This window comes from Undibacterium sp. TC4M20W, assembly GCF_049340245.1.
Classification (GTDB): domain Bacteria; phylum Pseudomonadota; class Gammaproteobacteria; order Burkholderiales; family Burkholderiaceae_D; genus Undibacterium.
This window is the reverse complement of record NZ_JBMPPI010000020.1, coordinates 57,672-115,006: the sequence shown is the minus strand read 5'-3', so window position 1 is coordinate 115,006 and position 57,335 is coordinate 57,672. Positions and strand designations below refer to the sequence as shown.

The following is a 57,335-nucleotide window of genomic DNA, read 5'->3' as shown; positions in this document are numbered from 1 at the left end:
CCTGATCACCGTTTCTTTAACCACCGTCTTGCTCTGTTATGTGATGGGCCTGCAAAATGCGCTGATCACTAAAATCTCACAGGCAGAGATACGTACCACCCATGTCACCGGCCTGGTCACTGATATAGGTATAGAGCTCGGAAAAATGATGTATTGGAACAGGAACAAAGATCAGATTCACCATGAAAACGAAGTGGGCGCCAATCTGCAAAAACTGCGTTTGCATGGCTTGCTGGTATTCTCGTTTTTTTCCGGCTGTCTGACTGGCGCTTACGGATTCAAGCATTTCGGTTTTATTTCTATCCTGCCCATCGCCACTGCGCTGGTGGTTTTATCGCTGGCACCACGCTTCAGGAAAGCCTGATGCTTTTCACGTAATCGTTTGTACATCCCTTATTTCAATTTATTATTATTGGCTATCTTCTTCATAAACCTGTATGTCCATATCTGATCCAGCCAATTTATTCCAGCGTGTGCCAGAGTTGCGCACTTTTAGCGATGACCCGAAAATCAGCCGGGCCATAGAATCTGGAGATCCATTCAAGGTCTATCGTTCCCTGGTGCTGGCACGCCTGTTCCGTCGCCTTCCACAGCACAAGGATGTACTCAAGGAGCTGACCATTGAACGCCGCCTGTTTGCCAAACCTTTGAAAGGTACGCCTTCACTGGGGACAATCAATTCGGTCGGCTTCAGTTTTGTCGGTGAATCAGAACGGGATACCGACGGCAGCCATATTGCCCTGCATGCTTTTGTCATTTTGTTCGGCATCCCGCTGGTTCCCATGGGATCTTACGTAGTGCGCAGCACTGGCGACAGGCAATGGCAGATTTATGCGCGTGCGCCACTGGGCATCATGGGCTGGTTATATACACGTGGCCTGGCGCTGGCCATGGTCATCATGGTGCTGACTGGTGCGGCGGCCAGCTATCAGGAAGCGAGCACCCAGAATCTGACCATACTGAATGGTTTTGACATACCCGTCAAAGTGAGGATAGGAGAACAAACCCTGACCGTGGCAGCGCAAGGGCGCGCGACGATGACGCTACCAGTCGGCCATTTGACAGGGGAAGCAAGTAGCGATAAGACCGGCATCATCGATAGCTATGATCAGACACTGGCCAGTACTGACCGCTTTAACGTATGGAATATCGCCGGAGCTGCCCCACTGGTAGAAAACACCATCATCTATAGCAAAGTCAAACCAGCTACGCCCGGACAGGCTGGCAGCCAGACCGTGTATTGTGGCAAGCGCCTGCTGGAATTTGCCGGTGTCGAGTATCTGTTCACAGAACCGCCGCAAACCAAGAGCATGAGCAAGCACCAAAGCAGCGTCAGCGCCAAACAATTGACTGTCGTCAACCAGGCTGACACACCTGCTGTGATGTCCTGCCTGAATTATGCATTTGGCCACGGTCTGGAAAAAGACATGTTGCCAGCGCTGGAAGCCTATGCCGCCATCAAGGACTGGGATACGCGCACCACTGATATTGCCCTGTATGTCGCCAATGGCATCTCGCGCGCAGAAGCGCTGCGCCTGAGCCGCAAGGTTTTAAAAATACATCCGGACAATGTATTGCTGGAGCGCGGCATCCAGGATTTGCGTGATGATATCGGCGAGCATGACATCATGCTCAAGGAATATGCCCAACGCGCCAGTCAGGCTGCTGACTCTTCGTCAGAGCAATACCTGTATGCCTCGCTATTGAGCGGTAATGAAGGCTTGCAGGCAATGAAAAACCTGGCGAAAAAATTCCCGCAAGATGCCAATATCCTGCGCAGCCTTACCTGGCGTAAATTTGTTCATGGCGACAGTCGCGGTGCGGCCCAGGATTTGCAGCAACTGCATAAGCTGTCGCCAGAAAATGCCAGCTATTTATTGGATACAGAAATCAAGCTGTTGCTGACGCAACAACGCTCCGCTGATGCCCTGAAATTACTGGATGCAGCAATCAATAACAGCAAAGGTCTGGAAAGAGCCATGTTCACTGTCGAATTCAATGAAATAGCCAGACAACAGGGAATTGGTGATCCGGAAAAGTATTTGCGCAGCATGCCGGACGACGAGAATGACAATATCCTGGATATTTATCGCGCCAAAGCTGGCCTGCCACCGAACAAGACAGAGCATCGTGACCTGCCCATGGTCAAGCTCTCACTCAGCTTGCGTAGCTCACCCGAGCAGACACTGGATTTGGTAAAGCATATCAACACGACACAGGTACGCCAGCATCTGGGGGCTGATCAACTGGCGCTGTTATATGGCGAAGCCAGCCGCATCAATGACAAAACCACTCAGGACAAGTTGCGGCAGATGATGCATATGCGCAAAGCCGATTTGTCGATTTTTGAGCAATATGTGCGGGGCGAAAAAGTGAACCTGGATGAAGTAGATTTTGAAACAGATGTGCTGGCTGCGGCTTATTTTATCCGCTCACGCAATCCACAACTGTCGGCGCAGGAACGGCAGAATCTAAGGCAGTTAGCGGCCAAAACAGATGTGCTACAAGGTGTAGTCAGCACGGCAATCAGGCAATGGAAAAGCTGAGTTAATTTATGAAAACAGATCATCAACGCAAACCACAAAAAACCAACCTGACGCGCCGCGCCGGACTGGTTGTCGCACTCTGGGTTGGCTTTTGGGTACTCGCCCTTGGGCTGTTAATTGCATTGGCATGGGTGCCGATTACCCAGATCAATCACCGCTCTTCTTTACAGTTTTCTGGTGTCATTGCAGGTATTGCTGCATTGACGCTGGCGTATTCGCTGCGGCCACGCAGCAAAGAGAAAAAGAGCGGTGATACCGTTAAACCTTTATCACGCCAAACCGCTGAACCCTTGTATGCCATGGTGGAACGCATCGCCAAGGAACTCAAGGTAGAAGCACCAGTCAACATTCACCTGATAGGTGTGGCATCTGCTTTCATCAGCGGCAAAAAGAACTGGCGGGGGAAGGTCAAGGAGCTTGAGGTTGGTCTGGGCCTGCCTTTGCTGGGCACCCTCTCTGAGGCAGAGCTGGGCTCAGTCATTGCCCATGAATTTGGTCACTTTGTTGCAGGCGACCTGTCACTCGGTCCCTGGGTGTACCGCACCCGCACTTCTATCGCCTATACGGTGACCGACCTGGACGACTCCATGTTTTTCCTGGATGTCCTGTTCCGTTATTACGGCAAATGGTTTTTGAAATTATCAGCAGCCGTATCACGCGAGCAGGAATTCGCTGCCGATGCATTGGCTGCCAAAAAATTTGGCCCGGTAGCTACCCGGGCAGCGCTGGAAAAGGTGCATTTGATTTCACCGATGTGGTCCAGTTATCTTGACTATGAACTTGGCCCTGCCTTGAATCGTGGCGTGCGCATGCCTATTTTTGAAGGTTTCCGCCGTTTCTGCAAACCCGGCGTAAAGCGGGCCGATATTCAAACTGCGATCAACTACGCAGAATCACACACGACCACGGAATTTGATACTCATCCCAGTCTGGAAGAAAGGGTAGCAGCCGTCGTACCGGGTGCCAAACCCAGCTTCCCTCCCCTGTCTCAGTGCCTGCATTTACTGGGTGGAGAAGCAGAAACAGAGAATGCCTGGTATGCGATGTTTGAAAAAGAAAACCTGCAGCATTGTGACTGGGACAGATATGCTACCGAAGTCTTGCAGGAGCAGAATAAACAGCGATTTGCCGGTAGCTGGATGGACCCGCAAGCCCTGCCCCTGAATGAACTGGTCAAAATGGCGACTGATCCAAACAGCTTATGGGACAGGCTCAGGCCAGAAGGGGTCAGCTTCCTGTCGCCACTGGGCAAGCGTCTGTATGTACTCGAAATCATGGAGTCCTGGATTGCCGCGTGTCTGACGCATTATGGCTATAAAGCCAGCCTGCTGCCTGGCCAGGCACTGACCATGACACGCTCTGACACCAGGCTCATGCCATCAGAATTATTGCAAGCCGCGCTACAATCCAAACTGACTGTCGCTTATCTGAATGGCTTGCAAAAGGATGCTGCATAAACTGCCTAGGCAAGCGGAACGGCGTAATGTAGTGCCGTGTCAAACCTGATGGGCTTGCTGCAAGCGTTTTTCCAGGCGTCTTTGTACGACTTCAAAACACAGGCTCAGCGCCCAATAAACGCAAGCGGCTGCGATGTACAGTGGCAAGGGGCGAAAGCTGGTGGCGATGACTTCCTTGGTCGCCAGCATCAGCTCTGTCACGGTAATGACCGATACCAGAGAAGTATCCTTGATCAAACTGATGAGGGTATTGCTCATGGACGGCACTGCCACACGCATGGCTTGTGGTACGACGATGTAGCGCAGAGTCTGCCCATAATTCAAACCCAGGCTGGAACTGGCCGACCATTGACCGCGGCTGACACCGACTATCGCCCCGCGTATGCTTTCTGACAGATAGGCACCGGCGTTCAGGCTCAGTGCCAGTATTCCTGCCGATGTCGCTGAAAATTCTATACCTATGCCAGGCAAGCCGTAATAGATGACAAAAATTTGTACCAGCAAGGGTGTGCCGCGTATCAGACTGACATAGACAGCAGCTGGCGTGCTGATCAATTTGCTTGGCAATATGCGCGCAACCGCCAGCAAGAAACCCAGTATCAAACCACCCACCATGGCACCAATGGCAAACAACAGGGTATAGGCAACGCCCTTCAACATGACCGGTGCGGCCATTTGCAGCAATTCGAAAATTTCCATGGCGACTTTAAAAAGAAATATCCCCGTGATGACGGGGATAGTAGTGACATCAAATGGATTACATCCACTTAATCATACATGCGTAATCAGCCGGCAATCCATATCAGATAGTATTGCCGACTTAATTTCAGCTTGTTTGTCGCTTATTGTGCAGCAGGTGCCTTGCTGACATCCTTGCCAAACCATTTATTGGATGCCTTGGCAAAGCTACCATCCTTGATGATGTCAGCCAGGGCCGCATTCAGGGCAGCGGCAAACTTGGGGTTATTCTTTTGGAAGGGAATACCATTTTTTGCAATTTCACCGATAGGTGCACCAGCCTTGATAGGCAGATTGCTGGTTTTGACGAGGTAGGCAACCATCAAGCTGTCATTCAATGCGGCATCAACACGGCCAGCTGCCAGATCTTGCAGGTATTCAGGTGCGCCCGGGTAGCTCTTGACTTCAACACCAGCCACCGCCTTGGCACGTTCTTCATAATTGCTACCCTGGCCTACGCCAAGTTTTTTGCCTTTCAGGTCTTCCAGGCTTTTGAATTCGCGCTTTTCATCTTTTTTGACGATGAGCTGTGCGCTGGAAACAGTGTATGGATCAGAGAAATCAAAAGTCTCCTGACGCTTGGCAGTCACGCCCACCTGATTGACGATGACATCAAACTTGCCAGCCGATAAACCTGCAAGTATGCCGCTCCATTCAGAAGTCACGAATTCTGGTTTAACACCCAGTTTAGCTGCCAGTAATTTGGCAACATCAACGTCAAAGCCAGCCAGTTCATTGGTTTTGGTATCTTTAAAATTGAATGGAGGATAAGTACCTTCCAGCGCGATTTTTAAGGTGCCGCGCGTTTTAACAGTATCGAGCAAGTCCGCAGCTGTTGCGGTCAAAGAAGCACCAGCCAAAATAACGCCAGCCAGTAAAGTGGAAATTGTTTTTTTTGTAGAAGTTTTCATCATATCCCTGAGAAGTTTTTTACACCTTCATTATTGATAACAGAAGGCATACACACTGAAACATGCCAGAAAGAAAGATTTATCCGGCGACCTGTATATGATATGGAGTCTGACTACATTAGGACAACGAAGTATTTCTTATTTGCATATACCAAGCTAGTCTATATGCGAAAAACATGGAAGGATTGCAAAACCGGGAATTGACAGCGCGCCTCTTACACTTTTGCCACAAGGAAAAACAGAGGCGCGCCGGAAGGGTCAAAAGGATCAAAAAAGATCAGAAGGAAGGCAAGTCATTCAGGCTGTGACCTGGCGTATCGTCGCTGGCGGTGCTCAAACCACTGGCGCCATCTTCATAATGTATGCCAACCACTTTTGGCCCGAGTATGATGCCATTTTCACCGTGGAACTTTGGTAATACTTCATCGCCATTGGCAATGGTATCCAATACTGTCTGTACATCGGCCTCCTGCGGGTCATCTACCATGGCGGGGGGCATCACCTGGCCACCCTTGCTCTTGCCCCAGCGCACTTTGGCGACACGCTGGCCGCTGCCGTCAAAACGGACTGCTTCAATAAAAAATAATGCCATGATCACGCTCCTCATCAAAGTTGCAAAAAAACCGGGAAGGAAATTGATTGCCCGCCTGCAATTTCTGCTGTTACAGATACTGCTACAGGGCTATTGGGTGTGTGTACATTATCTTGCACCCACAATATGACAGCTGCATGTCAACTGCGCGTCATATTGCCGTGCAAAAAGCTGATCTTAAATGACCATGTTAGCAAATTAAAATCTGCATTCAAGTAAATTTTTAAAGCCCCAATAGCAAAGCGGCTAACAGAGGCTTTTTGCTCTGTCAGCCACTTTTTTTACTGGCAATGCTTACTGAATGTAGTGTAGATAGACTCAGCTCAATTTAGCAGCATGCTCACGTGTAGCGTGGAAAGTTACGCCAGGCCAACGTTCTTGTGTCAATTTCAAATTCACACCCGAGGTCGCCAGGTAAGCCATATTGCCTGCCGCATCATAAGCAATATTGCCGCCAGCGCTGGAACGTTCAAAATCAGCCAGCATTTTCTTGTCATCGCAACTGATCCAGCGGGCGCTGCTGATGCTGGTGCCTTCAAACACGGCATCAACACCGTATTCATTTTTAAGACGGCTGGCTACCACTTCAAACTGCAAGACCCCCACCGCACCCAGCACCAGATCACTGCTGACGACGGGCTTGAATACCTGCACGGCACCCTCTTCACCCAATTGCTGCAAGCCTTTTTGCAATTGCTTGATTTTCAAAGGGTTCAGGATACGTGCCGTACGGAAAAAGTCAGGTGCAAAATAAGGGATGCCAGTAAATTGCAGCAATTCACCTTCAGAGAAACTGTCACCGATCTGCATATTGCCATGGTTAGGCAAGCCTATGATATCGCCAGCGTAAGCCTCTTCCACCTGTTCACGCGAAGATGCCATGAAGGTCACGACAGAAGACACCTTGATCTCGCGATTCAGTCGCAGATGTTTGAGTTTCATGCCGCGCTCGAACCGGCCAGAACAGACTCGCAGGAAGGCGATACGGTCACGATGGGCCGGGTCCATGTTCGCCTGGATTTTGAAAATAAAGCCAGAGAACGGAACCTCTTTAGGTTCAACAGAACGTATCGTCGCATCGCGTTCACGCGGTGCCGGTGCCCAGTCCAGCAAGGCATTCAAAATTTCACGCACACCAAAGTTATTGATGGCAGAACCAAAGAATACCGGTGTCTGCACACCCGCCAAAAAGTCATCCAGACTGAATGGGTGGGATGCGCCATGCACCAGTTCGACTTCCATCTTCAGTTGCTCGATTTCCAGCGGGAACATCTCGACCAGGCGCGGGTTATCGATGCCCTTGATGACTTCAAATTCCTGGTCAGCACGTTCGCTACCTGGCGTGAACAGCAAAATCTCATCTTTCAGGATGTGATACACACCACGGAAAGTCTTGCCCATGCCGATAGGCCAGGTCACTGGTGCACACTGTATTTTCAATACAGATTCCAGTTCATCGAGCAATTCCAGCGGGTCGCGGGTTTCGCGGTCCATCTTGTTGACGAAGGTGATGATGGGCGTATTGCGCATGCGGCAAACATTCAGCAGCTTGATGGTCTGTTCTTCCACACCCTTGGCGGCATCAATCACCATCAGGGCAGAATCGACTGCCGTCAATACACGGTAGGTATCTTCAGAAAAATCCTGGTGACCCGGGGTGTCGAGCAGGTTGACCACGTGGTCGCGGTATTCAAACTGCATGACCGATGAAGCGACCGAGATGCCGCGTTGCTTTTCGATTTCCATCCAGTCAGATGTCGCATGGCGGCCACTTTTGCGCGCCTTGACGGTACCCGCCAGTTGAATCGCGCCCGAGAACATCAGCAGCTTTTCAGTCAGCGTGGTTTTACCCGCATCCGGATGGGAAATAATGCCGAAGGTGCGGCGGCGTGCCACTTCGCGGCTGATCAGGTCTTTCGATGCCGCGCTGGACGTAGTTGTCTCTGAGACTGACTCGTGGCCGGATTCAGCGCTATCGTCTGGGGATGTATTCATGGTGTTCATGCTGATGCCGCAAAAATGAAGAAAAACACGCAAGTTTAGCTGGTATTGGGGGCGAAGTCGAATGTAAGCGCTGCCAGCACCTGTGCAATTTGTCACCCTTTCCAAGAAAAATGAAGGAAATAACAATTCCCCCAAGAGATTTTCTTGCACTTTCCCATGACAATGCCATTATGTGGGCATGACGATATCTACAATAACTTAGTTCACCATGAAGAAATTTGCTCTTACGGCAACATTTTCTCTATGCGTATCCATGTCCATGTCTGCACAGGCGGGTTCTGGTTATTATCTGGTCAGTATCTATGAAAATGAGGGTGAAAAGACCATCGATTTCAAATCCTGGTCTTCATTCCCCGAAAACCGGGCGACCTCGACCGTACCTGAACTGGGTATCAGCTATATGCCTAACAAGACCTGGTACACCGAAGTGTATGCAAGTTGGGCAAAACGTGGCGCAAGTTCGCTGGCAAATAGCGCCTGGACCTGTCAAAACGACTTCTTGCTGACTCATGGACAATATCCGGTTGATCTGGCGCTGCATACCAGCCTGAACAAAAATACCGACAGCAGCCGTGGCATGGACTTTGAATTTGGCCCGGCCATGCAGACTGAATTTGGCCGCATACAGGTAAATACCAATGTATTTCTGGAAAGAACTTACCGCGTCACGCCCACCAGCCGCATACAGATGAAATACCAGTGGCAGGGCAAATACCGTCTGCGGTCTGAGCTGGAATTTGGTTTGCAGGGCTTTGGAGAACTTGGTGACTGGGACAACTGGTCAGCCAGAGCCCGGCAATCTCACCGCGCAGGCCCCATGATTTCTGGCAATGTCAGACTGGGCAATATGCCGGACAGCAAGCAAGCCATCAAGTATGAGGCATCGTATGTCGTCGGCAAACTCAATACCCGCCATGCCGGCGTGTTCAGCATGCGCCTGCAATATGCTTTCTGATCAGAACTCATTTCATAAATAGGATGAGTGCGGACAAGACGATTTGGGATGAAGTGCAAGGCCTTAGGTATGTACCCTGTGCAGCTAAGGCTCATGCCTTAGCAAAGGGCACAACACAGCAATGCGCCCAAATCGTCAGTTCCCGGAGGGTTTGCCTCATAACGCGTATCAGACAGCATAGAATTTATTGTCGGTCGCGCCACTATTAACAGCCGTATCCGCATTGCCAAACCGTGTTATGAGGCAAACGCATCTCACCCTATTTATGAAATGAGTTCTACACACAATTTAATCAGTTTGCTATATCCTCGTCATCTTTGCAGCTTACCATCTTTGGTATTGATTACTCCTTATCTGATATTTCTATGAAAAAGCTACTGATATCCGCTTTCATGCTGGCGCTGGCCAGCTTGCCTCAACTGGGCTTTGCCTGGGGCGCAGATGGACACCAGACGGTAGGTGCCGTTGCCGAAAACCTGCTGGCAGGCAGCAAGGCCGGTGCCCAGGTCAAGGCTCTGCTCGGTGATAACTCGCTGGAAAAAATTGCTGTATGGGGTGATTGCGTCAAGGGTATAGCGCCGGACAAGGATTTTGCCTATACATCTACAGGCCGTTATCCAGAATGTGCTTCTTTCGAGACGGCAGCAGGCATCGCCGCCATGGCTGACTATGTAAAACGCAATAACACCAATTGCAACCCGGCTTCTGACGAAGAAAATTGCCACAAGCAATATCACTATGCCGACGTGGCTTTGCAGCATGATCAATACAAACTGGGCTATGTTGGCACCAGCGATCATGATGTTGTGTATGCGATCCGTGCTGCGGTCATGGTCTTGCAAGGCAAGCCTCAGCCTGCCCCTTTCAATTTCAAGGACAAGCAGGAAGCCCTGATGTTATTGACTCACTATGTTGGCGACTTGCACCAACCGCTGCATGTAGGATCTGTGTTCCTGAATGCGGAAGGCAAGATCGTCAACCCCGATGAAGGCCAGTATGACCGTGGCAGCAATACCGTAGGTGGCAATGCGCTGCAATGCCCATGTGGCAATCTGCATTCGCTGTGGGACGATCTGCCACAGCAATTCAAGCGTGGCCGCATGAATGATGCGCTGACCAAAAAGGCAAAAGCGGTGGCGCCAACCAATGGCACCATTGAAGAATTGCCAGTCTTGTGGGCCAATGATGCCATCCGTGACGCCAGGATTTTGTTTGCGGGCACCCAGTTCAGTAAAAGCACACCGAACCAAAGAGGAAATAACTGGTCTATCGCTTTACCGCTCGAATATGAAAAAACCATGCTGAATATGAAAGAAGATGCGCTGGCGCGTGCCGGTGCCCATCTGGCCCAGTTGTTAAAAACCATCTGGCCTGAATAATTCAGTCTTACCGTCACATTAGGAAATTTTTATGGCTTTCACTCCGCTACGCTGGGCAGGAAAAGGATTCAAGTATCTCTGGAATGCGCTGGATTTCAGCCGCAGGGTATTTTTCAACCTGTTGATCCTGGTTATCCTGATCATGATCATCGTCAATCTTCTCAGCAGCGGGGTGAAAAAAATAGAAAGCAAAACTGCCCTGATCCTGAATCTGAAAGGCACGCTGGTAGAGCAACATGACAGCAGCCCGCGCGAAGCCTTGCTGGCAGAAGCCAGGGGCGACACCAAGAGAACCACGCAGTTGCGCGATGTGCTGGCAGTGCTGGACCAGGCCAGCAAAGACCCGCAAGTCAGCAGTGCCGTCTTGCTGCTCGATGAAATGGGGGGCGCAGGTCTCGCTACCCTGCGTGAAGTGGCAACTGCGCTTGACCGCTTCAAGGCCAGCGGCAAAACCGTGGTCGCCTGGGGTTCCAGCTTTGACCAGCGCCAGTACTATCTGGCTTCGCATGCGAATGAAGTCTATCTGCATCCCATGGGTACCGTGTCGATCACGGGCTTTGGTAAATACCGCAATTACTACCGCGATGCGCTCGACAAAGTTGGTGTCACCGTCAATGTGCTCAAGGCTGGTAACTTCAAGAGCTTTGGTGAACCTTATGTCGCCAACGGCCCATCCAAAGAAGCGGCAGAAGCTGAGGCTTATTTATACAATGGTCTGTGGAAAACCTATACCACCGACGTAGAAAAAGCCCGCAAACTGCCAGCAGGCGACATCATGCGCGGCATCAATGACCTCGGTAAATTGCTGACCGATGCTAGTGGCGACCTCGCCAAACTGGCGATCAATACCAAGCTCGTTGATGGTTTGAAAACCCGTGATGAATTGCGTGAACTGATGCTCCAGCGCGGTGTCAGGGACGAACAGATCAAGACCTTCCGTCAGATTTCTTTTGACGATTACCTGGCCAGGGTCAAGACCAAGGCATTTGGTGATGCCGTTGGTGTCATTGTTGCTGCTGGTGAAATCAGCGAAGGAAGCGCGCCTCCAGGTTCCATCGGTGGTTTATCGACTTCACAAATGATACGTAAAGCCAGAGAAGATGACAGCATCAAAGCTGTTGTGTTGCGGGTAGATTCTCCCGGCGGCAGTGCCTTTGGTTCTGAACTGATACGCCGCGAACTGGAACTCACGCGCAAGGCAGGCAAACCCGTCGTGGTATCCATGGGCGACGTTGCGGCATCCGGCGGTTACTGGATTTCGATGGCAGCTGACGAAGTGATTGCAGATGAAGCCACGATTACCGGTTCCATTGGCGTTATCGCGATTTTGCCATCTGCTGACAAGGCGGCTGACAAACTGGGGGTACACACTGCTGGTTCACCAACCACCTGGCTGGCCGATCCATTCAATCCCCTGCGTCCTTTCAATGCGCGTTTTGCCCAAATTTTGCAAGCCAGCATAGATCACACTTATGCTGAGTTCACCTCCAAGGCAGCGGCAGCCCGTAAAACCACGCCAGAGAAAATCAATGAAGTTGCCCAGGGCCGTGTCTGGACTGGTACCCAGGCCAAGGAAAGAGGCCTGATTGATACCATAGGTAATTTTGGTGATGCACTGAAGTCCGCATCGACCCGCGCCAAGCTGGGTGCTGATTACCGCGTCAGCTATATAGAACGCGAGCCTTCCAGGATAGACCGTATTTTGAGTATCTTTGATGCCAAGCTCGCCAAGGTATTGCAAGACAATTTCAAACTTGCTGCCGTACCTACCGGTCTGCCACCAGCGGCTGCAAGCCAGGTGTTGAACGACCTGAGCTGGTTATCAGAAGTCAATAAAGAAGGCAAAGGCTTCACTGCATTGACACATTGTCTGTGTACATCACCTTAGTGTCATCTGGGCAAAGGATAAAAAAGTCCCGCATCTTGCGGGATTTTTTTTGTCCACAAAAATGCAGGCGTCAAAGATCAGGAAGCAAAGTTCAAAGATGATCAAGATCATAAAGGTCATAAAGAGCGATATGACAAATGTCATCTCAAACTGATGGCATTTGCCTCTGTTGCAACCTTACCTGGCAGGGCAAAATGAAAACATAACCAACAAGGAGTTATTCTATGCATAAAACCACTCTCGCCCTGGCACTGGCTGTTTGCGCTTGCACTATTCATTTCCCAGCAACTGCTGCGAGTTTTTTGATTGAACATGTGCGCGTGTTTGATGGCCAAAAAATCCAGACTAATAAAAATGTACTCATCGTCGATGGAAAAATCCAGGATAGCAATTTCACCGGCAAGCCTGCCGCTGATACCACCATCGTCAATGGCAAAGGCCGCACCTTGTTGCCAGGCCTGATTGATGCCCATGTACATGCATTCCAGGACCAGGAACTGCCACTCCTTTATGGCGTAACCACACAGATCGACATGTTCAGCAATGTCGAGATGCTCAAGGCCATCAATGAAAAAATGCGCAAGGGCGAGAACCGCGACCGCGCCGACATCATCTCTGCTGGCACACTCGCCACTGCGCCCGGTGGCCATGGCACAGAATATGGTATGCCCATCCCTACCTTGACCAAGCCTGAAGAAGCACAGGCGTGGGTGGATGCCCGTATTGCCGAAGGCTCACATTTTATCAAGATCGTCATAGAGCATGGCAGTGAAAAACATCCCTTCAACAGCTTGGACAATGCTACCGTCAAGGCACTCGTCAAGGCGGCACACTTGCGCAACAAGCTCGCTGTTGTCCATATAGGTACCCTGAAAGAGGCACAGGATGCGCTGGATGCCGGTGCAGATGGCCTCGTGCATCTGTTCACCGACAGGCAAATCAGTGAGCAGGATTTGCGTGCACTCGTCAACAGAGCAAAAAGCAAACATGCTTTCGTCATACCGACTTTTGCAGTGCTGGATAGTATCGCCGGTCTGAAAGAACAGGATGTATTGTCTGATAAACGCATGATTGCCCTGCTCAGCAAATCGCAAATGCAGCCACTGAATACACCGTATGGCCACAAACCTGATGCTGATTTGCTCAAGGCACCAAGAAAGCTAACAGCGGCCATGCATGCGGCAGGCATTCCTGTCCTGGCCGGTACCGATGCTGGCAATGCCGGCACCCAGTATGGCATCAGCCTGCATCATGAACTCGCTGCACTGGTTGAGGCAGGCCTGAGCCCAATAGCAGCACTGGCGTCAGCCACATCGGTACCAGCCACTGCCTTCAGGCTGAAAGACCGTGGCCGTATTGCCAGGGGCTACAAAGCTGATCTCTTGCTGGTTGATGGTGAGCCTGACAAAGATATTCTCAATACACGCAATATTGTCGATGTATGGAAGGATGGCGAAAGGGTCACCGCACAACGTGAACAAAAACTGCAGGAAGTCAGCAAACAAAGCATGCAAAAAAACCTGCTGGTAGAAATTCCTGCAGATGGACGCATAAGCCTGTTCAGCAAAGACAAACTGGCCAGCCCTTTTGGCTCAGGCTGGTATCCATCCAATGATGCCCCCATGAGTGGCAAATCCACAGTCACGCTGAAAGTCCTCGAGTCTGGCAAGGACGGCGATGCCCCTGCGAATGCGCTCTCGGTCTCTGGCAGCATCAACCCCGGCTTCGCTTATCCCTGGGCTGGTGTGGCTTTTTTCCCCGGCAATACACCTATGGAAGCAGTCAATCTCGGCAATGCCAATACCTTGAAATTCCGAGTCAAGGGTGATGGCAGAGACTATAGCGTGGGCATCAGCATGCAAGGCAGTTTTATTCCCGTCTCAGTCAGTTTCAAAACCACGTCAGACTGGCAGGAAATCTCTATCCCCTTCACTAAATTCAAGGGGATGGACCCTAGTATCATCACTATCCTCGCCTTCAATGCCGGGCCGCAAACCGGTGAATATCATTTTGAAATTGCCGACATCCGCCTTTTGAAGGAATAATGCTGCATTCTTGTTTCAACACCCCGGGGTAAAGCCGTCACCATGCCAATCTTATCAATTCTCTCTTTCCCCTGGGTGCCAGTGCGTTATGGCAAGGCACCCTACTTCTGGCTACTCTCGTTTGCCATTTTTGGCTGGAAGTATTTATACGTGACACCCACAGCTGAGGAAATCGCTTTTCTGGCACTGAGCCTGTTGCTGTTCCTGCCGGTTTATTTTTACAGCTTCTGGTGCTCAGGCTGGCGCCTGTATGCATGCATCTTATTTATATGCGCCCAGGGTATCGTGTGGGCACCTTATAACTATGGCGGTTCCACTTTTTGCATATTTGCTGCCACCATCTGTTCGCGTTTGCCGGATACCCGCAAGGCTTACCTGACTTTATTCTGCATCGGCATCACGATAGTCAGTGCCAGCCTGCTGATGCATCTGGATTCTTATTTCTGGGTACCGGCGCTGATCTTTAGCATCCCCAGCGGGGCTGGCGCCATCATCAGTGAACGTCTTGGCCGCAGCAATGAAAACCTGCTCAAGAAGCAGGAAGAAGTCGAATACCTGGCCGCCCTCGCTGAGCGCGAACGCATCGCCAGGGACTTGCACGATTTGCTTGGTCATACCCTGTCAGTGATTACCCTGAAGGCCGAACTCGCCGGCAAACTGCTGGACAGAAATCCCGAGGTCTGCAAAAAAGAGATCAATGACATAGAGCACACGGCCCGGCAGGCACTGGCCGAAGTGCGGGCCGCCGTCATCGGCTATCGCGCCACTGGCCTGGGACATGAACTACAGTCTGCGAAAAAAACTCTGGACGCGGCAGAAGTAACCCTGCTCAGCGAGATTGAGCAATTCACCATACCCTCAGCACAAGAACACGTGTTGGCGCTGGCATTACGTGAAGCCATCACAAATATCATACGGCATGCCCATGCCAGCCAATGCCACATCAGGCTTTACCAGCAAGATGCGCATGTCATCTTGAAAATCAGCGACAATGGCGTCGCCGGACAAACTGGTGCAGTACGCAAAGGTAGTGGTTTGAACGGTATGAGTGAACGTGTACTGGCCCTGGGTGGAAGCCTGCAAGTACAGGTAGCACCAGACGCCACAGGCCTGCACCTGGAATTATCTTTGCCCTTGAAAGAAAAGACATGATACGCATCATCATCGCCGAAGACCAGGCCCTGGTATCTGGCGCACTGGCCGCCCTGTTGGGCCTGGAAGACGACCTGAAAGTCATTGCACTCGCAAAAAACGGCCAGGAAGCCTTGGCCTTGTGCGAAAAAGAACAGCCAGACATACTCGTTACTGATATAGAAATGCCCCTGATGACAGGGCTGGAACTGGCAGCAGCAATTGCAGAGAAAAAGCTCAACAGTAAAGTCATCGTGCTGACCACCTTTGCCCGCAGCGGCTACCTGCGCCGTGCCATGGCCAGTGGCGTGCGTGGTTACATGCTCAAGGATGCGCCTGCCGATACGCTGGCAGCAGCCATACGCACTGTGCATGGCGGTGGCCGCGCTATCGCTCCCGAGCTGGCGATGGAAAGCTGGGGCGGCGAACAAGACCCGCTGAGCGAGCGTGAACGCCAGGTTTTACGACTGGCAGGGTCGGGTTCCAGCAGTACAGAAATTGCCAAAATCATGCATTTATCTGAAGGCACGGTGCGCAATTACCTGTCAGAAGCAATCAGCAAACTGCATGCAAAAAACCGTGTAGATGCCTATCGCCTGGCGCGTGATCAAGGCTGGTTGTAAATTCTCAGGCGGCCTATAATTGGAAGGATCGATAGCAAGGAGTAAAAGAATGAAGGCGATGAGAAAAGCAGTTATTTTTTGGATATGCAGCCTTCCCTTGCTTTCTTACGCTCAGCAAACCGCGCTTGAAGCGAAGTCAGACGCGCTGCGCGAAGCCGCCATGAGTGCATTTGAAAAAAATCACGACCAGAAAAAAGCATTGCAACTGAATGCCGCAGCCCTCAAGCTCAGTCGCTATTTGCCAGCGAGTAGCTGGCGCACTGTAGAAAATTATGATGACGCCGGCTTGTATTATTACGAGAGTAATAAATGGAAAGCATCTGCCCAACACCAGGCAATTGCAGTCTTGCTGGCTTGCGGCATGGAAGAAAGCAAGGCCATGTTCCCGGTATATGTAAAACGCCTGGGATTTGCTTTTTCCAAATACCGGCCTGGCGAAGATTTTGCATCTATCGCTGCCAATCCACTGTTGCTCCTGAAAGATATCCCGCTGAATCTGCGTGCCTATGCCGACTTGAGAAGACGCTATTTCAAGACCATCAAACTCAAGCCTGATGCGCAGACTTCGACAGCAACTTATCTCTACAAAATAAAGCCCGAAACACTGCCAGCCACATGCTATCTGCCGCAGGACCAGACCGAAGAGCAAGCAGTCAGGAGTGAATAAGCTTCTTGCAAACAGGCTACAATAGCGCCAATTCTTCCGCAATCAGAGTTAGCGTAAATTGCAAGATTATTTATCCCATGTCAGCCTCGCCCCACATCCCCTGCTGGCGGATGTCTGCATGCATTTTCTCGTCAAGGATATTCCAGACTGCTGGTACACCGTACCTGCCAGCCCTCTACCTATGTTGCTTGTGGTTACGCACGGGGCTGTTGAAATGGAAAACGGGCAAGCATTACCTCCCCTGACTGTCGTAGGCCCCAGCCGTCATCGCTACCGTGGCAAGGCTCAACCCGGCTCAAGATTCATTTCAGCCGCGTTCCGCCCTGGCAAGCTCAGCGCTATCCTTGGATATCCGGTGGATGAATTCAGTGATGCTGTCATTGATCTCGTCGATGTGCTGCCGCCATCCAATTGCCATGAATTCCAGGACAAACTGCATGCTGCCTGCGACACTGCTGCCAAAGTAGAAGTGGTGCAAGACATGTTGCTACGTTGGCGTTTGCTGGAAAAACCACGCATCGCCCCGCTGGCAATGCCACCTCACTGGATCAGCAAACCAGGCGATGAGCTGGCTGACCAGCTCGGTCTGGGTACCAGACAGTTTGAGCGACGCTTCCTGGCCAGCTTTGGCCTGAGTTTGCGCAGCTACAAACAGCACCTGCGTTATGGCGCGTCGCTGATGCAAGTCATGCTGGGCAACTTGTCAGCCCCTACCTGGGCCGAATGTGCGATCAGCTTTGGTTACGCCGACCAGGCGCACATGAACCGTGACTTTGCCCGCTTTACCGGCCATACGCCAGCCCAGCTCATGCGTGGGCTGGCAGCGCAGGACCCTGCGCTCTGGGCCTTTCGTTTTAATGAAACTGATATAGGCAACATGTTTATTCCGCTAGATGAAATCGATGTCGTTTCGGTTCAAGACCAGCTTATCGCCTGAATCCATAATCGGGATTTCTCATACCAGGCAAGCAAGGAACCCCATCATGGAAGAACAAACAGGTTTGTTTCAGGATTCATACATCCTCACCAACGTCAACGATCTGATGAACAAGGTACAGAGCAACAGCATGTGGTACTTGTCCTTTGGCCTTGCCTGTTGCGCAGTCGAGATGATGCAGGCTGCCAGCGCACGGTATGACATGGACCGCTTTGGATTCATGCCACGCGCCAGCCCACGCCATGCAGATTTGATGATCGTTGCCGGCACCCTCACCAATAAAATGGCCCCAGCTCTACGAAAAGTCTATGACCAGATGGCAGAGCCACGCTATGTGATTTCCATGGGTTCTTGCGCCAATGGCGGTGGCTACTACCACTACTCTTATTCTGTCGTGCGCGGTTGTGACCGTATCGTGCCAGTCGATATCTATATCCCAGGTTGCCCACCTACGGCAGAGGCCTTGATTTACGGCCTACTGCAGTTACAAAGCAGAATCAAGCGCAGCAATAGCTTCGCCCGATAATAAAGGCTCTGGTATTTCAGAAATACAGGGAATCATATCCATGACCATTTATCTGCGATATGCCTTCCCATAACTGCCGTCAAGTTTGCCTTTTGCCCAGTCCGCCATCAAATCGTAAAAACCTGGCGTAATACGTGTCTGCTTGCGCGTGCCATCTTTTGCTTCTGTATATTCCCACATGCCGTGACCAGTATCGGGGAAGCGGTAAATCGTGATATTACTGCCCCGGCGACGCAGACTTGAGAGCCGTTCCAAACTCACTGCACCCGGAGCCTGGCGGTCTTCATCCGCGAATACCCACATCTGTGGCACGTCAACTTTGCTCAAGACCTGCATGGGATCAAGCGACCAGTCAATATTCAGCTTGTCGAATTTTGGTACGCCGTTACGGCGCAAATCATCTACGGACATGCTCAGGAACACGCCTGAATATCCGCCCTTTATACTGGTGAACCAGGCTTCTTTGCCAAACTGCTTCTGGATATCAGCAAGCTCATCAAACCCTTCTTTCAAATCAGATCTTGCTATTTTTGCTGTCACATCGGTGACCTTGCTGGCTTTGGCTAGTATGTCGTCGCCATACCCGTGATCGCGTAATTCCTTGCTGACCTGCTCCGCATCCTGCCCCGTAATATCAACCGCCAGGCCAAAGCCAATCCCAAGAAACTCTGCCCTGGCCCGCGCTGCCGCGAGTGGCACTATCCACCCACCCTGACTCAAGCCTATGAGACCAAAACGACCGTAGCGCCCGGCTGCCAGTCGTCTGGCTTCATGCGAAGCTGCTACCAGGTCATCGGCCAGGCGGGGGAAGTTTTGGGTATATTCTCCTTGCGAAAGTCCGGTACCGCGTTTGTCGTACACAAAGACCGAAATACCCCGCCCGAGCATTTGATAAGGGTCACCTGCACGGTCTATCCAGCCAGTGCCTTCTGAGCCATGTGCATAGACGACCAGGGGTGTATTTTTCCCGGCACCGGGCGGCTCCATAGCTTCCATCAAGCGACCTGCGAGTATGACACCACCAGATTCAAATCGCGTGTTCAACTCGGAAATGGCCAGCTTGTTCCAGACCTCATCTCCCCGAACCAGGACTGCATTCTTTCCACATATGAGCGTAGTCCCGGAATCCAGCGTATTGCCAAGCATCCCGTTGTTGAAGCTGTAGTTAAATCCTTTGTCTGCCTTGGTCACGACAACAAATGCCTGTTTGTCTTTTTGAAAAATACCTATCTCACAAGGCGCCGGTATAAAAGAGCTGGACTTCAATACATCAGGCACAGTGATAACCTGTGCAAACAGGATGGGACATGCTAGCGTGCATGCAACAAACAGGATAGAAGATAATATTTTCACGCATTTCTCCAAGAGGAATCAATGCCGTGGATGCTATGCGGTATTGTCGTTGCCAGCTCTTGCAATCCGATGAATGCAAGATTTCGATGACTCAAACCCTGATCAAAGGCTTTGGAATAAATGTAGCGTGAAAAAAAACCAGTAAAACTGCGGGCTGCAGCTTTACTGGTTTAGTTTGGATTTGGCCTGTTTTGGCCTATGCTGACAAGTCGCTTATACCGTTGCCAAATGCGCTTGCAGCACAGAGCGCAAAGTCGCCGTTGGCCGCTGGATCAGTTTGGCCAAGTGACCACTGCCATCATACAAACCACCTTGTGCAGCGCCTGTATCTGATTGCGCCAGGACATGAGCAAAACCTTCTGGCAAACCAAATGACACGAGCAAGTCCTTGTACTCAGTCTCCGCATAGTTCACATAGGCGACAGGCTTGCCTGATAGTTCAGCCAGGGTCGCAGCCAACTCACTGAGAGTGAATGCCTGGTCACCGGCCAGTTCATAGATCTTGCCACCCTGATCATGACCGGTCAGTGCCGCTGCAGCAGCCGCAGCGAAATCGGCACGGGAAGCTGCAGAGAATTTACCTTCACCTGCTGCCCCAAATACCTTGCCAGTTTGCAGCGCCGTGCCCACTGCAGAAAAATAGTTTTCTATATACCAAGCATTGCGCAAGAAGACGAAAGGCAGGCCGCTGTCGCGTATCAGTTGTTCTGTCGCTATATGTTCCTGGGCCAGCAAAAGTGGTGAAGTATCTGCGTGCAGGATGCTGGTGTAAGCAATTAATTCCACGCCTGCATTCTTTGCGGCCTGCACCACATTATTGTGCTGTTCCAGTCTTTGTCCAATTTCGCTGGAGGACACCAGCAAGACTTTTTTCACTCCCTGCAAGGCTGTCGCCAAAGTCTCTGGCTGGCTGTAATCACCCTGGCGAACCTGCACACCACTGGCGCGCAAATCCTCTGCCTTGCTGACATCCCTGACGATGGCAACGATCTGATTAGCCGGGACTGTGCCCAACAAAGCCTGTATCACCAGACGTCCCAATTGCCCACTTGCACCTGTTACTGCGATCATATTTATTTCTCCTGTTATGTGAAAATTCGTCAATATTCATCAAAATTCATCAAAATTCATCAATTTTTAAGTGCAGAATCCCAGTGTTCGTCTGCTTTTCCATCCACTATCCGCCAGGTATCAAACCAGGTGGTGGTGTATAAAAGCTGTCCAGTGGTCTTGTCCCTGACTGGCAAGGGATACATGACTGTTACCAGGTCACCTTCGGCAATGACTGCAACCACAGGTTTCGTCATTTTTTCCGGTATGGGTGTGGCCTGGACTTTTCTGACGTCGATAAAATATTTCACCACGCCAGCAAGGCCGGACGCTGCGTTCGGGTTGTGCTGCAGGTAGCGCTTGGACAGATACTTGTCCGCCAGTTCCCAATGGCCGGCCTCCAGCAAGTCTTTCACGATGTGATAGACCACTTGCTTGTTGGCATGCAGCTTTGGATCACTGCTGCTGAACAGCAGATCAGGGTTTTCGCCCCCTACAACCGGCTCCTGCGCATGGCTGGACGACGGTAGAGCCATCAACAAGGTAGATAAGGTGAGCGCAGACATGGCACCCAGGCCCAGGTTTTTCTTAAAACGGTATATCTGTTTTTTCATGACAAAGTCTCTCCTAGCTTCGATATACTTGTATTAGCGATCGAATCAAGGTCTATAATAGAGACTATGTCTAAAAATTGTAAGGAGGCAGTTTTTCGTGCCAAGGTTACCAAAAGTGAACCCATCTAAAGCGGTGGGGATGGCATCGGATTTTGATCCTGCCATGTGCCCAGTCAGGAATGTGCTTGACCATATCAGCACCAAATGGACGCCGCTGATCTTGTTGACACTGCAAGCGGGCTCTTTGCGCTTTAGTCAGCTACATAAGCAAGTACCTGACATTTCCAAGCGCATGCTAACCCAGTCTTTGCGCGATCTGGAAAGAGATGGTTTATTGAGTCGAAAAGTGTTCCCGACCAAACCACCCAGTGTGGAATATGAATTGACCCCGCTAGGTATCTCGGTCATGCTGCCTTTGGGCGCCCTTGTAGATTGGGCAGACAAGAATTTTGAAAAGATTAAATTATCGAGGCAGGCGTTTGATCAAGAGAATGAAGCTGCGTAAGCCCTGCATAGCACTGACCGAGACTGTAGCAGGCTATCTACGCTTTGTTCAACTCGCGCATGCTATTGATAGCGTCTTCTGACAACCAGACCAGAGTATTCATATACGTCTCGATGCGATCGACCAGCTCTGCTCTTGGGCCATTTTTCCATTCGCTGGAACCATAGAAGGCATCTTGCTCTGCTTCCAAAGCTGCGCGACTGGCATAAGAACGTACCAGATAATATGTCGCTTCTTCATGATCAGAATGTCCGTAAGCGACTACATCCATATTCCTGCTTTTTAGCATGGGTACAGCAACGGTATGCACGGCCTGGTGGAAGGCCTCGGCAACGCCGGGTTTGAGACGATAGGTGCGAATTTCGACCAAGCGGGTCATAGTTTTGCCTGTCAGGGTTCATTTGAGAATCGTCATGCTAGCACAAGCTGCTGGCATCCACTTATCATCAAAAAAACGTACTGACATGGACGAACAAGATCAGTGATGACGCCTATGTCTTCTGCTTATCTTTGCCTTGATTTCTTCTTTATAGCCCAGCAATTTCCCTATATTCAGGGCGTCGGTCCAGCGTGCCGACCCTGCCCGTGCATTCAGCAAAATCATGGTGGCCTTTTTACCTGCCAACTTGACTCGCATGATGAGACAGGCACCTGCTTCATTGGTGAAGCCGGTTTTTGATAGCAGGATGTCCCAGCCTTTTTTACCGATCAGGCGGTTGGTGTTGTGGAATTCACGGCTGAGCCCATTCTTCAGGGTGACGCTGTCTTCACTGTCGGTCGTAATGTCAGTAATTTCCGGATAGCGTGATGCAGCTTGTGCCATCTTCACCAGGTCAGCAGCTGTCGAGGTATTTTCTGGCGACAAGCCAGTCGCTTCGCGAATGACAGTGTGCCCCATACCTAAAGCAATCAATTTGGATTTAACGGCGACCATAAAGGCACCCTGACCACCAGGATAAGTGCGGGACAGAGCAGCGGCAGCACGGTTATCAGAGGACATCAGTGCCAGTTGCAAGGCCTCACGACGCGTCAGGCTTGATCCTATAGGGACATGGGAGCGGCTATGCTTGAGCTGGTCTTTATCCTCTTCTTCTATAGAGATTTTCTCGTCCATATTCGCTTTGCTGTCGAGCAGCACCATGGCTGTCATAAGCTTGGTCAGCGAGGCAATTGGCACGACCGCATCGGCATTTTTTTCCAGCAGCACCTGGCCATTACGCTCATCAACAACAATGGCATTCTGGGCACTTAATTGCATGGCAGACAGGCTGCCACAGTACAACATCAGGACAACTAATAACTTGGGCTTCAACATCTGGGCACATCGATTCTGTCACGGGATTAAACAAATAAGGCTGACGCAAAACTGCTAAGGCAAAAGACTAACTTGAGCATAACAATTTTGCGTCAACATTATAGAGAAAAACCAGCTTGCATACAGGCGGCAAATTTTGCTCGCTACATGCAAACCGGTTTTTTCACAACTGAAGATTACTTACCAGAGTAGATAATATCTGCACGGCGGTTTTCTGCCCACGCAGCTTCATCGCTACCTGTGGCTTTTGGTTTTTCTTTACCCAGGGACACCGCTTCCATTTGCGCTTCAGGCACGCCCAGCAAAGACAGGGATTTACGCACGGCTTCTGCACGTTTCTGGCCCAGCGCCAGATTGTATTCACGACCACCACGTTCGTCGGTATTACCCTGAATCAGGATTTTCTTGCCATTATTGGCACTCAGGTATTTGGAGTGGGCGTTGACAGTACCGCTATACTCAGTTTTGACAACGTATTGATCGAAGTCAAAATAGACACTACGCTTTGCCAATGGACTATTAGGATTATTCAAATCATCAACTTCTGCTTTTAACGGAGCAACTGTACGTGTATCTACTACGGGAGGCTTGGTTGTTGTCTTCGTTTGTTCTGCCGGTTGCTCAGCCACTTTTACTGGTGAACTGCAAGCTGCCAATAAAACTGCTACTGCTACCAGACCGGCGGCGCTTTTGATTGTGTTGATTGCACGCATGTAAATACCCTCTAAATTTTTAATTGGTCGATTCAAACCTGATGCATAAATCAAGCGCTACCAGGTAGTATGAAGCAACGCCATCTTGCCTCAGGAAACTTAGGCGAATCTTAAAAAACCGTGTTACCAGCAATCAAACACAGAGTTTTGTCAAAAATATGAGCGTTTTTCAGCCTGGCAGGGTATGAGAAGCAGGAAACAGGATAATTACTTCCAACCCGCCCAGGGCTGCGTCAGCCAGGCTGATACTGGCATGATGGCGGTCAGCAATCGCCTTGGCGATGGCCAGACCCAGGCCGCTGCCGCTTTTATTGGTACCTGCGACACGATAAAAGCGGTCAAAGATACGTTCACGTTCTTCTGGCGCGATGCCGTCGCCAGTGTCCTGTATAGCAAGCCGCACTCCATCTTTGTCGCGGCCCAGACTGATCTGTACCCTGCCCTCGTCCTGTATATAGCGCACGGCATTGTCGAGCAGGTTGCGTATCATGATGCGCAGGCTTTCGCTATCACCTTGCAGTTCAAGCAGCTCAGTCATTTCTGCATTGATGATGATTTTCCTGGATTGCGCAAAGGGCATGACATCGCTGACTGCCTGTTCTATGCAGGTGTTCAGCGTAATGTTTTGAAAACTCAGGCTGGCTTGTGAAGTCGGGTCTTGCCTGGCCAGCGCCAGCAATTGTTCAACCAGACGAGAAGCACGATCGACACCACCTAGCAGGCGATTGATGGCTTGCTCGTGACTTTTTTCATCCTTGACCCTGCCGAGGTTTTGCACCTGCAAGCGCAAGGCGGTGATGGGCGATCTGAGCTCATGTGCGGCATCTGCAACAAAGCGTTGTTGTGACTGTATCGCCAGACCCATGCGGCTAAGTAGCGAATTCAATTCCGTCACCAGCAGGGAAACTTCTTTCGGCACGCCATCTGACGACACCGGATCAGTCGAATTGGCATTGCGGTTGGCCAGTTCACTACCTATGCGATTAAGAGGTGCCAGCACAGAGTTGATTCCCCACCAGACTGCGCAAAACAAGAGCAGGGACACAGGTATCACCGGCCACAAGGTACTCAGTGCAAAAGATATTGCCCTGTCCCTGCGCGAACCCATTTTTTGTGCGACCTGAATGACGCGCTTGTTTTCTTCTGCGGCATACACGCGCCAGTCGCCGTTTTCCAGCGTCACTGTTGAATAACCTAGCGCAGCTTGCTTGGGCAGGCTGCGGTGCTGGCGTGACTGGTAAACCCTGGCACCATCCTCAGACCATACCTGCACGACAAAATCGAAATCATCAATCTCTGTACCTGGCAGATTATGCCAATCGACCTGGTCAAAATCACCGTCCTGCAAGGCCAGTGCCATTTGCTGCATGTGGTAATCAAACAGCTTGTTGGCTTCGCCGATGGCGGCATGCAAGGAACTGGCAAACTGCAAGGCAGCCGCAGCCAGAATGGCGATGCCAAACAAGAGCATCATTTGCAGGCGCAAAGACTTCATGTGTTTTTCTCGACCACGCTTTTTTCAACCATGTTTTTCTCAACCATATAGCCAACGCCACGCACATTGACGATGAATTTTTGCCCCAGCTTTTTGCGCAGGCCGTGGATATACACTTCGACCGCATTGCTTTCTATTTCTGAAGTGGCACCGAATAACTGGTCTTCCAGACGGCTGCGCGACAGTATGGCACCTGGGCGTGCCACCAAAGCATCAAGTATCGTCCATTCACGCGAAGACAGTATGACTTGTTCTGCGCCGCTAAATACTTGCCGCGTCGTGGTATTGACGACGACATCGCCGCACACGTAAGAAGTATCAGTACGGCCATGTGAGCGCCTTACCAGGGCATGCATGCGGGCGATCAATTCATCCAGATCAAAAGGTTTGACGAGGTAATCGTCTGCACCTGCATGCAGGCCGCGCACCCTATCAGGCACGGCGTCGCGCGCAGTCATTACCAGCACTGGTAATGTGTCACCGCGCTTGCGTAAGGCTTTTAAAATGTCCATGCCGTCGCGCTGTGGCAGACTCAGGTCCAGCAATAACACATCATAGCTATGGAATTGCAGGGCAGCCTCGGCAGCTTCGCCATTGCTGAGCCAATCGACCAGATTGGCTTCGCTTTCCAGGGCAATCTGTATGTTTTCACCTATCATGGTGTCGTCTTCGACGAGCAGGACTTTCATGTTTTGTATGTGCTTGATGTGTGAAAGGACGAGTGAAAGGACGAATGAAACAATAAGTGCAGCGTGATTGTACGCCATGGCCGGATTCAAAAGATATGCTGCAAATCACTTGACAGGCGTCGCCATTTAATCTTTAATTTCTGTAACGACAGAAATTAAAGAAATAAAGGAAAAATAATGGCACAAACACAATTTTCATTACGCAAATGGCTGATACGCTGGCTGTATGCCGCAGCCTTCACTCATTTGCTGATCGGCATCTTGTTGCCCTGGATCAGTGCCACAGGTCTGGTGGAGGTTTATCACCAGCTCATAGAAAGCCATTTCTGGCCACAGGCTGCACCAGATGCGGCGCGCAATATGCAAGTCTGGTGGATGAGTCTGTTTGGCGCTACCGTGCAAACTGTGGGCTTGTGGATGGGGGCGCTGATTTACCTGGGAAACCAGCACCGCAGCCGCTTTGCCTGGCTGTGGCTGATGATAGGCATACTGGTATGGGCACCGCAAGATATGTTGATTTCCATGCAGGCAAATATGCTGATCAATGTCTGGATAGATGCATTCGCGGTGCTGAGCATGATCCCGCCTCTGTTGGTTTTATGGAAAATGGATGCGCCCGTGACTGAAAGAAAAAATTGAAAGAAAAAACTGAAAGAACAGCATGAACCCAGATAGCAAACCCATCCCGTCAGAAGGTGAATTATTCAGGAAAATCCTGGGCAAGGAATGGCTGAAACTGCACCCGGATATCCAGGCAAGGTTTGCCAAAAACCCTGAGCCTGACAAGCCACTGTACTACACTGGCCAGCTCAGCGAACTGAGCTGCTCAAGAATAGGCAAACTCTTGGGTCACCTGACCAAACCGATGATAGCCGGGGCCTTGATCCCTTATACTGATCATGACTTCCCTGTCGATATCATGGTGTATTCCAAGCCAGATTGCCCTTCTATCTTCAAGCAAAGAATATACCGCCTACACAACAGGTCGCCGATACAGTTCACGTCGTATATGCAAGAAAGTGAAAAAGGCGAAGTGCTCGAATATGTAGGCATGGGTCTCGGTATGAAACTAATCTTGCACGTGCATGAAGGCAATCTCTACTTCACCAGCGATGGTTACTTCTGGGATGTACTGGGCTACCGCATACCGATACCCGGAATTTTCACGCCTGGCAAAACTTATCTGTGCCATCGCAATGACAATCCTGAGCAATTCAATATCCGCATAGAAATCAAACACGCCTTGTTTGGCCGCACCTTTACCCAGGTCGGCGTTTTCAAGGAAATTCATCCTGAGGCTGCATCATGAACACCCATCTGCTTGCCCTGCAATTAATGGCCGCACAAGGCTTGCTCGGCGCTTTCGATACCCTGTATCACCATGAACTGACCGAGGCCTTGCCACAACGCGCCAGCGCTCGCAAAGAGCTGGGCATACATGCGACCCGCGCGCTTATCTACAGTTTGCTGTTCGTTGGTTTGTCAGCATGGGCCTGGCATGGTGCCTGGGCCATCGTGCTATTGCTGGTGTTTGGTGTGGAAATAGTCCTGACCTTGTGGGACTTTGTCATTGAAGACCAGACCCGACTTTTACCAGCCACTGAACGCGTGACGCATACCGTACTCGCGATTAACGGTGGTGCCTTTATCACCTTGTTGATATTAAATACGCCTGAGTGGTTTGCTGCTCCTACACAAATGCTATGGCTGCCACAAGGTTGGCTCAGTGTATTCCTGGCCTTATGTGGAGTGGGCGTTGGCCTCTCAGGCATACGTGATGGGCTGGCAGCACTGCGACTCGGCAAACTGGCCGACAAGGATAAACAGGCATCCACCATACATTTCAGCAATCAATCAGAGCAGGTTCTGGTCACCGGTGCCACCGGTTTTATCGGCAGCTTGCTGGTCAAGACCTTACTGGCCGATGGACAGCAAGTGACGATACTCAGCCGCAATCCCAAACAGGCAAGCTGGAAGTTTGATGGCAGGGTAAGGGTCATTGCATCGATGCAGGAATTACCAGTAAATCAACGCATCGATGTCATCATCAATCTGGCTGGCGCACGCATACTGGGCTGGCGCTGGTCAGAAAAACGCAAGGTAGAATTGCGCCATAGCCGCACTGGCCTGACAAAAGAAATTATTGCATGGATCAGTAGAACAGAAAGAAAACCCAGGCTCTTGCTGGCAGCCTCAGCAATTGGCTACTACGGCATACAAGCATCAGGCGATGACAGGGAATTAAGCGAGAGTGCAGCACCACAAGCCATCTTCATGTCAGAACTGTGCCAGGAATGGGAGCAGGCCAACCAGGCCGCCACTATTCACGGCGTCAAAGTCGCCAGGATGCGCCTGGGCGTTGTCCTGGGCCAGCAAGGTGCACTGGGTATGATGCTCCTGCCCATCAAGCTGGGTCTGGGTGGTGCACTGGGTAGCGGCAAGCAATGGCAATCGTGGATACATGTGCACGATGTATTGCGCGGCATTGCCCACCTGTGGCAGCATGAAGCCAGCCTGCCGCCGGACAGTGCTTATAATTTCACTGCACCTGAAGTAGTCACGCAAAAACAGTTCAGCACCATCGCCGCCCATGTCCTGCATCGCCCCAGCTTCTTCCCTACCCCGGGCTGGCCTATGCGCCTGATGCTGGGTGAGCAAGCTGATTTATTACTGGAAGGCCAGCGCGTGGTGCCAGCAAAATTATTGGAAGACGGTTTTGTTTTTGATTATCCGGATTTGCGTAGTGCAATCAACAATCTGGCTTGATGTACATAATTACTTGAATTCGATAAGAATGTCTCGATATGCACAGCCTGATCCTAATGGAGCAAGCCATGTTTTTCCTGCGTCACCCCCAGCCAGTAAGGCCAAGAAAAGCCGTGCCAGAACTACAAGTCAGCAGCCAGACCCAGGTTGCTGACACCAGCACTATTGTTGTTGAACATAGCGAGAAAGATTTGCAGGCTTTGCAAACTCAGCTCAAGGCCAATGTAGCTGGCAAGAAGAAATAAAATGAAAAAACTGCGGCTTTCCTGGAGGGAACCAGAAAGCCGCAGAAACGCGCAAAAACTTGTTTAATCGAGATCGCTCAGGCTAACTAAGACTAACTCAGGCTAACTCAGACAGCGGCCCTCTTCTTCGCCTCTTCCTCATACAATTCTTTTTTGGACAATTTCCCTACCGGGGTTTTTGGTAACTCTGCACGGATATCCATGGCTTGCGGCATTTCATGCTTTCCGAGTCTGTCCTTGAGGAAGTCTTTCAAGTCATCAAAACTAAATGCTGCCTGCCCTGCCTTGAGTTTAATAAATGCTTTGGCAGCTTGCCCACGATATGCATCGGGGATACCAATGACGCTGACTTCGGCGACAGCTGGGTGTTCATAAATCGCTTCTTCTATATTGCGTGGATAGACGTTGTAGCCACCGGACAAAATCATGTCCTTGGTACGATCGACGATATACACAAAACCGTCAGCATCCATATAACCAACATCGCCGGTACGGAAGTAACCGTCAGCAGTAAACGCATCACGAGTCGCCTCTGGTTTGTTCCAGTAGCCTTTCATGATATTCGCGCCGGCCACGCAGATTTCACCGCGCTCGCCCAAAGCCACTTCCTGGCGGGGGTCGTCAATGCTGGCAAATTTAAAGCTGATACCTGGCGTCGGTAAACCACAGGAACCAGCTTTGCGCACGCCTCCCAATGGCGTAAAAGTACCGGTGGGTGAAGTCTCGGTCATGCCCCAGCCTTCGAGCAGGGTACAGCCCGTCAATGCCTGGAATTGTTGCAGCACTTCTGTTGGTAAAGGTGCGCCGCCGGAGTTGCAGAACTTTAAAGCACTAAGATCAAATTCCTTGATCTGCGGATGATTGATGATGGCGGTGTACATCGTCGGTACGCCGGGGAATACCGTGATCTTCTTGTTCGCCAGATCCTTCACCACGGCATCAGCATCAAAGCGGGTATGCAAGACAATCTCTGCACCCAGGCGTATGCCGAACAGCATATCTACTGTCAATGCATAGATGTGGAATAGCGGCAGCACGGCCAGCAGTTTTTCTTTGCCCTCTTCCAGCACGCGCGGCTCGATATTGGTGGTTTCCATGATCTGGCTGCACGCCGTGGTCAGGTTGCCATGGGTAAGCATTGCGCCCTTGGGCAGGCCTGTGGTACCGCCTGTGTATTGCAGGGTTGCGATGGCTTCTTTGGGGTCGATTGCCGGGATGGGTGTGTAGTCGCCGTCATTATCCAGCAGTTTTGCGAACAGTAAATGCTGGGCATCGTCAGGAATAGCACTCAACTGCGCAGCCTTGTCCAGATTCGCCCTGACTGCATCCGGGTAAGGTGTCATCTCCGGGATATTGCCGATGATGAGTTTTTGCAGCCGGGTATGTCCCAGCATTTTTGCCATTTGCGGATACAACATGACCATGTCCAGCGTCACCAGCATATCGGTATGGCTGTCGGCAATTTTATGCTCCAGCACTTTCTCGGCATCCAGCGGCGAGTAATTCACCACGGTGCCACCGGCCTGCAAGATCGCAAAGAAACTGATGACGTAATGCGGTGTATTCGGCAAATACAGGCCCACATGTACGCCGGGCTTCACGCCCAGTTGCTGGAAACCTTTGGTAGCCTGATTCACTTGCTTTTGCAGTTCTGCATAACTGGTCTTTTTACCCATGAATTCTAGTGCCGGTAAGTCCGGCCCTTTGGCGACAGCATCATGCAGTAATTGTGGCACGCTGCTGATGGGCAGGTCGGCGTCCCAGTGTACGCCTGCGGGGTAAGATTTGATCCAGGGTTGTAAGTCGCGCATTTTTGTCTCTCTTTATAAGAATAATTTGAAAATGTCAGCCAACTGGGAAGTTAACGTCGGAAAAGCCCTGCCTCAAAAAGAGGAAGAGCCAATCCGGAACTACCCGTAAATCGCACTTATGAAACTACAAGTAATTATTTTTTCTCCGTATTTTTCTCGGTATATTTCTTCAACTCCATCTTGCCGATTTGATTCCTGTGTACTTCATCCGGGCCATCTGCCAGGCGCAGGGTGCGCGCCTGTGCATAGGAATAAGCCAGGTTGAAATCATCTGACACACCACCACCACCATGCGCCTGTATGGCCCAGTCAATGACCTGGCAAGCCATGGTTGGCGCCGCCACCTTGATCATGGCGATTTCTTTGGCTGCGGCCTTGTTGCCGACCGTGTCCATCATCTGTGCGGCATTCAAGACCAGGAAACGTGCCTGATCGATGAGGATGCGGGCATTGGCAATACGTTCCAGCGTGACGCCCTGGTCGGCTACCCGTTTGCCAAAAGCCACGCGTGTCAAAGAGCGTTTGCACATGTCTTCCAGTGCGCGTTCTGCCAGACCAATCAAACGCATGCAGTGATGGATACGACCAGGTCCCAGACGACCCTGCGCAATTTCAAAACCACGGCCTTCACCCAGCAAGATATTGGATGCTGGCACGCGCACGTTTTCAAACAGCACTTCGCCATGACCATGCGGTGCATCGTCATAACCAAAGACCGGCAAGGCACGCAAGATAGTCACGCCCGGGGTATCACGCGGCACGATGATCATGGATTGCTGTTTGTGACGATCAGCATTGTCAGGATCACTCTTGCCCATGAAGATAAACACTTTACAGCGCGGATCATTGGCACCGGACGACCACCATTTGCGGCCATTTATGACGTACTCATCGCCATCGCGCACTATCGATGATTCAATATTGGTGGCGTCAGAAGAGGCGACTGCCGGTTCTGTCATGGCGAAGCAGGAACGGATTTCGCCGCGCAGCAAGGGCTTCAACCATTGTTCCTGATGTTCAGGCGTACCGTAACGGGCAAACACTTCCATATTGCCGGTGTCTGGTGCAGAGCAATTGAATACTTCTGGCGCCCAGACGGCACGGCCCATGATTTCGCACAGTGGTGCATATTCGAGATTGGTCAAGCCTGCGCCATGGCCAGATTCTGGCAGGAAGAGGTTCCACAAACCGGCATCGCGTGCCTTGGCTTTCAATTGCTCCACGACCTTGGTTGGTATCCAGGCATTGCCTGCCTTGCGGTTGGCAGCGATCTCACCAAAGAAAGTTTTTTCATTTGGATAGACGTGCTCATCCATGAAAGCGATCAGGCGTGCCTGCAAATCTTTGACTTTGGGGCTGTATTGAAAATCCATGATGTGTCCTTTTTCCTCGTTTGTTCAGTTTTTTCAAATGGACATGGCTATGTCCGCTTTACTTTCTTTGTAGTTCGATATTGCGCGCTGTCAGCAATGCTGTTGCGCATAAAACCTCTTTGCCATCACGTACAGAGAAAACCTCTGCGGCACTGACTGTCAATAACTTCCCTTGTGAAACCACACGTCCGCGTGCCCGCAGTTTTTCACCATCGGCGGGGGCGACTATCTTCAAATTACTATCGATGCTGGCGTTGATCCAGCCTGCTGGTAACAGAGTGCTAGCAGCAGCGACGCCGGCAAAATCTGCGACTGCAAATATCGCTGTGGCCTGCATCTTTCCGGGTGCGAAACTGAGTTCTTCGCGATAGGCAATGTCCAGTTCCACTTCACCCGGCGCTATCTTCAAAAACTCTATACCCAGCCATTGCGCCATGGGCATGGCCAGCACCAGGCTCTTCAGTTGCACTGCGTAATCTGGATTGCTAGCCTCGTATGCCGGTTTCATGATCGCGCCTTGTCCTTTTGCCTTATTAACTAACCAGATAACCACCATCAACATTGATGCAGGCACCAGTGGTATAGCTGGATGCATTCGATGCGAGGTACAAGACCGTGCCCGCCATTTCATCAGGTTCGGCAATGCGCTTCATGGGTATGCGTGTCAATGCTCTTTCGAGGATGGCAGGATTGTGGAACAGGGCCGAGGCAAACTTGGTATCGGTCGCGCCTGGCAGCAAGGCATTCACGCGCACGCCCATGGCCGCACATTCCAGCGCGAAGGATTTGGTCATGGCGATGACTGCTGCCTTGGTGATGGAATAAATCCCCTGCATCGCACCTGGCACTACGCCGTTGACGGAAGCGACATTGATGATGCTGCCCCCGCCATGTTTTGCCATCAACTTGGCACCGGCTGAAGACATGAAGAAATAGCCGCGTATATTGACATCCACTGTCTTCTGGAAGGCACTGACATCGGTCTCGGTAATATGCCCAAAGTGAGGATTAGTGGCAGCATTATTGACGAGGATATCCAGCTTGCCATGAGTGGCGGTAATGTCGGCAAACAGGGCATCGATCTGTGCCATTTCACCAATATGGCAAGCACGTGCCTCTGCCTTGCCACCAGCAGCAATAATCGCTGCCACCACGACTTCGCAAGCTTCTGCCTTTCGGCTGCTCACGATCACATAGGCACCGTTGGCAGCCAGGGTCTTGGCAACAGCTTCACCTATGCCACGGCTGGCACCTGTGACCAGTGCGACCTTGCCGGTCAAATCAAACATTGCTGTCATGTCTTGTCTCTCTCGTCTCTCTTGTTTTTTAAACGTAGGTAATTGCTTTGGGGTTGTTCAATATTTCAAGATGTGAAAAATTATTCAGATAAGCCAGCGCAGGACGCAACATGCCTTCGGCTGTTGGCTGCAAATGAAAACGCGTGACCGCACTATTGACCAATGACCAGTTGAGTTCAGCAAAACGTGGATCAGGGAAACCCAGCACATGCTGGCACAAGGCCGAGATCGTGCCGCCAGAAGTGAAGACGACGATGTTCTTGGCATCATCCGCAATTGCCAGTTGCTTGTGCATGGCGATAACGCAGCGCTGGCGGAATTCATTCCAACTTTCTACATACTCAGCATCATGTTCGCCTGACATCCAGCGGCTGATGGCCTGGGCAAAAATATCCTGGAAGGCTTGCTTGCCGTTCGGCGTATTCATGAGGAAATGCTTGACGGCTGCCGGATCATCAAAAGCAGGTACGTGCCGTGCCAGCACTTCATGGTGGTTGTATTCATTGAAACCGGCATCGCAATGCCAGGCAGAGGTATCCAGCGCATCAACATCCTGTTGCAGCATTTCAGACAAACAGGCTTGCGCAGTTTGCTGGTGACGTTTCAGCGCGCCAGTGACGACACGAGATACCTGCATATCACGCGCTGCCCACCAGCGGCCCAAATGCCTTGCCTGCTGCTCGCCCAGTTCAGACAATTGGTCATAGTTCTGGTTGCCGAATGAAGCCTGCCCGTGCCTGACCAGATATAAAGCTGCCATTACTTCCTCTGTGAGATATCACTTATAAATTGATGAACAAAGTGTAAGCCCGGGACTATAATTGATCAAATGAATAGTTATTATCAAGATTAATTAATCCCATGCATTTATCACGCGTCGATTTGAATTTGTTCACTGTCTTTGTTGCCATCTATACCGAGGGCAGCGTGACCCGCGCCAGCCAGCAATTGAACCTGACCCAGCCAGCCATCAGCCATGCGCTGAACCGCCTGCGGCAATTGTTCAACGACCCTCTGTTTGTACGCCAGGGTCAGATGATGGTATCGACCCCGCTGGCGCGCAGCATCATAGAACCTGTACGGCAAGCCCTGCGTGGGCTGGAAGTGACGCTGACCGAAAATGACAAGTTTGACCCGGCACTGGCTAGCAAACAGTTCAATCTGGCCTTGCGTGATGTGTTGGAATCGACTGCCCTGCCGCCGCTGATGGAGAGCATTACGCGGCAGGCGCCACAAATCAATCTGGCAGCAATACAGGTAGAAAGGCGGGAACTGGTCAGTGAGCTGGCCGCAGGTAGCCTGGATCTGGCGATTGACATGCTGTTGCCATTACCAAATGAAATACACCGCCAGAAGGTGGTACAAGGCAATACCGTTGTACTGGCCAAGCGTAATCACCCCATCATACAGGGCAAGCTGGATCTGGACACTTATATGCAGGCTGAACACATACTCGCCAGTTCACGCCGTAAAGGTATGGGTCTGGAAGATTTTGAACTGAGCCGCCTGGGCTTGCAAAGACGCATACGCCTACGCTGCCAGCATTATTTTGCCGCTTGCAGGGTAGTCAGCCAGACAGATTTACTGCTGACCATGCCGGAAGGCTATGCGCGTATTGCGAATGAACAATTCGACAATCAGATATTGCCACTGCCAGCGGCCATGCCCTCATGGGATGTGTATTTGTACTGGCACCAGAATGTGGAAAATGACCCGGCCAATCGCTGGTTGAGACAGCAGGTGATAGAGGCGTTTCAGGATCAGACGGTGTGATACCGGAATGGGCCTGCATTCAACTCAAATGGAATGGGATTATTTGCCAGCCTTAGGTTCGTCTGGTAACAGACAGGCATCGATAATTTGCAAATCATTATCTTTAGCAAAGCTGACGACGAAATGATAAGCCAGCGGTTCGATTTCACGTATGGCTTCATTCACCACGACAGAACGCACGCCATTCAACAAGATCGGACGTACATAAGGTGAATACTGCAAGTGTGAATTTCTGCCACCGTCAGGGCTGAAACAGGACATGGCTCCGCACAGGCGCTCTGCCCAATCGCTGGGGCGAAATTGTTTTCCATCGCTGGTTACACCCTGGATGAAAAACTCGCGTACTTGTTGCGTTTCTTTGGAATCGGCCATGTGCTCGGCTTGCAAAAGCAAGAGTGAATTAAGCTTAACATCATTATGTAATACCAAGCTTTCAATATACTTCCATATTATATCTTATAGAAGACTTGAATCAAAACTGGCATCGCTGATATATCTGGCTTTGATGCATAGCATGCAATCTTATTGAGCCACTATAGTGCATTTTGAGAGGGAGTAAAGAAAAGTCAGCACAAGGCTTTGCCTGATTGACAAGCACTGTATTTATCAGCGAAGCACAAACCGCAGGAAGAGAGTTGGCGTTTAATAAAAATTGATGCATCTGCCGTGTTCAGGCATTACATCATTGAATGCAAAATGCATATGCCCTTACAATAAAAAAACGCATCCATTCGTAGCAAGCTTCTGATTACACAATATGATCCCTTATTTCACAAAAGAACAAGTCAGCATCGCCCTGCCCTATGCAAAACTGATACCCGCATTACGCCTGGCATTTACGCAAGAAGTCATTGCGCCGAAACGGCATGCTCACAACCTGTCTGAAGCAGATAATTCCAGTTTGCTACTGATGCCGGTCTGGCAGCCGCAAGGGCAACTGGGTGTGAAGCTGGTGACGGTGGCACCAAAGAATACAGACATGCCAACCGTGCAAGCAGTCTTTGTTTTATTTAGCACTAAAACAGGTGCACCGCTGGCCTTGATGGATGGTGAGGAATTGACTTTGCGGCGCACCGCTGCGGCCTCGGCTCTTGCATCTTCTTATGCATCCCGGCACGATGCACGGCATTTGCTGTTGGTTGGCAACGGCAGCCTGGCACCCCATATCGCGATTGCACATTGCCAGACCAGGGCAATTACTGATATCAGCATCTGGGGCAGATCCGTAGAGAAGTCAGCAGGTGCCGCGAAAATAATACGCGAGCATACAGAATTCCCGGCACATATCAGAGTACATGTCAGGGAAGACCTGGCAGCAGCTTGCCATGAAGCCGACATCATTTGTTGCGCGACCACCAGCAAGACACCGGTTGTGTTGAGTGACTATGTCAAAGCGGGAACGCATCTTGATCTGGTAGGTGGATTCAAGCCAGATATGCGTGAAGTGGATGACGAGCTAATGAGCAGAGCCACCGTGTTTGTCGATACTTATGCAGGTGCCCTGGCTGAGGCAGGAGATATCACACAAACACTGGCGAATGGCAGCCTGGCAAAATCAGCGATTGTTGCGGAACTGGCCGAGCTTTGCGCTGATAAGCACCTGGGCCGCAAGAGCAATGCCGAGATCACTTTGTTCAAGTCAGTGGGAACGGCAATCGAGGATTTGTGTGCAGCGAATTTGGTGTGGTCGAGACAATATTGAGGTTGGGCCCGGCCCAACCTACGAGATAATATACATTCCACAAAGCCATGGACCTTGCTAAACCCGATTTTAGTTCTTAGGAAACCCACCCAACAAAGCCGCACGTTTTTGTGGCTTGGCTGGTGTGCTGGCATTTGATGGTGATGCCATCGACGCTGTCGTATTGTTGCTGCTTGAACTCGCACCTGAACTTGGTTCATAAGGCTTGAGGAACCACGGATCGACTTTCTCTTTCGGTGGTTGATAGCTACGCGCTGGGCGCTCGCTTCTTTCACCACGGTCAGACCTGTCAGCGCGGTCACCACGACCGGAACGATCGCCTTGCTCGCCCCGTTCACGCGGTGCACGATGTTCTGGCTGATGCACGGACGTCGCGACAAAACCGGCCAGATTCAGGCGCACGATTTTTTGCTTGATCATTTTTTCTATGTCGATCAGCAAACGTTCATCCTGGTCAGTATGCAGGGAAATTGCATCCCCCTTGGCCCCGGCACGACCAGTACGGCCTATGCGGTGGACATAATCTTCGGCGTTATACGGCAAATCAAAATTGATGACGCAAGGCAGCTCGGCAATGTCGAGACCGCGCGCAGCAACGTCAGTCGCTACCAGTACTTCAACTTCACCCTGCTTGAAAGCCTCAAGTGCAGCCATGCGTTCTTGTTGTGACTTGTCACCATGAATCGCAGATGCTTTGACACCTTGCTTGACCAGATGCACAGCCAGGCGTGACGCACCTATCTTGGTGTTGGAAAACACGATGACTTGCTTCAGGCCGCGTTCACGGATGATGAAGGATACGGCATCACGTTTTTCTTCCGTCGATACCTTGTACAAAATCTGCGTGACATTATCGGCAGTAGCATTGCTGCGTGCCACTTCTATGGTTTGCGGATTGGTCAGGAAACTGGCAGCGAGTTTTTTGATCTCTTGCGAGAACGTCGCAGAGAACATCAGGTTCTGGCGCTTTTTAGGCAGCAGGTTGATGATGCGTTGCAGGTCAGGCAGGAAGCCCATGTCCAGCATGCGGTCAGCCTCGTCCATGACCAGTATCTGGACCTGTGACAGGTTGACGGTTTTTTGCTGTACGTGGTCGAGCAAACGACCAGGCGTGGCAATCACGATCTCGACGCCGTTACGCAAGATTGCCGTCTGCGGTGCCATGTCCATGCCACCAAATACGACGGTAGAACGCAAGGGCGTGTGACGGGAATAAGCCTTGACGTTTTCTGCGACCTGGTCAGCCAGTTCACGTGTCGGCGTCAAAATCAGTGCGCGCACAGGGTGGCGTGCCGGCGAAGCACTGCTGCTTGCATGGGCCAGCAACAACTGGATGATAGGCAAAGAAAAACCTGCAGTCTTGCCTGTGCCGGTCTGGGCTGCGCCCATCACGTCACGGCCTTGCAAGACAACTGGAATAGCCTGTTCCTGAATTGGAGTTGGATGCACATAACCCTGATCTGTCAGGGCACGCAAGATTTCTGGCGCAAGACCAAAATCGGCAAACTTTACCGTAGGGGTAGCTTGCTCATCAGAGGGTGTAACTGGGGACTTGATATCAGTCATGGTAGTTGGTGGGCCCAGCAGGACTTGAACCTGCGACCAACGGATTATGAGTCCGCTGCTCTAACCAACTGAGCTATGGGCCCAATTCTTTCTGCAAGCTCTGCCTGCTTTAATCTGAGGTTAATCCAGTTTGGAAAAATACTTCAGGTTTTGCAGGTAAAGCCAGATGATGCCGCCTGCAAAAATTGCGCCAAATTTCAGCACAACAATTTCAATGGGCACCGGAAAACCGACGCCCATTATATAACATTAATTACCTTCGAGGAAGCTCTTGAGCTTATCCGAGCGTGATGGATGGCGTAATTTTCGCAAAGCCTTAGCCTCTATCTGGCGAATACGTTCTCTGGTCACGTCAAATTGTTTACCTACTTCTTCAAGGGTATGATCCGTGGACATTTCAACGCCAAAACGCATGCGCAATACTTTTGCTTCGCGCGGCGTCAAAGAGTCGAGCACGTCTTTTACTACATTGCGCATCGATGCATGCAGAGCAGCATCGGCCGGCGCCAATGTGTGATTGTCTTCGATGAAATCGCCCAAGTGGGAATCATCATCGTCGCCTATCGGTGTCTCCATGGAAATCGGCTCTTTCGCAATCTTCATGATCTTGCGAATTTTATCTTCCGGCATTTCCATCTTGATCGCCAGCGTTGCAGGATCAGGCTCTACACCTGTCTCTTGCAAAATCTGACGCGAGATACGATTCATTTTATTAATCGTTTCTATCATATGCACTGGAATACGAATCGTGCGTGCCTGATCGGCGATAGAACGGGTAATAGCCTGGCGTATCCACCATGTTGCATAGGTCGAGAATTTATAACCACGACGGTATTCAAACTTATCGACTGCCTTCATCAAACCGATATTACCTTCCTGAATCAGATCCAGGAATTGCAAGCCACGATTCGTGTATTTTTTGGCGATGGAAATCACCAGACGCAAGTTGGCCTCAGTCATTTCACGCTTGGCTTTGCGTGCCTTCATTTCACCGGCAGACATCTTTTTGTTGATGTTGCGCAGATCAGGCAAAGGCAAAACTACGCGAGATTGCAGGTCGATCAGTTTCTGCTGCAGTTGTTGCACTGAAGGGATGTTACGGCCCAGCACAGCACTGTAGGAATGACCAGAATTTACTTCGCCCTCAACCCAGCTCAGGTTGGTTTCATTACCAGGGAACACCTTGATGAAGTGGGAACGTGGCATGCCGCAACGATTAACGACAACTTCGAGTATCTGCTTTTCTACATGGCGTACTTCATCTACCTGACCACGCAGGGTGTCGCACAATTTCTCAACTACTTTCGCGGTAAAGCGTATGCCCAGCAATTCGCTGGAAATGGCTTCTTGCGCCTTGACGTAAGTTTTGGAGTTGTAGCCCTCTTTTTCGTAGGACTTGCGCATCTTGTCAAAATTCGTTGAAATGATTTCGAATTTTGCCAGGGCATCACGTTTCAATTGTTCGAGTTGTTCAGCAGAGATTGCAGCTGCGCCAGCGGCACCGCCATCATCGTCTTCTTCTTCCTCTTCTTCCTCTTCGTCCTCTTCATCTTCTTCAGACGATTCTTCTGCAACCACAACTACCGGCGCAGCCTGTTCATCCGCATTCGGATCGACCAGACCATCGACGATTTCATCGATCTTGATTTCATCGGCAGCGATACGGTCAGCCGCAGCGAGGATTTCTGCAATCGTGGTTGGACAGGCAGAGATCGCCTGTATCATGTCTTTCAGGCCTTCTTCGATTTTCTTCGCGATGACGATTTCGCCTTCGCGCGTCAGCAACTCGACCGAACCCATTTCGCGCATATACATGCGCACAGGGTCAGTGGTGCGACCAAAATCAGAATCAACCGTAGAAAGTGCAGCCTCAGCAGCGGCTTCAACTTCATCATCATCGGTCGTGACAGTGACGACGTTATCCGACAACAACAGGGTTTCAGCATCAGGGGCCTGCTCATACACGGCCACGCCCATGTCATTGAAGGTACCAATGATGCCTTCAATGGCTTCAGGATCGACAACGTTTTCTGGCAAGTGATCGTTGATTTCTGCGAACGTCAGGTAGCCACGGTCCTTACCCAGCTTAATCAGGGTTTTCAGTTTCTGGCGACGGCGTTCGAGTTCTTCTTCAGTAGCCTCAGGATCAGAAGAGAAGGCATCTTTGAGCAAAGCCTTTTCTTTGGCCTTGCGGTCTTTTGCCTTGGCCTTGTCTATGGCTTTCATCTCGGCGCGCTCTACTGCATTGAGCGCGGCGATTTCTTCATTCTCAGGCTGGTATTCTTTTGGCTTGCGACCACGGCGACCAGGCACCTTCACCCCGGGCAATACATAGCCGGAGGTGTCAATGGCGGCAAGCACCGCAGCATCGGTCGTCTGGCTTACTGTAGGCGCAGAACCGGTTTTGATTTCCTGCACCTCTGGTGCAGCTTTCGCTGAATTCTTGGTTGGCTTAGTCACTGTCTTTGAATCGGTTTTGTTAATTGTCACAGAAGCTTTCGATGATACGGATACTGGTTCTGGCCGGGCTGCAGATGCACTCCTGGTTTTTCCACTGAGCTGGGATTCGGCCGCTTCTGCTGGCTGATTCCCTATTTTTGCCGGTGGTGTCGCATTCTTGCCGCTCACTTCCTTACCAGCCGTTTTTGTCGCAGACGCGGATATTTCATCCGTGTCTTTGGCTTTTGTTGCCGTTTTCAATACTGCTTTACTTGTTGCCTGCTTTGTTGCCTGTTTCACCTGGACGGTCTCGGCTGCCAGTGAGGTCTTTATCACTTTAGGCGCTTTAACGTCTTTCGCAACCCCTTTTTGCTCCGCTGTTTTGTCTGTTTTACTGACTGTCACAGCCTTACTACTCGTACTCCGTGCAATAGACGCTGCAGCCGTCTTTGCCTTGGTGCCAGCACTTGCCGCGGTTTTTACCGCTTTGCTCGTTGCAGTGGCAGGTGCCTTTTTCGGTACGCTTGCCACGGCTTTTGTTACCGTAGTGGACTTCAGGGTTTTCGCGGGTTTCTTCATTGCGCTAGCCATTGAATCAAACCATCCGGAACTGAGGAAGTCGCCTGTGGGCACATCACAAAAAAGAAAATGCGCTGCCAGCAGATCTGGTGATCGGCATCGCAGAGCAAAATCTGGTTTGTTGCAGACTTCCCGAGTCTCAGCGCCAGTGTTTTGGGTTACTCGGAGGAGCATTACGCTCACCTAAACAACACATTCTGTGCAAATGCAAAAAAGCTTCGCCCAGAATGAAACAACCTAAGACCTTGAATCGAAAGCCTTTAATTATACCATGCGAACCTACTTTACTCCAGCCTAAGACTGTGCTTATATCAACTTAGTGGCAATTTGGTGAATAAATTTTAGGCAAATACTGGATAAAAAAGAGGCAAAAACACCACTTTGCGCTACGCCAACTTGTCAAACTATTTAACAAATAATTAAATAATTTGATCCTGACCTTGATTCCAATAGCAGAAATGAAGCCAAAACTGGAAATAACAAGACCCCGACGCAAACTGTCATGACAGTTACGAACTGGAAAAAGTTCCAACGTTGGAAATTGCTTTTTATTTAACGACGCGCCGCTTCTTCAGCAGCTTGCTTCTTAAGCTGTTCTTGCAATTGCCCAATTTCGCGGTAACGCGCCATGTCTTCAGGAGTACGCAAGCCACGCGCAGCCAGGTTCTCGGCCTCGGCACGCAAGACTTGATGGCGCATTTGCCGCAGAGCCCCGGCCAATTCCAGCCGGACAATATCGATATCAGTCTCTGCCTGCTCAGCAATCTCGGCAATCAGCGCATCAAAATCCGAACCCAGGGAACGCAATTGCTCAGCCAGCGCAGCAAACTGGGCACTTTCACCCATGCTTTGCGCCGTAAATACCAGGCTGCGCAGCATATTAGCCCCATCGGGTGACAACGCCGCCGCATCTGCCAGCACGCTTTCATCCAGCATCACCGCCAGTGAAGGATGCGCAACCAGGATGCGCATGATCTGCAACTCCAGGCCAACCGGTGCATTGCGCTTGCTTTTGGGTGGAGCCAGCTTGACGCGGGCCACTGGCTGACTGAGTTCAAACATGGTTTCAATTTCAGCCGGGCTGGTTTGCGTTACCTGCGCCAAATTGCGCACCAACTGCAAACGCATACCGGATGACTGCATGGCCTGTAACAGAGGCTTGGCGTCAAACTGCGTGCGGGCGCGCCCTTCTGCAGTATTTAAATCATTGTCACCTATCATTTCGCGCATAAAGAATTGCGACAGCGGCATCGCATCGCGCACTTCCTGCTCAAAGGCATCGGCACCAAATTCGCGGATATAGCTATCGGGATCATGTTCCTTGGGTAAAAACAGAAACTTGATGACCTTGTCGTCATTCGCATGCGGCAGACAGGCGTCGAGTGCACGCCTCGCCGCGCGGCGACCGGCGCTATCACCGTCAAAACTGAAGATCACATGATCCGTCTGGCGCAAAAGTTTTTGCACATGGGTAGGCGTACACGCCGTACCCAGGGTTGCCACCGCTTGCGGAAAACCCATCTGCGCCAGCGCCACCACATCCATATAACCTTCAGTGACCAACACATAGCCGGCTTCACGTATGGACTGGCGCGCCTCAAACAGACCATATAACTCCAGGCCTTTTTGAAATAACGGGGTTTCTGGCGAGTTCAGGTATTTGGGCTCGCCCTGCTCCATGATGCGCCCACCAAAACCTATGATCTGGCCTTTGGTATTACGTATGGGGAACATGACGCGGTCACGGAAGCGGTCATAACGCTTGCGACCGCCGCCCTCTTCTTCACTTTTATCTATAACCAGACCAGCTTCGACCAGGGCGGGTACATTATAGTCAGCGAAAACGCTGCGCAAACCATCCCAGGCATCTGGCGAAAAACCAAGACCAAAGCGCGCCGCTATTTCACCAGTCAAACCGCGCTTCTTCAGATAAGCGATGGCCTGCGGCGCAGTACGCAATTGCTGTTTATAGTATTCACCTGCCTTGGTCATGACCTCTGACAAGGCCAGGCTTTTTGCCGTAACTTCTGCCCTTTGCGCGGGCAAGAGCCGGTCTTCTTCCGGCACGATCATGCCATTGTTTTGCGCCAGGTCGCGGATGGCATCCACATAACTGAGGCCAGAATATTCCATCAGGAAACCGATGGAACTGCCATGCGCACCGCAACCAAAGCAATGATAAAACTGCTTGGTCGGACTGACGGTAAAACTTGGGGATTTTTCGTTATGAAAGGGGCACAAACCCATGTAGTTTGCGCCACCTTTTTTGAGCTGCACGTATTTACCCACCACGTCAACAATATCAACGCGGGCCAGTAAATCCTGTATAAAACTTTGTGGTATCAAAGCAGGACGCCAGCTAAAGGATAAAACAAAAGTCTAAGCAGATGACCAGATTACTTGGACAATGCCGCTTTGACCAGACCAGAAACCTTGCCCATGTCGGCACGGCCAGCCAGTTTTGCCTTCAATACATCAATTACTTTACGCATGTCTTGCGGGCCGGCTGCGCCAGTTTCTGCCACGGCAGCAGCCACGGCTGCCTGTACTTCTTCATCTGACATTGCGGCTGGCATATAGACAGACAAAACTGCCAGTTCAGCTTTTTCTATATCAGCCAGATCCTGGCGACCACCCGCCTCAAACTGGGTGATGGAATCTTTACGCTGCTTGAGCATTTTTTCTATGATGGCCAATACCATGCCATCGTCCAGCTCTACGCGCTCATCGACTTCTTTTTGCTTCATCGCTGCAGTCAGCAAACGGATAGTACCCAGCTTGACTGTTTCTTTGGCGCGCATGGCAGCCTTCATGTCATCGGTGATCTGTTCTTTCAAACTCATAAGCTGCTCCTGAAATTATTTAAATGAATTCCGCGCAAACTTGCACTGGAATCACATACCAGCCCGGGCACATACAGTACGGCACGCAATACTTGCATAGTATTTGCACAGCGCCAGCACAATGCCCGAAACAAAGACAACAAAGCCCGCTGCGGCTGACCGGAGCGGGCATGCAAACCTAAGCTTTAATGCACCAACAGCGATGAGGCATCCGGCAAATTGCCAGACACAACAGCTGGATCAGTACATCTTCTTAGGCAATTGCTGACTACGAATACGTTTGTAGTGACGCTTAACAGCTGCAGCCAACTTACGTTTGCGTTCTGCTGTTGGCTTCTCGTAGAACTCGCGAGCGCGCAATTCGGTCAACAGACCGGTCTTTTCGATAGTGCGCTTGAAGCGGCGCATGGCAACTTCGAACGGCTCGTTTTCTTTAAGGCGAATTGTGGTCATGTAAGTTCAAACCATGGAAAGATTTATAGGAAGACCGAGATATTAACAGGAAAATTAAATTAATGGAAGGAAGTTGATTAAATCTTGCGCAAAAACTTACGCAAGGCAAAACAAGATCATCAAATCCTCGTCCACATTTAGCTGGAAATTTCGATATTTACAGGGGTATGTGCCTGAATATCATTCATTACAGAGTAAAAAATGAGATGCAATTCAGCATACTGCTACCGGGTATTATAACAGGCAAAAATACAACGCCCTGACAACACTGCTCTTACAACAATTTATATTGCCAGCCCAGCAGCCGTACCTGAAGCCCAGGCCCACTGAAAATTATAGCCACCCAGCCACCCCGTCACATCGACCGCCTCACCGATAAAATACAAGCCAGGCACTTTATTCGCCATCATGCTTTGCTGGGACAACTCACGGGTATCAACGCCACCACGGGTGACTTCAGCCTTACGGTAACCTTCAGACCCATTCGGTATCAGTTCCCAGCGGTTCAGCTTTTCACCGAGCAGGCGCAAGCGCTTGTCCGGCATGTCCGCTACTCTGGCATCACCAGCAAAACCATGGGCAGTCAACAGCCCATCAACCAGGCGCGCAGGCAGGTATTGCGATAAATGATTTGCCAGATTCTTTTTGATCGTCGATTTATTACCCACCAGGTCTTCTGCCACATCGACTTCTGGCAACAGATTAATACGTATGGCTTTGCCAGGTTCCCAGAAGCTGGAAATCTGCAAAACAGCCGGGCCAGACAAGCCACGGTGAGTAAATAATAAATCTTCACGGAATACCGTTCGGGATTTTTTCTCGCCTGTTTCTATATCTACTTCCAGTGAAATACCAGACAGAGGCACGAAAGGCTCCCAGGCTTTGGCGTCGAAAGTCAAAGGCACGAGGGCCGGACGTGGCTCTATGATCTTCAGGCCAAATTGGCGCGCTACCTTATGGGCAAAGTCAGTCGCGCCTATCTTTGGGATGGACAAGCCACCACAGGCAATCACCACTTGCGCAGTGCGGATGATGCCTGCGCTGGTTTGCAGCAGGAAACCGCCCTGCTCCTGCTGTTGCACATCATCGACCTTGCAGCCCATGCGCCAATCGACCTTGCCGGCATCACACTCAGCCTTGAGCATACGGATGATGTCTTCAGCACTGTCATCGCAAAACAATTGGCCTTTATGCTTTTCATGCCAGGCAATCTGATAGCGCTTCATCAAGGACAAAAAATCTTGCGGCGTGTAGCGAGATAAAGCGCTTTTGCAAAAATGCGGGTTCTCAGACAGAAAATTATTCGGGCCTGCATGCAGGTTAGTGAAATTGCATCGCCCACCACCTGAGATACGGATTTTTTCTGCCAGACGGGTGGCATGATCAATCAATACCACGCGCTTGCCGCGCTGGCTTGCAACAGCAGCACACATCATCCCGGCTGCGCCTGCGCCTATCACGGCAAGGTCAAATTGATTACTCATGGTATTTACTTTCGGTACTTTCAAAAATTCAGGCGAGATTGTAGCTTATGGCAGGCGCAATGAATCCGGCAGTTCGACTCAATCTTGCTGAATGCCCTTGAGATAAGCACAAAACATATCCGCCATGGCATCGGCATAGGTTTTGATCTCCGCCTGAGTGCGGCGTGTACCAGAAAAACTGCTGCCTACTGAACTCAGGGTAGTGGTGACCAGATCACCAGCAAGCGTGCGCGTGGCGCCAGATGCCCCGGGCAGTACTTCTGCCATAAACAAGTCGATAGTATGGTCTGCGGACGCCTTTACCTCCTGCGCCTCGGGCGCGTCGCGGTAAAGCGGTGCGGCATCACTGAGCGCCAGACGTGTTTCAGCCTCTTCACATTCTGAACGTATGAAAGCATGGACCAGTGTGCGCAGACGTTCGAGCGGCGGCTTGCTGGTGTCTTCAAGAATACGGCGCAACATCTCGGTAGTCTGTTGCCACTCGTCGGTTTGCAACCGGAACAGAATCGCGGCCTTATTAGGGAAGTATTGATAAACCGAACCTATGCTGACCCCTGCCCGCTCTGCCACTCTCGCCGTAGTAAAACGCGTCACGCCTTCTTGCGCCAGTACCTGAACTGCCGCCTCCAGGATTGCCGTTACCAGTCCGGCCGAACGGATCTGTTGTGGTTGCTTGCGCGTGGAAACCTGAGGACGGCGGCGGGTAGTCATCGTGTAAGAAACCGTAGAAAGCGAACAAGAAAATGGAAAATCCATCCTGTGGAAATGCGATGAATCCATCACATCTTAACCCAAGCTGTGCCATCCCTCAATCAGCTTGCATCCCAGCCAAATCATTGCAATGAAAGCAATTTCAGATCAAAGCAAAACCTGAGCTTTGATCTGATGACATGTCATTCAAGACCCCAATTATCGCTACCTGACACACAAATTCTTATATTGAATCAAAGACTTATCTATTGACGCAAGCCTGTCAAAAAACGCGAGGCCCAATGCGATTAGTCAAGGTGAATCATTGCCCGTATCATTTTTCACCAATGCGACGAATTAATCGCGTTTTATTTATAGCCGTCTGCATGGCAGGTGGCGTTCACATTTGCACTCAATTCAGAACCGGATACATTCATGACCAATACACTTACTTCACCCACACTGGCGGCCTTGCTTGACCGTCTGTTCAGGCAAGCCGATGCTGCGACCAGCCCGGCCATTGCCAGCATCTCGCGTGAAGAGCGCGAACGCCTGATGCACAGCAAAACCGAATACCTGGATTTTTATAATTTGCTGAAAGATCTCTGGCTGCCAGTCTCGCGCGAGACCGGCGTGCTGCTCTACATGCTGGCGCGCAGCAGCAATGCCCGCAATATCGTTGAATTTGGCACGTCCTTCGGCATTTCCACCCTGCATCTGGCTGCAGCATTGCGCGACAACGGCGGTGGTCACCTGATCAGCAGTGAGTTTGAGCCATCGAAGGTGGTGCAGGCACGCAAACATCTGGACGAAGGCGGTCTGGCTGATCTGGTCGAGATACGTGAAGGCGATGCATTGCAGACGCTGGCAACAGATCTTCCCGCATCCATTGACCTGTTATTACTCGACGGTGCCAAGGCACTCTATAGCGATGTCCTGATGCTGGTTCAAAAGCACTTGCGCCCGGGTGCACTGATCATTGCCGATAACGCCGACTACAGCCCTGATTACCTGGCGCAGATACGTGCACCAGGTAGCGGCTATCTGTCCCTGCCATTTGGCGACGATGTAGAAGTATCGATGTGGCTGGGCTGAATTCTCACAAACCCTCAAACAAATCACAATTAAATTTAAGGAAAATATTATGCACGTATTTGTCACAGGAGCCACTGGCTGGGTAGGCTCTGCAGTAGTTCAGGAATTGATCAACGCAGGTCATCTGGTAACTGGGCTTGCCCGCTCTGCCGAAAAAGCAACCGCACTCGCTGCAACGGGTGCAAAAGTCCTGCTCGCCAGGCTGGAAGATCTTGATGCACTGCGTACAGCCGCAGACAAAGCTGACGCCGTCATTCACACTGCGTTCAATCATGACTTTTCAAAATTCATTGAGAATTGCGAGCAAGACCGTCTTGTCATCGAAGCCCTGGGAAGCGCACTGGAGGGGTCAGACCGCCCGCTGATCGTCACTTCCGGGCTGTCTGGAATGGCGCGTGGAGCAAGTGAACTGGATTTGCCCAATCCGGGTTCACCGCGCAAATCAGAACCAACGGCCCGTACACTGGCTGAACGCGGCGTACGTGCGGCGACAGTCCGGCTGGCGCCATCAGTTCACGGCCTTGGCGATTATGGCTTCGTGCCTCTGCTGATACGACTGGCAAAGGAAAAGGGTGTCTCCGCTTACCTGGGCGACGGCCAAAACTGCTGGTCTGGTGTTTACCGGCAAGATGCTGCACGTGTCTACCGCCTCGCGCTGGAACAGGGTGTGACCGACTCGGTCTACCATGCCGTCGCCGATGAGAGCATTCCCTTCAAGACGATAGCCGAAATGATAGGCCACCACCTGCGCTTGCCAGTCGAATCGCGAGAAGCAGATCACTTTGGCTGGTTCGCGAAAATGGCTGGGGCTGACATGGCTGCTACCAGTTTGCGGACGAGAGCACTGCTAGGCTGGATTTCTGAAGGCCCGTCCCTGCTCACAGACCTGGACCAGGCCGCTTATTACATCAGCTGACCACACTGACTGACATTTATTTCAAGGAAACTCCTTCAAATAACTTGGCAAGCTGCTAACAGCGGCTGCCAAGGTTTTTTGTCTTCCACCTGCTTCAGCAACATGAGGATAGTTGAATCAGCAGACCAGTTTTTTTCAAGTCCCTGATATGTCATGAAAAATTTTATGGCAATTGTCGTCTGCAGCAAGTCCACTTTCCATTCCCGCCTCCTGCCTTGCCCCATTTTCAGGCAAAAAAAAATTGCAAACCGGGAGTTCTGTTCGGCAACATTATTGTTTGAAATTAGCAACATTCTTGCAGCAAAAAGCTTATTTCCTTATTTGGATTTAAGTAATTCTTGACTTGTTTGCTGGCTAGAGAGATAACAGATTCGCCGCACCGCAAACGATTACGCAAACGTTTGCGGTGGCGCTCGTAGAGAAATCCCCGATTTCACCACGCCCCATTTCAGGGATGGTGCAAGTGCACCATTTCAGAACATCATCGATTAACATCAACTTGGGAATTTAACATGCGCAAAACTATTTCTCAGCAATTGCACAAGGGAGTCAGCTTCAGCGTGATCGCCCTGGCGGTTGCTGCAGCCTTCCCCATGCAAGCTGCCTGGGCTCAGGCTGCCACGCCTGCAGCAAAAAATGATGGTACGCAACTGGAAACAGTTATCGTTACCGCCAACCGTCGTGCAGAAAACATCAAAGAAGTACCGATGTCCATTTCTGCGATCAAAGGCGAGGCTCTCGATACTTACAATGCCAGCGGTCAGGATATTCGTTTCCTGGCGGCGCGCGTACCTAGCCTGAACGTAGAATCCGACTTTGGCCGCTCTTTCCCACGCTTTTATATCCGCGGCCTGGGCAATACTGATTTCGATCTGAATGCATCCCAGCCAGTTGGCCTGGTATATGACGAGGTCGTGCAAGAAAGCCCGATGTTGAAAGGCTTCCCGGTATTTGACGTAGATCAGGTAGAAATTCTGCGCGGCCCACAAGGCACGCTGTTCGGCCGCAACTCGCCAGCCGGTGTACTGAAGTTTGACTCTGCCAAACCTACCCGTCGTTTTGAGGGCTATGGCAATATCGGCTTTGGTAATTACAAAGCGATCAATCTGGAAGGCGCTATCAACGTGCCACTGAATCCAGACTGGGCAATGCGCTTCTCGGCACAATCACAAACACGTGATGACCGCGTTACCAACCCACGTTCGACTGGTGAGAAAAATCTCGAAGGTTACCGCGACAATGCTGCACGTCTGCAATTCTTGTATAAAAATGGCGACTTCAGTGCTCTGGTGAATTTGCATGGCCGTGACATGTCTGGCAATGCCACTCTGTTCCGCGCCAATATTATCCAAAAAGGAACAAACAATATTGTTCCTGGCTTTGACTATGCCAGCTACCCAACAGATGGCCTGAACAGCCAGAAGCTGCAATCTTCCGGTGGCAGCGTACGCTTGCGCTGGGATATGCCAGGCATCAGCCTGCATTCCATCACTGCGTATGACAAGGCAAAATTCTATAGCCGCGCTGACGTTGACGGCGGTTATGGCGCATCGTTCGCTTCTTCCATGGGCCCTGGCTTTATCCCCTTCCCATCTGAAACTGCAGATGGCTTGCCTAGCCTGAAACAGATCACGCAAGAGTTCCGCGTTGAATCCAATACTAAAGATGCGCTGCAATGGATAGGTGGCTTGTATTACTTCAGTGAAGAACTGCAAGTTGACAGCTTTGACTTCAATTCCCTGGCACCAGGCAATCCACAAGACGGTTATGCAGTTCAACATCAAAGCGCAAAATCCTGGGCAGCCTTCGGTACTGTGAACTATGCGGTTACTGAACAGTTCAAACTGCGCGGCGGCTTGCGTTATACCAGCGATAAAAAAGACTTTGATGCACAACGTACCTGGACACCGGGCACAGCCCTGGGCACGCCTGGCACGCCGTTGTTCAGAGCCAACCCATCTGCCACCAACATCAGTTGGGATCTGGGCGCAAACTACACACTGGATAAAGCAACATCCGTGTTCGCCCGTATCGCTACTGGCTACCGCGCACCGAGTATCCAGGGCCGTGTCTTGTTTGGTGACAGTATTTCCGTCGCCAATTCAGAAAAAACCCTGTCTTTCGAAGCTGGTATCAAGAAAGATATTCTGGATAACACAGCACGTATCAGCGCAACAGTATTCCAGTACACAGCCAAAGACTTGCAGTTGACTGCAGGTAGCGGCGGCGTGAACCAGAACAAACTGGTCAATGCTGACAAAGCTGTTGGTCAAGGCTTTGAAATGGAATTGCAAGCCAACCTGAACCGCAACTGGAAAACCACATTAGGTGTCAGCTACAACGATACTGAAATCAGGGATGGCAAACTGTTCGTCGCGCCTTGCGGTAACGGCTGTACAGTCACCAACCCTGCTGGCCCTGTTGCCGGTACCGTGCTGATCGGTGGCAACCCGCTGCCACGCGCACCTAAATGGGTAGGTAACTTCTCGCTGCGTTATTCCACACAAATCGGTGAAGGCACTTTGTACGCCAGCACAGACTGGTCTTACAAAGATTCCTACAATATGTTCCTGTATGAAGCCAAGGAATACAAAGCCAAATCCATGCTCGAAGGCGGCCTGCGCCTGGCTTACATGTGGGCTGACGGCAAATATGAACTCGCTGCTTATGGTCGCAACATCACCAACAAGCAACAAGTCATTGCCGCCATCGACTTCAACAACCTGACAGGTATCCTGAACGAACCACGCAACTACGGCGTACAGTTCAAGGCTAACTTCTGATAGCTTGCTAAGCTGATAAAAACGCCGGAGTGATCCGGCGTTTTTTTATGGGGGGCACATTAAAATAGATGCGGTGATGGCAGGAACCATGGTTATCCTCCACCCATGCCGTGAGTGAATCCAGCGAATATAAAGAGTTCAAAAGTAAACCTGCCTGATTTCGCTGTCGATTGCGTTTCACTGGCAATGTGAAAGAAAGCGCATTCCCTGGTTTTAGCGAGGTCAAGGAAAAAATCAAAATCGCATTTTTATGTAACTGCTATTTGCAATTGAAAATGAGAGCGTCAACTGATCACCTCAGTCCGCAGTTGTCATCCTCGTGCATGCCAGCAAAAGCCGATATCGATTGATCAGATAAAAATGCAATGCACTGTGCCTTTCTCATTGCGCCTCGAATTTTCGCACTGCCCGGCTGACGGTCATGTAGTGCACAGTGAAAAATTCTGCTATTTCTGCCATGGTGTAAGCACCGGAATGATAGGCACGATACATGGCCTCATCTCGATTTATATATTGCTGCTGGTAAGTAGCTAGAGGGAGTGCAATGGAACGGCGATGTGCCAGCGACACTTCACGCAGATCTTCAGGCCGTAATTGATGCTGGTATTTTTCGACAAACTCATCATCACCCAGAAGCAACTGATGTCTGGTCGCCAGCAGAGGTGATGGCAAGCCCACTCCTTCCAGCACAAATTTTGCATAGGCCACACGCGCCCGCTTCCGGCTGCTACCAAATTGCCCCAGCAGCCAGTCAGTATCAAGCCATTCTGGCGCATGCTTGTCGTGCATGCAGTAATCATAGCTACTCCAGGGCCAGTCTTCTGGCAGGTCCACCATTCCGGCACGCACCGGATTAAGAACAACGTAGCGGGCCAGCTCTAATAGGTGCGCTTCTTTTTGCACCAGAATAGCCTTGTACCTGCCCTGGAACAAATGCCCGACTTGCTTGTGTTTGCGATTGAAGCGCTGGGTGAACAAGCCATTGAGCTGGCGCATGCCACGCGACAAATTACCATCCACGGTTTCTACCAACAGATGATAATGATTACTCATCTCGCAGTAGGCATGCACCACCCAGTTAAAGCGATCACATACCTCTGCCAGCACCGTGAACCACTCCTGACGGTCTTCATCATCGAGATAAATATCCTCACGCCTGTCTCCGCGAGAAGTGACGTGATACAAAGCTCCGGCAAATTCTAATCGTAGGGGTCTGGCCATGGTTTAAGCATAACATAATGGCTAATGGACGAGAATGTTGGAATGTTAGAACTGACCCCATTTTTGCGTTCATTTTTTGCGCAAACTCGCTCGGCTCATCTACATGATGCTCACCAAAGGCGAAGAATACACCGATAAAGGACAAGATTATTACGAAGAACGCTATCGTGAACGGGTCTTGCACCACCTTGCAAAAAAGGCCGAAAAGATGGGGATGAAGCTCGTTCTCAATGAAGAGACCAATTTAAACCTATATAAATCAAATGGTTAAAATTGTTTCTTAAGAGAACTGACCCAATTTTTTCAACTGAACCAAAATCTTCGCCAGATTTTGCAAAAAATGCTGATTTGGCGAAGGAGTTTGGTTTAACTGAACGCTGAACAGAGCAAGCAACTAATGATCTGGTATGTCAACAAATCGTTCACGACAATCATGTGCAGACAAGAAATCCCTCCAATACGAAATTGAAGTAATGTATTTACCCAAACTTACCCACCCTTTATATGTTTCTTCATCATTTTCTCCACATCTAATAAAAAAAGTAACTCCACTTGGTTCTATGCGGGCCTTACGAATTTCATATTTATCTGAAAGAATCTCTAAAGCCGAGCCTCCTCCTTTAACTAAGTCAATAACCTTTAATGCGCTTTTGCAATCATCAATATTTTGAATAACATTTGTAATATGTACTGCAAACAATCCTCTTGGATCCCAGTAACCACTATGCGGAGGATTTTCTAATATTGCACTTGCATATGGCTGAAGTTCAGCCATTAGCTCATCGTTCTCGTCCCACGCTTCAGCACGCTGAAAATATAGCTTCATAATATTACCTTATAGGCCAACCACGCCATTTACTAACAGAACCACCAGAAGTAGGAGGGACAAATCTAAACTGAACTCCGGAAGGGGATACCGCATTAAATGCTGTGTTGTTTGTTGGTTGCAATGCTTGCCCTGCTTTAAATGCTTCGGTAATTTCATAATTTGTTCTTGCAACTGACCAATCTTTAGGGACAAAAGTTGACTGACCCTGATTACTTGTTTTGGCAATACCATTAACCTCAATTCGCCCTGTATAAACACCAACATCATTTGGTGGAAATGTGTATGCCGTAACCTTAGCATTAATTTGTCCTTTTTCATTTATACCACTTGCTTCTCGATGGAATCCTACAGCGTTGTTATTATTATTGATGTGGCCATCATAAATATGAGCTGTATCAATTTGTGCCAATATATTTTGATCCGTTTTTGCGACATAGTAACTCTCAACTCTACCAATTTGAGTCTTATTTGTTCCAATTCGTTCAAGCGATTCAACTTCAGATTTAACAAGCGCAACATTATTCAGCGAAGATGGGGTCAGTTCTAACATTCCAACATTCTTATCCACAAAAATTCAGCATTTCTCAAAGCACGCGGAGGCGATCGGCGGCGCGTAATCGTTCGCCGGGTTGAAAATGTTGGAATGTTAGAAATGACCCAATTTTTTGGAGCAGATAACGCTGTTCCTTGCCCCTGGCCCTCGTGGGTACCGGGGCACGGATTCTAGCGCTGGAAGTGACGCTTGACGGTTGAGCTGCGGGCGGGCGCAGCGAATACTTCAATGGCGAGCACCATCATCATGAGAGCAAGGAAGCGCGTCATCTGATATCAAGCTTTAAACGGTCAACCTGTGCCTGAAACAATCTAACCGCCGCATCCACTCGGGCACTGTGGCTACGCACACTATCACTTGAAGTGGGCCGCGCATCCTCCACCGCCTGCAGCCACGAAGCGACCAGGTCCTTGATTTTTCCCCTTAGCAGGGGGCTATACTCTTCCATGGCAAGCAATTTGTCATAGTCACTAACAGTCTCTTGTTTGGCCCATTCGACCGTCTTCAGCCTTTCATCCACACCGCCAGGGTTAGACATGAAATTCTTCCAACTCAAGGTCACAATCGACAGACTAACTATACGGCCATTGACAAAGCTCTCAGTCGCGGCCTTGTTTGCTTTTTCGTTGTCCAGTTTTTTTTGGGATAGCCGCGCTGACTCAAGCTTGTCCGGATCAGCCTTGTCGTCCAACTCTTTCTTTTTTGGGAAATCTATGTCAGCTTGTTTCGCTGAAGCATCGATACACTTCAAGCGCTCTTTTTGAGACTTGATCGACACACAGTCAGCGGCATTACTCACGCCACACGCCAGCACTGCAGCGGAAAAAACAATCGTTAGCACCGAAGCCTTCATTCTCATCTCCATAAAATTTACATTTATTTATGTGTATTTTCAAACCGATCCCGACTTCGTCGTTCAATGCCATGTGCGCGCCTGCACGCTTATATCAGAACTACTCCCGCATCCACTTGAGCATGCGAGGAAAAGCAGGCTTACCTTCTTTCTCCGCCCGCACAGCCCCCAGGCTCAGACCAGCCCATTCCAGAAACGGCAGGCCAATAAAATTACCTGATTCAAAAGTCTCTATCAACCAGCTGGAATCTTCCTTGTAACCATTCGGATGAAACACAAAATCCAGCGGCAAATCAAGTTCCCTGGCCACCGCCAATGACCACAAAATGGCTGCGATTTCTTCACCTTGTGGTGGCCAGTCCTTATCTTGCTGATCACTGCCTATGAGTGCACGATTGGCAGATGGTGTCACCGCCAGGTGCCCGGCCTCATGCACCATATCACCGGGATATTTGAGTTTGCCATAATCGACATAAATGCAGCCAGGCCCCAGATCAAGGCCGGGCAAAAACGTTGCGTGCTGCAATTCACACTCAATAACCGCGATGCCTATCTTGCCAAGAAAATTCAATACTTTATCAAGACGCGGGTCATCGCGCACACTGGGATTAATTTCTGCCACACCGGTTTCCATCATGGATTCAGCCTTAGCTTTGTTGTCGCAAACGCTGGGCAACGCTGGCGCAATGCTCTACTTGGGCAGCAATATTTTCAGGTACGGCAATCTCACCAGCCAGTACGGACCTGATCCAGGCTGCTGTCGTAGCTGCATCGATACTGTCAGGTACAGCAGGCACTTCCGCCAGAGGTTCTTGCTGCGCAGGTACCAGGGTAGTGCCCTGCCCGGCATGGAACCAGTCTATCTGCTGGGCCCGGCCTGTGCTGGCAACGGTCTCTCCTTCGGTACCACGCATGAGGAATACATCCCCAGCTTCAACAGGTGCGCAGCGGGTGAAATAGTTTTGCAACATCAACAGATATTCAGGATGGGTGTAAGAACTCAGGCGCAAGGCGGGTACGACAAAAGGTTGCAAGAGTTTGACCAGGGTATGGGTGGAATTGCGCACGCCCAGAATACTGCGCAGACTCAGCAAGTGCGCCATTGCGGGCGATAAAGCGTCTATCGGCATAAAGGCCGGCTGCTTTTGCCGCATCTGCTCCAGCACTTGTTCTGAGCTGGTCACCAAAGGCAAGCCCAGGGCCTGGAATATCTCTGCAGTAGCAACACGCCCTGCATCTGTGCGCACACCATGTACCAGCACAGGCACACCCCGTCGTGCGAGCAACAAGGCCAGCAAAGGCGTCAGATTGGCTTTCTTGCGTGCACCGTTATAAGTTGGTATGACTACCGGGGCATAAGGACTATCTGCAGGTGCTTGCAGCGGCAAAATGTAGGGTTGAGCCGCCTGCAGGAAGCCTGAAATTTCTTCTATGGACTCGCCTTTGATGCGCATGGACAGCAAGATGCCGCCGAGCTCCAGATCAGAGACCCGTCCGGCCAGCATGGCGGTATAGAGCATTGCGGCGTCAGCTTGCGTCATACTGCGCGCCCCATCTTTGCCGCGACCTATTTCCTTGATGAATTTGGCAGCGGCAAGAGGCTCGACCGATTCCGTCGCAGAATTTGCAGTGAATGGAGAAAATTTCAAACCTGTTCCTTCAACAGTTTCTGGATAAAGCGCCACTCATCTGGCTTGACTGGCGTAATGGACAAACGGCTGCCTTTTTGCAGCACCGTCATGTCCGCCAGTTCAGGGTAAGTCCGGAGTTCTGCCAGGCTCAGCAAACGGGTCTTGCGCTTGGCCTTGACATCTACCATCATCCAGCGCGGGGTTTCCTGGGTCGCTTTGGGATCAAAGTATTTACTGTCTTTTTCAAACTGGGTGTGATCCGGGTAAGCATTGCTGGCCACTTCGGCCAGACCGGCGAT

56 protein-coding genes and 1 tRNA gene (2 of these 57 cut by a window edge) are annotated in these 57,335 nt (G+C 50.7%); 23 read left to right on the top strand and 34 right to left on the bottom strand.

Translation table 11 applies throughout. The features are described 5' to 3' along the window. The 3 genes from ACO0LL_RS21180 to ACO0LL_RS21170 all read left to right on the top strand — a co-directional run. A protein-coding gene (locus tag ACO0LL_RS21180; RefSeq protein WP_422952795.1) for a YoaK family protein crosses the window boundary here: on the top strand, window positions 1-364 show its end. 374 nt of this gene lie to the left of the window's left edge; the window shows 364 of its 738 coding nt (coding positions 375-738); the start codon falls outside the window, past its left edge; the stop codon is at window positions 362-364. 73 nt (window positions 365-437) lie between these two features. Then, entirely contained in the window at window positions 438-2,546 is a 2,109-nt protein-coding gene (locus ACO0LL_RS21175) for a tetratricopeptide repeat protein (RefSeq protein WP_422952794.1), read from the top strand. Between the two features lie 8 nt (window positions 2,547-2,554). Next, entirely contained in the window at window positions 2,555-4,003 is a 1,449-nt protein-coding gene (locus ACO0LL_RS21170; protein WP_422952793.1) for a M48 family metallopeptidase, read from the top strand. A gap of 39 nt (window positions 4,004-4,042) precedes the next feature. Here the strand turns inward: ACO0LL_RS21170 and ACO0LL_RS21165 are convergent, their stop codons facing one another. From ACO0LL_RS21165 to ACO0LL_RS21150, 4 genes are all read right to left on the bottom strand, one after another. Beyond that, window positions 4,043-4,702, bottom strand: coding sequence for an amino acid ABC transporter permease (locus tag ACO0LL_RS21165; protein WP_422952792.1), 660 nt, complete (start codon window positions 4,700-4,702; stop codon window positions 4,043-4,045). Between the two features lie 143 nt (window positions 4,703-4,845). Then, window positions 4,846-5,655 (bottom strand): transporter substrate-binding domain-containing protein, encoded by an 810-nt coding sequence (locus tag ACO0LL_RS21160; protein WP_422952791.1) that lies wholly within the window; start codon window positions 5,653-5,655, stop codon window positions 4,846-4,848. Between the two features lie 274 nt (window positions 5,656-5,929). Then, window positions 5,930-6,244 (bottom strand): hypothetical protein, encoded by a 315-nt coding sequence (locus ACO0LL_RS21155; RefSeq protein ID WP_422952790.1) that lies wholly within the window; start codon window positions 6,242-6,244, stop codon window positions 5,930-5,932. Between the two features lie 318 nt (window positions 6,245-6,562). After that, window positions 6,563-8,239: a peptide chain release factor 3 gene (locus ACO0LL_RS21150; protein ID WP_422952789.1), complete on the bottom strand. Its 1,677-nt coding sequence runs from the start codon at window positions 8,237-8,239 to the stop codon at window positions 6,563-6,565. A gap of 217 nt (window positions 8,240-8,456) precedes the next feature. On the opposite strand from ACO0LL_RS21150, the gene ACO0LL_RS21145 reads away from it, so the two are divergent. From ACO0LL_RS21145 to ACO0LL_RS21105, 9 genes are all read left to right on the top strand, one after another. Continuing rightward, window positions 8,457-9,203 (top strand): hypothetical protein, encoded by a 747-nt coding sequence (locus ACO0LL_RS21145; protein WP_422952788.1) that lies wholly within the window; start codon window positions 8,457-8,459, stop codon window positions 9,201-9,203. A 365-nt stretch (window positions 9,204-9,568) separates the two neighbouring features. Beyond that, a complete protein-coding gene (locus ACO0LL_RS21140; RefSeq protein WP_422952787.1) occupies window positions 9,569-10,582 on the top strand; it encodes a S1/P1 nuclease in 1,014 nt (337 codons plus the stop codon). A gap of 31 nt (window positions 10,583-10,613) precedes the next feature. Further along, window positions 10,614-12,470 carry a signal peptide peptidase SppA gene (gene sppA / locus ACO0LL_RS21135; RefSeq protein ID WP_422952786.1) on the top strand — a complete coding sequence of 619 codons (1,857 nt, stop codon included), beginning with the start codon at window positions 10,614-10,616 and terminating at the stop codon, window positions 12,468-12,470. A 224-nt stretch (window positions 12,471-12,694) separates the two neighbouring features. After that, the gene (locus ACO0LL_RS21130; RefSeq protein ID WP_422952785.1) at window positions 12,695-14,515 is read left to right on the top strand and encodes a CIA30 family protein; all 1,821 of its coding nucleotides are present in this window, start codon (window positions 12,695-12,697) and stop codon (window positions 14,513-14,515) included. Between the two features lie 42 nt (window positions 14,516-14,557). Further along, on the top strand, window positions 14,558-15,667 hold the full coding sequence (locus ACO0LL_RS21125; RefSeq protein ID WP_422952784.1) for a sensor histidine kinase: 1,110 nt from the start codon (window positions 14,558-14,560) through the stop codon (window positions 15,665-15,667). Continuing rightward, window positions 15,664-16,269: a response regulator transcription factor gene (locus tag ACO0LL_RS21120; RefSeq protein ID WP_422952783.1), complete on the top strand. Its 606-nt coding sequence runs from the start codon at window positions 15,664-15,666 to the stop codon at window positions 16,267-16,269. The genes ACO0LL_RS21125 and ACO0LL_RS21120 overlap by 4 nt, the downstream gene beginning before the upstream one ends. 97 nt (window positions 16,270-16,366) lie before the next feature. Further along, entirely contained in the window at window positions 16,367-16,936 is a 570-nt protein-coding gene (locus tag ACO0LL_RS21115; RefSeq protein WP_422952782.1) for a hypothetical protein, read from the top strand. 58 nt (window positions 16,937-16,994) lie between these two features. Continuing rightward, entirely contained in the window at window positions 16,995-17,873 is an 879-nt protein-coding gene (locus ACO0LL_RS21110; RefSeq protein ID WP_422952781.1) for a helix-turn-helix domain-containing protein, read from the top strand. 46 nt (window positions 17,874-17,919) lie between these two features. Then, a complete protein-coding gene (locus ACO0LL_RS21105) occupies window positions 17,920-18,399 on the top strand; it encodes a NuoB/complex I 20 kDa subunit family protein (protein ID WP_422952780.1) in 480 nt (159 codons plus the stop codon). 48 nt (window positions 18,400-18,447) lie between these two features. Here the strand turns inward: ACO0LL_RS21105 and ACO0LL_RS21100 are convergent, their stop codons facing one another. From ACO0LL_RS21100 to ACO0LL_RS21090, 3 genes are all read right to left on the bottom strand, one after another. Continuing rightward, window positions 18,448-19,752: an alpha/beta hydrolase family protein gene (locus ACO0LL_RS21100; protein ID WP_422952779.1), complete on the bottom strand. Its 1,305-nt coding sequence runs from the start codon at window positions 19,750-19,752 to the stop codon at window positions 18,448-18,450. 213 nt (window positions 19,753-19,965) lie between these two features. After that, the gene (locus tag ACO0LL_RS21095) at window positions 19,966-20,823 is read right to left on the bottom strand and encodes an SDR family oxidoreductase (protein ID WP_422952778.1); all 858 of its coding nucleotides are present in this window, start codon (window positions 20,821-20,823) and stop codon (window positions 19,966-19,968) included. A 59-nt stretch (window positions 20,824-20,882) separates the two neighbouring features. Continuing rightward, complete coding sequence (locus tag ACO0LL_RS21090) at window positions 20,883-21,416, bottom strand: nuclear transport factor 2 family protein (RefSeq protein WP_422952777.1); 534 nt, start codon at window positions 21,414-21,416, stop codon at window positions 20,883-20,885. 115 nt (window positions 21,417-21,531) lie between these two features. Between ACO0LL_RS21090 and ACO0LL_RS21085 the strand changes: the two genes are divergently transcribed. Next, window positions 21,532-21,921 carry a winged helix-turn-helix transcriptional regulator gene (locus tag ACO0LL_RS21085; protein WP_422952776.1) on the top strand — a complete coding sequence of 130 codons (390 nt, stop codon included), beginning with the start codon at window positions 21,532-21,534 and terminating at the stop codon, window positions 21,919-21,921. A 37-nt stretch (window positions 21,922-21,958) separates the two neighbouring features. Here ACO0LL_RS21085 and ACO0LL_RS21080 read toward each other — a convergent pair whose 3' ends face one another. The 5 genes from ACO0LL_RS21080 to ACO0LL_RS21060 all read right to left on the bottom strand — a co-directional run bounded on the left by ACO0LL_RS21080 (window position 21,959) and on the right by ACO0LL_RS21060 (window position 26,133). Next, on the bottom strand, window positions 21,959-22,300 hold the full coding sequence (locus ACO0LL_RS21080) for an NIPSNAP family protein (RefSeq protein WP_422952775.1): 342 nt from the start codon (window positions 22,298-22,300) through the stop codon (window positions 21,959-21,961). A 99-nt stretch (window positions 22,301-22,399) separates the two neighbouring features. Next, a complete protein-coding gene (locus ACO0LL_RS21075) occupies window positions 22,400-23,236 on the bottom strand; it encodes a serine hydrolase (protein ID WP_422952774.1) in 837 nt (278 codons plus the stop codon). Between the two features lie 176 nt (window positions 23,237-23,412). Continuing rightward, window positions 23,413-23,949 (bottom strand): peptidoglycan-associated lipoprotein Pal, encoded by a 537-nt coding sequence (pal, locus tag ACO0LL_RS21070; RefSeq protein WP_422952773.1) that lies wholly within the window; start codon window positions 23,947-23,949, stop codon window positions 23,413-23,415. A gap of 169 nt (window positions 23,950-24,118) precedes the next feature. Continuing rightward, entirely contained in the window at window positions 24,119-25,444 is a 1,326-nt protein-coding gene (locus tag ACO0LL_RS21065) for an ATP-binding protein (protein ID WP_422952772.1), read from the bottom strand. Then, entirely contained in the window at window positions 25,441-26,133 is a 693-nt protein-coding gene (locus tag ACO0LL_RS21060) for a response regulator (RefSeq protein ID WP_422952771.1), read from the bottom strand. Before ACO0LL_RS21060 ends, ACO0LL_RS21065 begins: the two co-directional genes overlap by 4 nt. 177 nt (window positions 26,134-26,310) lie before the next feature. On the opposite strand from ACO0LL_RS21060, the gene ACO0LL_RS21055 reads away from it, so the two are divergent. The 4 genes from ACO0LL_RS21055 to ACO0LL_RS21040 all read left to right on the top strand — a co-directional run bounded on the left by ACO0LL_RS21055 (window position 26,311) and on the right by ACO0LL_RS21040 (window position 29,144). Next, window positions 26,311-26,772: a cell division protein gene (locus ACO0LL_RS21055; RefSeq protein ID WP_422952770.1), complete on the top strand. Its 462-nt coding sequence runs from the start codon at window positions 26,311-26,313 to the stop codon at window positions 26,770-26,772. A 22-nt stretch (window positions 26,773-26,794) separates the two neighbouring features. Beyond that, on the top strand, window positions 26,795-27,442 hold the full coding sequence (locus ACO0LL_RS21050; RefSeq protein ID WP_422952769.1) for a DUF4166 domain-containing protein: 648 nt from the start codon (window positions 26,795-26,797) through the stop codon (window positions 27,440-27,442). Further along, window positions 27,439-28,899, top strand: a complete 1,461-nt coding sequence (locus ACO0LL_RS21045) for a TIGR01777 family oxidoreductase (protein WP_422952768.1) — start codon at window positions 27,439-27,441, stop codon at window positions 28,897-28,899. The genes ACO0LL_RS21050 and ACO0LL_RS21045 overlap by 4 nt, the downstream gene beginning before the upstream one ends. A gap of 68 nt (window positions 28,900-28,967) precedes the next feature. Then, on the top strand, window positions 28,968-29,144 hold the full coding sequence (locus ACO0LL_RS21040; RefSeq protein WP_422952767.1) for a hypothetical protein: 177 nt from the start codon (window positions 28,968-28,970) through the stop codon (window positions 29,142-29,144). 107 nt (window positions 29,145-29,251) lie between these two features. On the opposite strand, the gene ACO0LL_RS21035 is transcribed toward ACO0LL_RS21040, so the two are convergent. The 5 genes from ACO0LL_RS21035 to ACO0LL_RS21015 all read right to left on the bottom strand — a co-directional run bounded on the left by ACO0LL_RS21035 (window position 29,252) and on the right by ACO0LL_RS21015 (window position 34,386). Then, a complete protein-coding gene (locus tag ACO0LL_RS21035) occupies window positions 29,252-30,955 on the bottom strand; it encodes a long-chain-fatty-acid--CoA ligase (protein WP_422952766.1) in 1,704 nt (567 codons plus the stop codon). 134 nt (window positions 30,956-31,089) lie between these two features. Next, window positions 31,090-32,328 carry an acyl-CoA dehydrogenase gene (locus ACO0LL_RS21030; protein WP_422952765.1) on the bottom strand — a complete coding sequence of 413 codons (1,239 nt, stop codon included), beginning with the start codon at window positions 32,326-32,328 and terminating at the stop codon, window positions 31,090-31,092. A gap of 58 nt (window positions 32,329-32,386) precedes the next feature. Then, on the bottom strand, window positions 32,387-32,836 hold the full coding sequence (locus ACO0LL_RS21025) for a PaaI family thioesterase (protein WP_422952764.1): 450 nt from the start codon (window positions 32,834-32,836) through the stop codon (window positions 32,387-32,389). A gap of 25 nt (window positions 32,837-32,861) precedes the next feature. Next, window positions 32,862-33,626 carry an SDR family oxidoreductase gene (locus ACO0LL_RS21020; RefSeq protein ID WP_422952763.1) on the bottom strand — a complete coding sequence of 255 codons (765 nt, stop codon included), beginning with the start codon at window positions 33,624-33,626 and terminating at the stop codon, window positions 32,862-32,864. A gap of 28 nt (window positions 33,627-33,654) precedes the next feature. Beyond that, window positions 33,655-34,386 (bottom strand): histidine phosphatase family protein, encoded by a 732-nt coding sequence (locus tag ACO0LL_RS21015; protein WP_422952762.1) that lies wholly within the window; start codon window positions 34,384-34,386, stop codon window positions 33,655-33,657. A 101-nt stretch (window positions 34,387-34,487) separates the two neighbouring features. On the opposite strand from ACO0LL_RS21015, the gene ACO0LL_RS21010 reads away from it, so the two are divergent. Next, window positions 34,488-35,399, top strand: a complete 912-nt coding sequence (locus ACO0LL_RS21010) for a LysR family transcriptional regulator (RefSeq protein WP_422952761.1) — start codon at window positions 34,488-34,490, stop codon at window positions 35,397-35,399. A 39-nt stretch (window positions 35,400-35,438) separates the two neighbouring features. Here the strand turns inward: ACO0LL_RS21010 and ACO0LL_RS21005 are convergent, their stop codons facing one another. Continuing rightward, window positions 35,439-35,771 (bottom strand): DUF3579 domain-containing protein, encoded by a 333-nt coding sequence (locus ACO0LL_RS21005; RefSeq protein WP_422952760.1) that lies wholly within the window; start codon window positions 35,769-35,771, stop codon window positions 35,439-35,441. A gap of 385 nt (window positions 35,772-36,156) precedes the next feature. Between ACO0LL_RS21005 and ACO0LL_RS21000 the strand changes: the two genes are divergently transcribed. Continuing rightward, the gene (locus ACO0LL_RS21000; RefSeq protein WP_422952759.1) at window positions 36,157-37,101 is read left to right on the top strand and encodes an ornithine cyclodeaminase family protein; all 945 of its coding nucleotides are present in this window, start codon (window positions 36,157-36,159) and stop codon (window positions 37,099-37,101) included. Between the two features lie 69 nt (window positions 37,102-37,170). Here ACO0LL_RS21000 and ACO0LL_RS20995 read toward each other — a convergent pair whose 3' ends face one another. The 8 genes from ACO0LL_RS20995 to ACO0LL_RS20960 form a co-directional block, all read right to left on the bottom strand. Next, window positions 37,171-38,667, bottom strand: a complete 1,497-nt coding sequence (locus ACO0LL_RS20995; RefSeq protein ID WP_422952758.1) for a DEAD/DEAH box helicase — start codon at window positions 38,665-38,667, stop codon at window positions 37,171-37,173. Between the two features lie 6 nt (window positions 38,668-38,673). After that, window positions 38,674-38,750: transfer RNA gene (locus tag ACO0LL_RS20990), tRNA-Ile, on the bottom strand. 166 nt (window positions 38,751-38,916) lie between these two features. Then, window positions 38,917-41,085, bottom strand: a complete 2,169-nt coding sequence (gene rpoD, locus ACO0LL_RS20985) for an RNA polymerase sigma factor RpoD (RefSeq protein WP_422952800.1) — start codon at window positions 41,083-41,085, stop codon at window positions 38,917-38,919. 1,152 nt (window positions 41,086-42,237) lie between these two features. After that, entirely contained in the window at window positions 42,238-44,031 is a 1,794-nt protein-coding gene (gene dnaG, locus ACO0LL_RS20980) for a DNA primase (protein WP_422952757.1), read from the bottom strand. 50 nt (window positions 44,032-44,081) lie between these two features. Then, a complete protein-coding gene (locus ACO0LL_RS20975; RefSeq protein WP_110257242.1) occupies window positions 44,082-44,528 on the bottom strand; it encodes a GatB/YqeY domain-containing protein in 447 nt (148 codons plus the stop codon). A gap of 240 nt (window positions 44,529-44,768) precedes the next feature. Next, a complete protein-coding gene (rpsU, locus tag ACO0LL_RS20970; protein WP_005877634.1) occupies window positions 44,769-44,981 on the bottom strand; it encodes a 30S ribosomal protein S21 in 213 nt (70 codons plus the stop codon). Between the two features lie 284 nt (window positions 44,982-45,265). Next, window positions 45,266-46,465 carry an NAD(P)/FAD-dependent oxidoreductase gene (locus tag ACO0LL_RS20965; protein ID WP_422952756.1) on the bottom strand — a complete coding sequence of 400 codons (1,200 nt, stop codon included), beginning with the start codon at window positions 46,463-46,465 and terminating at the stop codon, window positions 45,266-45,268. Window positions 46,466-46,543: 78 nt separating this feature from the next. After that, the gene (locus ACO0LL_RS20960; protein WP_422952755.1) at window positions 46,544-47,176 is read right to left on the bottom strand and encodes a TetR family transcriptional regulator; all 633 of its coding nucleotides are present in this window, start codon (window positions 47,174-47,176) and stop codon (window positions 46,544-46,546) included. Between the two features lie 414 nt (window positions 47,177-47,590). Here ACO0LL_RS20960 and ACO0LL_RS20955 point away from each other — a divergent pair, with 414 nt between their 5' ends. Beyond that, on the top strand, window positions 47,591-48,250 hold the full coding sequence (locus ACO0LL_RS20955) for an O-methyltransferase (RefSeq protein ID WP_422952754.1): 660 nt from the start codon (window positions 47,591-47,593) through the stop codon (window positions 48,248-48,250). A gap of 49 nt (window positions 48,251-48,299) precedes the next feature. Further along, the gene (locus ACO0LL_RS20950) at window positions 48,300-49,166 is read left to right on the top strand and encodes an SDR family oxidoreductase (RefSeq protein WP_422952753.1); all 867 of its coding nucleotides are present in this window, start codon (window positions 48,300-48,302) and stop codon (window positions 49,164-49,166) included. A 35-nt stretch (window positions 49,167-49,201) separates the two neighbouring features. Here ACO0LL_RS20950 and ACO0LL_RS20945 read toward each other — a convergent pair whose 3' ends face one another. Beyond that, window positions 49,202-49,459: a hypothetical protein gene (locus ACO0LL_RS20945; RefSeq protein ID WP_422952752.1), complete on the bottom strand. Its 258-nt coding sequence runs from the start codon at window positions 49,457-49,459 to the stop codon at window positions 49,202-49,204. Window positions 49,460-49,678: 219 nt separating this feature from the next. Between ACO0LL_RS20945 and ACO0LL_RS20940 the strand changes: the two genes are divergently transcribed. Continuing rightward, window positions 49,679-51,949 carry a TonB-dependent receptor gene (locus tag ACO0LL_RS20940; protein WP_422952751.1) on the top strand — a complete coding sequence of 757 codons (2,271 nt, stop codon included), beginning with the start codon at window positions 49,679-49,681 and terminating at the stop codon, window positions 51,947-51,949. Between the two features lie 381 nt (window positions 51,950-52,330). Here the strand turns inward: ACO0LL_RS20940 and ACO0LL_RS20935 are convergent, their stop codons facing one another. Next, a complete protein-coding gene (locus ACO0LL_RS20935) occupies window positions 52,331-53,170 on the bottom strand; it encodes an REP-associated tyrosine transposase (protein ID WP_422952750.1) in 840 nt (279 codons plus the stop codon). A 103-nt stretch (window positions 53,171-53,273) separates the two neighbouring features. On the opposite strand from ACO0LL_RS20935, the gene ACO0LL_RS20930 reads away from it, so the two are divergent. Further along, a complete protein-coding gene (locus ACO0LL_RS20930; protein ID WP_422952749.1) occupies window positions 53,274-53,441 on the top strand; it encodes a hypothetical protein in 168 nt (55 codons plus the stop codon). Between the two features lie 123 nt (window positions 53,442-53,564). Here ACO0LL_RS20930 and ACO0LL_RS20925 read toward each other — a convergent pair whose 3' ends face one another. The 6 genes from ACO0LL_RS20925 to ACO0LL_RS20900 form a co-directional block, all read right to left on the bottom strand. Further along, window positions 53,565-53,996 (bottom strand): hypothetical protein, encoded by a 432-nt coding sequence (locus ACO0LL_RS20925; protein ID WP_422952748.1) that lies wholly within the window; start codon window positions 53,994-53,996, stop codon window positions 53,565-53,567. A 4-nt stretch (window positions 53,997-54,000) separates the two neighbouring features. After that, window positions 54,001-54,549 carry an EndoU domain-containing protein gene (locus ACO0LL_RS20920; RefSeq protein WP_422952747.1) on the bottom strand — a complete coding sequence of 183 codons (549 nt, stop codon included), beginning with the start codon at window positions 54,547-54,549 and terminating at the stop codon, window positions 54,001-54,003. Between the two features lie 268 nt (window positions 54,550-54,817). Then, a complete protein-coding gene (locus ACO0LL_RS20915) occupies window positions 54,818-55,405 on the bottom strand; it encodes a hypothetical protein (protein ID WP_422952746.1) in 588 nt (195 codons plus the stop codon). Window positions 55,406-55,505: 100 nt separating this feature from the next. Beyond that, complete coding sequence (locus ACO0LL_RS20910) at window positions 55,506-56,042, bottom strand: hypothetical protein (protein WP_422952745.1); 537 nt, start codon at window positions 56,040-56,042, stop codon at window positions 55,506-55,508. Window positions 56,043-56,052: 10 nt separating this feature from the next. Continuing rightward, window positions 56,053-57,054, bottom strand: coding sequence for a DNA-binding protein YbiB (ybiB, locus tag ACO0LL_RS20905; RefSeq protein ID WP_422952744.1), 1,002 nt, complete (start codon window positions 57,052-57,054; stop codon window positions 56,053-56,055). After that, window positions 57,051-57,335 carry the 3' portion of an EVE domain-containing protein gene (locus tag ACO0LL_RS20900; protein ID WP_422952743.1) on the bottom strand. It continues 177 nt past the right edge of the window, so only the last 285 of its 462 coding nucleotides appear in the window; the start codon falls outside the window, past its right edge; it ends in the stop codon at window positions 57,051-57,053. The genes ybiB and ACO0LL_RS20900 overlap by 4 nt, the downstream gene beginning before the upstream one ends.

Excerpts from the sequence above, each read along its gene's own strand:
- ACO0LL_RS20965 (WP_422952756.1), bottom strand. The coding sequence starts at position 46,465 with ATGAGTAATCAATTTGACCTTGCCGTGATAGGCGCAGGCGCAGCCGGG.
- ACO0LL_RS20975 (WP_110257242.1), bottom strand. The coding sequence starts at position 44,528 with ATGAGTTTGAAAGAACAGATCACCGATGACATGAAGGCTGCCATGCGC.
- ACO0LL_RS21125 (WP_422952784.1), top strand. The coding sequence starts at position 14,558 with ATGCCAATCTTATCAATTCTCTCTTTCCCCTGGGTGCCAGTGCGTTAT.
- ACO0LL_RS21170 (WP_422952793.1), top strand. The coding sequence starts at position 2,555 with ATGAAAACAGATCATCAACGCAAACCACAAAAAACCAACCTGACGCGC.
- ACO0LL_RS21010 (WP_422952761.1), top strand. The coding sequence starts at position 34,488 with ATGCATTTATCACGCGTCGATTTGAATTTGTTCACTGTCTTTGTTGCC.
- ACO0LL_RS20910 (WP_422952745.1), bottom strand. The coding sequence starts at position 56,042 with ATGATGGAAACCGGTGTGGCAGAAATTAATCCCAGTGTGCGCGATGAC.
- ACO0LL_RS20945 (WP_422952752.1), bottom strand. The coding sequence starts at position 49,459 with ATGTTGCTAATTTCAAACAATAATGTTGCCGAACAGAACTCCCGGTTT.
- ACO0LL_RS21075 (WP_422952774.1), bottom strand. The coding sequence starts at position 23,236 with ATGTTGAAGCCCAAGTTATTAGTTGTCCTGATGTTGTACTGTGGCAGC.
- ACO0LL_RS21005 (WP_422952760.1), bottom strand. The coding sequence starts at position 35,771 with ATGGCCGATTCCAAAGAAACGCAACAAGTACGCGAGTTTTTCATCCAG.
- ACO0LL_RS20955 (WP_422952754.1), top strand. The coding sequence starts at position 47,591 with ATGACCAATACACTTACTTCACCCACACTGGCGGCCTTGCTTGACCGT.
- ACO0LL_RS21160 (WP_422952791.1), bottom strand. The coding sequence starts at position 5,655 with ATGATGAAAACTTCTACAAAAAAAACAATTTCCACTTTACTGGCTGGC.
- ACO0LL_RS20930 (WP_422952749.1), top strand. The coding sequence starts at position 53,274 with ATGATGCTCACCAAAGGCGAAGAATACACCGATAAAGGACAAGATTAT.
- ACO0LL_RS21000 (WP_422952759.1), top strand. The coding sequence starts at position 36,157 with ATGATCCCTTATTTCACAAAAGAACAAGTCAGCATCGCCCTGCCCTAT.
- pal (WP_422952773.1), bottom strand. The coding sequence starts at position 23,949 with ATGCGTGCAATCAACACAATCAAAAGCGCCGCCGGTCTGGTAGCAGTA.
- ACO0LL_RS21120 (WP_422952783.1), top strand. The coding sequence starts at position 15,664 with ATGATACGCATCATCATCGCCGAAGACCAGGCCCTGGTATCTGGCGCA.
- ACO0LL_RS21155 (WP_422952790.1), bottom strand. The coding sequence starts at position 6,244 with ATGGCATTATTTTTTATTGAAGCAGTCCGTTTTGACGGCAGCGGCCAG.
- ACO0LL_RS21050 (WP_422952769.1), top strand. The coding sequence starts at position 26,795 with ATGAACCCAGATAGCAAACCCATCCCGTCAGAAGGTGAATTATTCAGG.
- ACO0LL_RS20915 (WP_422952746.1), bottom strand. The coding sequence starts at position 55,405 with ATGAAGGCTTCGGTGCTAACGATTGTTTTTTCCGCTGCAGTGCTGGCG.
- ACO0LL_RS21030 (WP_422952765.1), bottom strand. The coding sequence starts at position 32,328 with ATGGATTTTCAATACAGCCCCAAAGTCAAAGATTTGCAGGCACGCCTG.
- ACO0LL_RS20920 (WP_422952747.1), bottom strand. The coding sequence starts at position 54,549 with ATGTTAGAACTGACCCCATCTTCGCTGAATAATGTTGCGCTTGTTAAA.
- ACO0LL_RS21095 (WP_422952778.1), bottom strand. The coding sequence starts at position 20,823 with ATGATCGCAGTAACAGGTGCAAGTGGGCAATTGGGACGTCTGGTGATA.
- ACO0LL_RS21080 (WP_422952775.1), bottom strand. The coding sequence starts at position 22,300 with ATGACCCGCTTGGTCGAAATTCGCACCTATCGTCTCAAACCCGGCGTT.
- ACO0LL_RS21175 (WP_422952794.1), top strand. The coding sequence starts at position 438 with ATGTCCATATCTGATCCAGCCAATTTATTCCAGCGTGTGCCAGAGTTG.
- ACO0LL_RS21090 (WP_422952777.1), bottom strand. The coding sequence starts at position 21,416 with ATGAAAAAACAGATATACCGTTTTAAGAAAAACCTGGGCCTGGGTGCC.
- sppA (WP_422952786.1), top strand. The coding sequence starts at position 10,614 with ATGGCTTTCACTCCGCTACGCTGGGCAGGAAAAGGATTCAAGTATCTC.
- ACO0LL_RS20960 (WP_422952755.1), bottom strand. The coding sequence starts at position 47,176 with ATGACTACCCGCCGCCGTCCTCAGGTTTCCACGCGCAAGCAACCACAA.
- ACO0LL_RS21025 (WP_422952764.1), bottom strand. The coding sequence starts at position 32,836 with ATGAAACCGGCATACGAGGCTAGCAATCCAGATTACGCAGTGCAACTG.
- ACO0LL_RS21140 (WP_422952787.1), top strand. The coding sequence starts at position 9,569 with ATGAAAAAGCTACTGATATCCGCTTTCATGCTGGCGCTGGCCAGCTTG.
- ACO0LL_RS21060 (WP_422952771.1), bottom strand. The coding sequence starts at position 26,133 with ATGAAAGTCCTGCTCGTCGAAGACGACACCATGATAGGTGAAAACATA.
- ACO0LL_RS21040 (WP_422952767.1), top strand. The coding sequence starts at position 28,968 with ATGTTTTTCCTGCGTCACCCCCAGCCAGTAAGGCCAAGAAAAGCCGTG.
- ACO0LL_RS21130 (WP_422952785.1), top strand. The coding sequence starts at position 12,695 with ATGCATAAAACCACTCTCGCCCTGGCACTGGCTGTTTGCGCTTGCACT.
- ACO0LL_RS20940 (WP_422952751.1), top strand. The coding sequence starts at position 49,679 with ATGCGCAAAACTATTTCTCAGCAATTGCACAAGGGAGTCAGCTTCAGC.
- ACO0LL_RS21015 (WP_422952762.1), bottom strand. The coding sequence starts at position 34,386 with ATGGCAGCTTTATATCTGGTCAGGCACGGGCAGGCTTCATTCGGCAAC.
- ACO0LL_RS21020 (WP_422952763.1), bottom strand. The coding sequence starts at position 33,626 with ATGACAGCAATGTTTGATTTGACCGGCAAGGTCGCACTGGTCACAGGT.
- ACO0LL_RS20995 (WP_422952758.1), bottom strand. The coding sequence starts at position 38,667 with ATGACTGATATCAAGTCCCCAGTTACACCCTCTGATGAGCAAGCTACC.
- ACO0LL_RS20950 (WP_422952753.1), top strand. The coding sequence starts at position 48,300 with ATGCACGTATTTGTCACAGGAGCCACTGGCTGGGTAGGCTCTGCAGTA.
- ACO0LL_RS21055 (WP_422952770.1), top strand. The coding sequence starts at position 26,311 with ATGGCACAAACACAATTTTCATTACGCAAATGGCTGATACGCTGGCTG.
- ACO0LL_RS20935 (WP_422952750.1), bottom strand. The coding sequence starts at position 53,170 with ATGGCCAGACCCCTACGATTAGAATTTGCCGGAGCTTTGTATCACGTC.
- ACO0LL_RS21065 (WP_422952772.1), bottom strand. The coding sequence starts at position 25,444 with ATGAAGTCTTTGCGCCTGCAAATGATGCTCTTGTTTGGCATCGCCATT.
- ACO0LL_RS20925 (WP_422952748.1), bottom strand. The coding sequence starts at position 53,996 with ATGAAGCTATATTTTCAGCGTGCTGAAGCGTGGGACGAGAACGATGAG.
- ACO0LL_RS21165 (WP_422952792.1), bottom strand. The coding sequence starts at position 4,702 with ATGGAAATTTTCGAATTGCTGCAAATGGCCGCACCGGTCATGTTGAAG.
- ACO0LL_RS21105 (WP_422952780.1), top strand. The coding sequence starts at position 17,920 with ATGGAAGAACAAACAGGTTTGTTTCAGGATTCATACATCCTCACCAAC.
- ACO0LL_RS21145 (WP_422952788.1), top strand. The coding sequence starts at position 8,457 with ATGAAGAAATTTGCTCTTACGGCAACATTTTCTCTATGCGTATCCATG.
- rpsU (WP_005877634.1), bottom strand. The coding sequence starts at position 44,981 with ATGACCACAATTCGCCTTAAAGAAAACGAGCCGTTCGAAGTTGCCATG.
- ACO0LL_RS21150 (WP_422952789.1), bottom strand. The coding sequence starts at position 8,239 with ATGAATACATCCCCAGACGATAGCGCTGAATCCGGCCACGAGTCAGTC.
- ACO0LL_RS21035 (WP_422952766.1), bottom strand. The coding sequence starts at position 30,955 with ATGCGCGACTTACAACCCTGGATCAAATCTTACCCCGCAGGCGTACAC.
- ACO0LL_RS21045 (WP_422952768.1), top strand. The coding sequence starts at position 27,439 with ATGAACACCCATCTGCTTGCCCTGCAATTAATGGCCGCACAAGGCTTG.